The sequence below is a fragment of the Kitasatospora sp. NPDC008115 genome (genome assembly GCF_042957205.1).
Lineage (GTDB): Bacteria > Actinomycetota > Actinomycetes > Streptomycetales > Streptomycetaceae > Kitasatospora.
In genome coordinates, this window is record NZ_JBIBHU010000016.1 from 111,992 (window position 1) to 168,611 (window position 56,620).

At 73.5% G+C, this 56,620-nt stretch carries 45 protein-coding genes and 3 CRISPR repeat arrays (1 of these 48 only partly in view); of the genes, 18 read left to right on the forward strand and 27 right to left on the reverse strand.

Annotated features, from left to right (window positions below):
- The 3 genes from ACFZBX_RS21240 to ACFZBX_RS21250 all read right to left on the reverse strand — a co-directional run.
- A protein-coding gene (locus tag ACFZBX_RS21240; RefSeq protein ID WP_391535382.1) for a DUF305 domain-containing protein crosses the window boundary here: on the reverse strand, nt 1-523 show its 5' portion. It extends 125 nt beyond the left edge of the window; 523 of the gene's 648 nt are visible here — the first part of the coding sequence; its start codon is at nt 521-523; the stop codon falls past the left edge of the window.
- A gap of 119 nt (nt 524-642) precedes the next feature.
- Nucleotides 643-1,320 (reverse strand): DUF3105 domain-containing protein, encoded by a 678-nt coding sequence (locus ACFZBX_RS21245; protein ID WP_391535308.1) that lies wholly within the window; start codon nt 1,318-1,320, stop codon nt 643-645.
- A 141-nt stretch (nt 1,321-1,461) separates the two neighbouring features.
- Nucleotides 1,462-2,013, reverse strand: coding sequence for a hypothetical protein (locus ACFZBX_RS21250; protein WP_391535309.1), 552 nt, complete (start codon nt 2,011-2,013; stop codon nt 1,462-1,464).
- A gap of 253 nt (nt 2,014-2,266) precedes the next feature.
- Here ACFZBX_RS21250 and ACFZBX_RS21255 point away from each other — a divergent pair, with 253 nt between their 5' ends.
- Nucleotides 2,267-3,739 carry a protein phosphatase 2C domain-containing protein gene (locus ACFZBX_RS21255; RefSeq protein WP_391535310.1) on the forward strand — a complete coding sequence of 491 codons (1,473 nt, stop codon included), beginning with the start codon at nt 2,267-2,269 and terminating at the stop codon, nt 3,737-3,739.
- Nucleotides 3,740-3,831: 92 nt separating this feature from the next.
- Here ACFZBX_RS21255 and ACFZBX_RS21260 read toward each other — a convergent pair whose 3' ends face one another.
- Nucleotides 3,832-4,440 carry a TetR/AcrR family transcriptional regulator gene (locus tag ACFZBX_RS21260; protein ID WP_391535311.1) on the reverse strand — a complete coding sequence of 203 codons (609 nt, stop codon included), beginning with the start codon at nt 4,438-4,440 and terminating at the stop codon, nt 3,832-3,834.
- 142 nt (nt 4,441-4,582) lie between these two features.
- Between ACFZBX_RS21260 and ACFZBX_RS21265 the strand changes: the two genes are divergently transcribed.
- Nucleotides 4,583-4,807, forward strand: coding sequence for a hypothetical protein (locus ACFZBX_RS21265; protein ID WP_391535312.1), 225 nt, complete (start codon nt 4,583-4,585; stop codon nt 4,805-4,807).
- Nucleotides 4,808-4,994: 187 nt separating this feature from the next.
- On the opposite strand, the gene ACFZBX_RS21270 is transcribed toward ACFZBX_RS21265, so the two are convergent.
- From ACFZBX_RS21270 to ACFZBX_RS21280, 3 genes are read right to left on the reverse strand one after another with little or no spacing between them, the layout of a single operon-like run.
- On the reverse strand, nt 4,995-6,038 hold the full coding sequence (locus ACFZBX_RS21270; protein WP_391535313.1) for an agmatine/peptidylarginine deiminase: 1,044 nt from the start codon (nt 6,036-6,038) through the stop codon (nt 4,995-4,997).
- Nucleotides 6,039-6,077: 39 nt separating this feature from the next.
- Nucleotides 6,078-7,793 carry an urease subunit alpha gene (locus tag ACFZBX_RS21275; protein WP_391535314.1) on the reverse strand — a complete coding sequence of 572 codons (1,716 nt, stop codon included), beginning with the start codon at nt 7,791-7,793 and terminating at the stop codon, nt 6,078-6,080.
- A complete protein-coding gene (locus tag ACFZBX_RS21280; protein WP_391535315.1) occupies nt 7,790-8,500 on the reverse strand; it encodes an urease subunit gamma in 711 nt (236 codons plus the stop codon). The genes ACFZBX_RS21275 and ACFZBX_RS21280 overlap by 4 nt, the downstream gene beginning before the upstream one ends.
- A gap of 427 nt (nt 8,501-8,927) precedes the next feature.
- Between ACFZBX_RS21280 and ACFZBX_RS21285 the strand changes: the two genes are divergently transcribed.
- Together ACFZBX_RS21285 and ACFZBX_RS21290 are read left to right on the forward strand one after the other, a co-directional pair.
- Complete coding sequence (locus ACFZBX_RS21285) at nt 8,928-9,419, forward strand: ATP-binding protein (RefSeq protein ID WP_391535316.1); 492 nt, start codon at nt 8,928-8,930, stop codon at nt 9,417-9,419.
- 518 nt (nt 9,420-9,937) lie between these two features.
- Nucleotides 9,938-12,040, forward strand: a complete 2,103-nt coding sequence (locus ACFZBX_RS21290; protein WP_391535317.1) for a SpoIIE family protein phosphatase — start codon at nt 9,938-9,940, stop codon at nt 12,038-12,040.
- A 42-nt stretch (nt 12,041-12,082) separates the two neighbouring features.
- Here the strand turns inward: ACFZBX_RS21290 and ACFZBX_RS21295 are convergent, their stop codons facing one another.
- The 6 genes from ACFZBX_RS21295 to ACFZBX_RS21320 form a co-directional block, all read right to left on the reverse strand.
- Nucleotides 12,083-13,168 (reverse strand): DUF2637 domain-containing protein, encoded by a 1,086-nt coding sequence (locus ACFZBX_RS21295; RefSeq protein WP_391535318.1) that lies wholly within the window; start codon nt 13,166-13,168, stop codon nt 12,083-12,085.
- Nucleotides 13,169-13,390: 222 nt separating this feature from the next.
- Complete coding sequence (locus ACFZBX_RS21300; RefSeq protein ID WP_391535319.1) at nt 13,391-14,839, reverse strand: (2Fe-2S)-binding protein; 1,449 nt, start codon at nt 14,837-14,839, stop codon at nt 13,391-13,393.
- Nucleotides 14,840-15,056: 217 nt separating this feature from the next.
- The gene (locus ACFZBX_RS21305) at nt 15,057-15,824 is read right to left on the reverse strand and encodes a hypothetical protein (protein WP_391535320.1); all 768 of its coding nucleotides are present in this window, start codon (nt 15,822-15,824) and stop codon (nt 15,057-15,059) included.
- 274 nt (nt 15,825-16,098) lie between these two features.
- Nucleotides 16,099-16,968, reverse strand: coding sequence for a hypothetical protein (locus ACFZBX_RS21310; RefSeq protein WP_391535321.1), 870 nt, complete (start codon nt 16,966-16,968; stop codon nt 16,099-16,101).
- Between the two features lie 219 nt (nt 16,969-17,187).
- On the reverse strand, nt 17,188-17,790 hold the full coding sequence (locus ACFZBX_RS21315) for an NTP transferase domain-containing protein (RefSeq protein ID WP_391535322.1): 603 nt from the start codon (nt 17,788-17,790) through the stop codon (nt 17,188-17,190).
- A gap of 103 nt (nt 17,791-17,893) precedes the next feature.
- Nucleotides 17,894-18,883, reverse strand: a complete 990-nt coding sequence (locus ACFZBX_RS21320; RefSeq protein ID WP_391535323.1) for a GlxA family transcriptional regulator — start codon at nt 18,881-18,883, stop codon at nt 17,894-17,896.
- A 123-nt stretch (nt 18,884-19,006) separates the two neighbouring features.
- On the opposite strand from ACFZBX_RS21320, the gene ACFZBX_RS21325 reads away from it, so the two are divergent.
- The 3 genes from ACFZBX_RS21325 to ACFZBX_RS21335 all read left to right on the forward strand — a co-directional run bounded on the left by ACFZBX_RS21325 (nt 19,007) and on the right by ACFZBX_RS21335 (nt 22,614).
- A complete protein-coding gene (locus ACFZBX_RS21325) occupies nt 19,007-19,921 on the forward strand; it encodes an NAD-dependent epimerase/dehydratase family protein (protein WP_391535324.1) in 915 nt (304 codons plus the stop codon).
- Between the two features lie 126 nt (nt 19,922-20,047).
- Nucleotides 20,048-20,827 carry an HNH endonuclease family protein gene (locus tag ACFZBX_RS21330; protein WP_391535325.1) on the forward strand — a complete coding sequence of 260 codons (780 nt, stop codon included), beginning with the start codon at nt 20,048-20,050 and terminating at the stop codon, nt 20,825-20,827.
- A 155-nt stretch (nt 20,828-20,982) separates the two neighbouring features.
- Nucleotides 20,983-22,614 (forward strand): alpha/beta hydrolase, encoded by a 1,632-nt coding sequence (locus tag ACFZBX_RS21335; RefSeq protein WP_391535326.1) that lies wholly within the window; start codon nt 20,983-20,985, stop codon nt 22,612-22,614.
- A 54-nt stretch (nt 22,615-22,668) separates the two neighbouring features.
- On the opposite strand, the gene ACFZBX_RS21340 is transcribed toward ACFZBX_RS21335, so the two are convergent.
- On the reverse strand, nt 22,669-25,128 hold the full coding sequence (locus tag ACFZBX_RS21340; protein WP_391535327.1) for a glycosyltransferase family 39 protein: 2,460 nt from the start codon (nt 25,126-25,128) through the stop codon (nt 22,669-22,671).
- A gap of 111 nt (nt 25,129-25,239) precedes the next feature.
- Nucleotides 25,240-26,364 (reverse strand): alpha/beta hydrolase, encoded by a 1,125-nt coding sequence (locus ACFZBX_RS21345; RefSeq protein ID WP_391535328.1) that lies wholly within the window; start codon nt 26,362-26,364, stop codon nt 25,240-25,242.
- 149 nt (nt 26,365-26,513) lie between these two features.
- On the opposite strand from ACFZBX_RS21345, the gene ACFZBX_RS21350 reads away from it, so the two are divergent.
- Together ACFZBX_RS21350 and ACFZBX_RS21355 are read left to right on the forward strand one after the other, a co-directional pair.
- The gene (locus ACFZBX_RS21350) at nt 26,514-27,539 is read left to right on the forward strand and encodes a hypothetical protein (RefSeq protein ID WP_391535329.1); all 1,026 of its coding nucleotides are present in this window, start codon (nt 26,514-26,516) and stop codon (nt 27,537-27,539) included.
- A 106-nt stretch (nt 27,540-27,645) separates the two neighbouring features.
- The gene (locus ACFZBX_RS21355) at nt 27,646-28,701 is read left to right on the forward strand and encodes a DUF4037 domain-containing protein (RefSeq protein ID WP_391535330.1); all 1,056 of its coding nucleotides are present in this window, start codon (nt 27,646-27,648) and stop codon (nt 28,699-28,701) included.
- A 229-nt stretch (nt 28,702-28,930) separates the two neighbouring features.
- On the opposite strand, the gene ACFZBX_RS21360 is transcribed toward ACFZBX_RS21355, so the two are convergent.
- Entirely contained in the window at nt 28,931-29,770 is an 840-nt protein-coding gene (locus tag ACFZBX_RS21360) for a hypothetical protein (RefSeq protein ID WP_391535331.1), read from the reverse strand.
- Nucleotides 29,771-29,986: 216 nt separating this feature from the next.
- Here ACFZBX_RS21360 and ACFZBX_RS21365 point away from each other — a divergent pair, with 216 nt between their 5' ends.
- On the forward strand, nt 29,987-30,796 hold the full coding sequence (locus tag ACFZBX_RS21365) for a hypothetical protein (protein ID WP_391535332.1): 810 nt from the start codon (nt 29,987-29,989) through the stop codon (nt 30,794-30,796).
- 4 nt (nt 30,797-30,800) lie between these two features.
- On the opposite strand, the gene ACFZBX_RS21370 is transcribed toward ACFZBX_RS21365, so the two are convergent.
- Entirely contained in the window at nt 30,801-31,655 is an 855-nt protein-coding gene (locus tag ACFZBX_RS21370; RefSeq protein ID WP_391535333.1) for a hypothetical protein, read from the reverse strand.
- A 188-nt stretch (nt 31,656-31,843) separates the two neighbouring features.
- Nucleotides 31,844-32,238: direct repeats of the CRISPR family, unit length 29 nt; unit sequence GGGACCATCCCCGCGCGTGCGGGGAGCAG.
- Between the two features lie 303 nt (nt 32,239-32,541).
- On the opposite strand from ACFZBX_RS21370, the gene ACFZBX_RS21375 reads away from it, so the two are divergent.
- The gene (locus ACFZBX_RS21375; protein WP_391535334.1) at nt 32,542-34,095 is read left to right on the forward strand and encodes a putative Ig domain-containing protein; all 1,554 of its coding nucleotides are present in this window, start codon (nt 32,542-32,544) and stop codon (nt 34,093-34,095) included.
- Nucleotides 34,096-34,290: 195 nt separating this feature from the next.
- A CRISPR array of direct repeats spans nt 34,291-34,870; the repeat unit is 29 nt; unit sequence CTGCTCCCCGCGCACGCGGGGATGGTCCC.
- Nucleotides 34,871-35,142: 272 nt separating this feature from the next.
- Nucleotides 35,143-35,370 carry a hypothetical protein gene (locus ACFZBX_RS21380; RefSeq protein ID WP_391535335.1) on the forward strand — a complete coding sequence of 76 codons (228 nt, stop codon included), beginning with the start codon at nt 35,143-35,145 and terminating at the stop codon, nt 35,368-35,370.
- Here ACFZBX_RS21380 and ACFZBX_RS21385 read toward each other — a convergent pair.
- Entirely contained in the window at nt 35,345-36,838 is a 1,494-nt protein-coding gene (locus tag ACFZBX_RS21385) for a PQQ-binding-like beta-propeller repeat protein (protein WP_391535336.1), read from the reverse strand. The two genes, ACFZBX_RS21380 and ACFZBX_RS21385, sit on opposite strands and share 26 nt — an antisense overlap.
- Before the next feature lie 302 nt (nt 36,839-37,140).
- A CRISPR array of direct repeats spans nt 37,141-37,657; the repeat unit is 29 nt; unit sequence CTGCTCCCCGCGCACGCGGGGATGGTCCC.
- Between the two features lie 167 nt (nt 37,658-37,824).
- Here ACFZBX_RS21385 and ACFZBX_RS21390 point away from each other — a divergent pair.
- From ACFZBX_RS21390 to ACFZBX_RS21400, 3 genes are all read left to right on the forward strand, one after another.
- Nucleotides 37,825-38,163 carry an ArsR/SmtB family transcription factor gene (locus ACFZBX_RS21390; RefSeq protein WP_391535337.1) on the forward strand — a complete coding sequence of 113 codons (339 nt, stop codon included), beginning with the start codon at nt 37,825-37,827 and terminating at the stop codon, nt 38,161-38,163.
- Nucleotides 38,160-38,408 (forward strand): hypothetical protein, encoded by a 249-nt coding sequence (locus tag ACFZBX_RS21395; RefSeq protein ID WP_391535338.1) that lies wholly within the window; start codon nt 38,160-38,162, stop codon nt 38,406-38,408. The genes ACFZBX_RS21390 and ACFZBX_RS21395 overlap by 4 nt, the downstream gene beginning before the upstream one ends.
- Before the next feature lie 128 nt (nt 38,409-38,536).
- Nucleotides 38,537-40,777: an MMPL family transporter gene (locus ACFZBX_RS21400; protein WP_391535339.1), complete on the forward strand. Its 2,241-nt coding sequence runs from the start codon at nt 38,537-38,539 to the stop codon at nt 40,775-40,777.
- Between the two features lie 65 nt (nt 40,778-40,842).
- Here the strand turns inward: ACFZBX_RS21400 and ACFZBX_RS21405 are convergent, their stop codons facing one another.
- From ACFZBX_RS21405 to ACFZBX_RS21415, 3 genes are all read right to left on the reverse strand, one after another.
- Nucleotides 40,843-41,676, reverse strand: coding sequence for a class I SAM-dependent methyltransferase (locus ACFZBX_RS21405; protein ID WP_391535340.1), 834 nt, complete (start codon nt 41,674-41,676; stop codon nt 40,843-40,845).
- Nucleotides 41,677-41,755: 79 nt separating this feature from the next.
- On the reverse strand, nt 41,756-41,980 hold the full coding sequence (locus tag ACFZBX_RS21410) for a DUF397 domain-containing protein (RefSeq protein WP_391535341.1): 225 nt from the start codon (nt 41,978-41,980) through the stop codon (nt 41,756-41,758).
- Nucleotides 41,977-42,744: a DUF5753 domain-containing protein gene (locus ACFZBX_RS21415; protein ID WP_391535383.1), complete on the reverse strand. Its 768-nt coding sequence runs from the start codon at nt 42,742-42,744 to the stop codon at nt 41,977-41,979. Before ACFZBX_RS21415 ends, ACFZBX_RS21410 begins: the two co-directional genes overlap by 4 nt.
- Before the next feature lie 14 nt (nt 42,745-42,758).
- Here ACFZBX_RS21415 and ACFZBX_RS21420 point away from each other — a divergent pair, with 14 nt between their 5' ends.
- Together ACFZBX_RS21420 and ACFZBX_RS21425 are read left to right on the forward strand one after the other, a co-directional pair.
- Nucleotides 42,759-43,307, forward strand: a complete 549-nt coding sequence (locus ACFZBX_RS21420) for a SigE family RNA polymerase sigma factor (RefSeq protein WP_391535342.1) — start codon at nt 42,759-42,761, stop codon at nt 43,305-43,307.
- Nucleotides 43,297-44,535 (forward strand): hypothetical protein, encoded by a 1,239-nt coding sequence (locus tag ACFZBX_RS21425; RefSeq protein ID WP_391535343.1) that lies wholly within the window; start codon nt 43,297-43,299, stop codon nt 44,533-44,535. Before ACFZBX_RS21420 ends, ACFZBX_RS21425 begins: the two co-directional genes overlap by 11 nt.
- Nucleotides 44,536-44,727: 192 nt before the next feature.
- On the opposite strand, the gene ACFZBX_RS21430 is transcribed toward ACFZBX_RS21425, so the two are convergent.
- The 3 genes from ACFZBX_RS21430 to ACFZBX_RS21440 form a co-directional block, all read right to left on the reverse strand.
- Nucleotides 44,728-44,874 carry a hypothetical protein gene (locus tag ACFZBX_RS21430; RefSeq protein ID WP_391535344.1) on the reverse strand — a complete coding sequence of 49 codons (147 nt, stop codon included), beginning with the start codon at nt 44,872-44,874 and terminating at the stop codon, nt 44,728-44,730.
- A 47-nt stretch (nt 44,875-44,921) separates the two neighbouring features.
- Nucleotides 44,922-46,766, reverse strand: a complete 1,845-nt coding sequence (locus tag ACFZBX_RS21435) for a CocE/NonD family hydrolase (protein WP_391535345.1) — start codon at nt 46,764-46,766, stop codon at nt 44,922-44,924.
- Nucleotides 46,767-46,937: 171 nt separating this feature from the next.
- On the reverse strand, nt 46,938-47,867 hold the full coding sequence (locus tag ACFZBX_RS21440) for a hydrolase (RefSeq protein WP_391535346.1): 930 nt from the start codon (nt 47,865-47,867) through the stop codon (nt 46,938-46,940).
- 220 nt (nt 47,868-48,087) lie between these two features.
- Between ACFZBX_RS21440 and ACFZBX_RS21445 the strand changes: the two genes are divergently transcribed.
- The gene (locus tag ACFZBX_RS21445; protein ID WP_391535347.1) at nt 48,088-49,209 is read left to right on the forward strand and encodes a HoxN/HupN/NixA family nickel/cobalt transporter; all 1,122 of its coding nucleotides are present in this window, start codon (nt 48,088-48,090) and stop codon (nt 49,207-49,209) included.
- Between the two features lie 115 nt (nt 49,210-49,324).
- Here ACFZBX_RS21445 and ACFZBX_RS21450 read toward each other — a convergent pair whose 3' ends face one another.
- From ACFZBX_RS21450 to ACFZBX_RS21460, 3 genes are all read right to left on the reverse strand, one after another.
- Entirely contained in the window at nt 49,325-55,531 is a 6,207-nt protein-coding gene (locus ACFZBX_RS21450) for a DNRLRE domain-containing protein (RefSeq protein WP_391535348.1), read from the reverse strand.
- Nucleotides 55,532-55,757: 226 nt separating this feature from the next.
- On the reverse strand, nt 55,758-56,030 hold the full coding sequence (locus ACFZBX_RS21455) for a hypothetical protein (RefSeq protein WP_391535349.1): 273 nt from the start codon (nt 56,028-56,030) through the stop codon (nt 55,758-55,760).
- Nucleotides 56,031-56,037: 7 nt separating this feature from the next.
- Nucleotides 56,038-56,286 carry a hypothetical protein gene (locus ACFZBX_RS21460; RefSeq protein WP_391535350.1) on the reverse strand — a complete coding sequence of 83 codons (249 nt, stop codon included), beginning with the start codon at nt 56,284-56,286 and terminating at the stop codon, nt 56,038-56,040.
- Nucleotides 56,287-56,620: the final 334 nt, after the last annotated feature.

Here is a 56,620-nt window from a genome sequence, read left to right on the forward strand (position 1 = left end):
TGTCGACATAGCCCTGGGCCATCTCCACGCCGCCCTTGTGGTGCTCCAGCATCAGCTGGAGGTAGAACACCTCGGCGTCCCGCCCGCTGAGCGAACGGAGCTTGGCGAGCTGCGTGTTGGTGGCCATGCCGGGCATCAGCGAGCCGTCGTGCACCTGGTAGTCGGCGCCGTGGCCGTGGCCGCCCATCGCCATCCAGGCCATCGGCTTGGCCGCGGAGTGCTGGGTCAGCCCCCACTGGTCGAGCCAGCCCATCATCATGCCGCGCTGGTTGGCCTGGGTGTTGATGATGTCGAAGGCCAGGGTGCGGGTCGACTCGTCCGACGTCCGGTCGCGGATGATGAACGACAGGTCCACCGCCTGCTGGTGGTGGGTCGACATGTCGCGGGCGAACCCGGCCTCGGCGGAGTCGTCCGCCGGGGCGCTGACCGAGGAGGACCCGGAGGCGGACGTCCCGCCCGCCACCAGGGCCGGCACGCCGAGCGCGAGGGCGAGCGCGGCGGCCAGCGCGGCCGGCCACCAGATCCGCCGGCGCGAGGCCGCGCGGTCCGTCGCCGCCGCGGAGTCCTCGGCGCTCTCCGGGTTCTCCGCGTGCTCGGGGCTCCCCGTGTGCTCGGTGTTCCCGGCGTTCGCCCCGGCGGCGGTCACATCGCCCCCATCGTGCAGGAGGCGCCGGGCTCCTGGGTCTGCTTGCCCTGCACGTACTTGGTGAAGAACTGCTCCACCCGGGGGTCGCCGGCGCTCTCCACGGTGAGCTGGGTCGACCAGGCGCTCAGGGTGATGGTGCCCTGCTCGTCCGGGTACGGGCTCATCAGCGAGTACGGGGTGGCCTTGACCTTCTCCGACAGGGTCTTGATGTCGTCCGGGGTGGCCTTGCCGTTGTAGGTCACCCAGACCGCGCCGTGCTCCAGCGAGTGGACGGCGCGCTCGTTCTCGACCGGCTGGTCGTAGACGGTGCCCATGCAGTCGGCCCAGATCGCGTTGTGGTCGCCGCCGACCGGCGGGGTCTGCGGGTAGGTGACCTTCTCCTTGACGTGGTTGCGGCTCAGCTCGCCGAAGGTCTGCACGCCGTCGATCGGGGCCGCGGCGGCGGCCTCCTTGGCCTTCTTGTCCTTGTTGGCGTCGACCACGATCCAGGTGCCGGTGGCTATCGCCGCGATCACCAGCGCACCGGCGACCGTACCGGCGACGATCTTGTTGCGGCGGTCACGGCGCTGCTCGGCGGCGCGCAGCTCGGCGATCCGAGCGCGGCGGTCGTTGCTCGCCTGCTTGGCGCTGGGCTTGTTGCTCTGTGCCTTCGACTGCTTGGAGGCGGAACCCATGTGGTGTCCTTGTCCCCACCGCGCATCGGGCGCGGCGGTCTGAAAGAAGTGGCGGGAAGGGGCGGATCCGTCGGTCCCGCCCGCCCGTCCGGCGACGTGTCGGTCGACGGGGGAGGGGCCGGGGCCGGCGGCGGGTTCCGCTCAGGACCGGTGTACTTGGAGTTCGTGCAGGTCGGGCGCGGGGTGCGGGCCGACCAGCAGCCCTGCGGGCACCACCCGGGGCAGTGCCTCGGGGGCCTCCGCCAGGGGCGCCGCCGCGGGTTGCGGGTGCGGCGGCGGATTGGGGAGCTGGGCGTCCTGGGCGCAGTACGGGTGGCTGGAGCAGCCGTTGTTGCGGTGCGGCGGGTCGCCGTCGACCGAGCACCAGGTCCAGTGCCGGTGGCTCTCCGCGCGGATCCGGTCGCCGAGGGTCTGCGGCACGGTGTCCGGACCGGTGGCGGCGCTGCCGTACGGGTGGGCCGGGGCGGCCGCGGTGGCGTTGTCGGCTGCCGGAGCCGTCGGGGGACCCACCAGGGGGCCGGTCGGGACGGTCGCCGGGGAGCCTGCCCGCTCGGCCGTGACCGCCTTGGCGTGCGCCGCGCAGGGCAGCGCCGTCAGCAGTCCGACCAGAAGAAGGATCCACAGCGCGCCCACCGGGCGGACCGCCAGTGCGGCCCTCCCCGGTCGGGGGTTGCTGGGGGCCGACGCGGTCATGCGCACATTTAATCAGCCGAACGAGTGAAGCGATCCCTCTCCTCGGTCCTCATTTTCCGGGCCGGAGCCACCGGAATACCCCGGAAACACCCTGGTCGGGGCGGTTCGGTCGACTGTGGGAGGAACGGAAACGAAACGGGCGGCGAACCCCGTGATCGATATCGGCCGATGTGCGCGCGGTTGTGGTCGAAACCCGGACAGCGCCCTTGTGCTTGGGGACAATGACGTCGAGCCAGCGACCAGGAGCCGCCAGATGACCAAGCAGGGTGCACCCGCGCAGCAGGAGCAGCACCGGCCGGACGACGGCTGGTGGGACACGGTCTACGCGGGCCCCGCAGGCACCCTGCCCGACACCCCGGACGCCGATCCGGGGGAGGGCAGCGTCGACGACTGGTTCGAGACGGCGGCCGGCCTCATCGGGCAGCAGCGGAGCGCGCCCGAGGAGGAGGCGGAGGAGAAGGCGGCGGAGGCGGCGGAGGCGGTGCTGGAGCGGGACAGCATCGACGACTGGTTCGACACCGCCGCCGACGTGATCGCCCCGCAGCCCCCGGCGGCCGACGAGACGCACCGCTTCCCCGCCCCCTCCTGGGCGGCGGACGCCCGGGTGCCGGAACCGCGGGCCAAGCCTGCGGCGGAGGCTCCGGCCCCGGAGCCCGAACCCGAGCCCGAGCCCGAGCCCGAGCCCGAGCCCGAACCTGAGCCCGAACCCGAACCTGAGCCCGAAGCTGAACCGACAGCCGTCGAGCCCGAGCCCGAGCCTGTCGTCGTCGAGGCTCCCGCGCCGCGGCCGCCTTCGCGGCCCGGGCGGGACGAGACCGCGCCCGCCGTGCCGCACGTCGGCGAGCGTCCGCCCACCTACGGTCCCGAGCCGACCGCCGTACCCGAGGCCGACCCCGGTTCGCTGGGCGGCGTCGTCGCCGACACCGTGCTGGAGGGCGCCCAGTACGCCGCCACCACACTGCGGGCGGTCTCCGTCCGGGGCGACTCCGCCCGTTACCGGGGCGAGCCCCGGCGGGACTCGCTGCTGGTGACGCGGTTCGGGGAGGGTTCGGACGGTCTGCTGCTCGCGGTGCTCGGCGGCTTCGACCACGCGGGGCCCGCCGCCGAGCGGGTCGCCACCGCGGCCGCCGAGGCCTGCCGTCAGCTCGCCGGCGCGGTCGGCCGCAGCCGCGAGGGCCTGGCCGCCGACCTGCGCGACGGCGCCCGCGACCGGCTCCGCTACGGCCTCCAGCGGCTCGCGCTGAGCGCCGTCGCCCCGCTCCGCGCCCTGGAGCCGGAGAGCGCGGCGGACGGCGCGGACGCCGAGCCGTCCTCGGCCTCGCTGCACTGCCTGCTGGTCTCGCTCGACCCGGAGGCCGGCTACCGGGCGGCGTTCGGGGTCGGCCCGGGCGGGCTGTACCTCCTGCGGTCGGGCCACTGGATCGACGCCTACGCGGCCCGCCTGCTGCACCAGCCCGACGGCCAGCCGCCGACCCCGGAGACCCCGGCGCAGGACCCGCGCCCGTTCCGCTTCCGGATGGTCCCGGCGACCCCGGGCGACATCCTGCTGCTCTGCACGGCGGGCCTGTCCCGCCCGATCACCGACGAACCGGCCGTCGCCCACTTCCTGGCCTCCCACTGGGCCCACCCCTTGCCCCCGGGCACCGTCGACTTCCTCCGCCAGGTCCAAGTCCGCGCCAAGGGCTACACCGACGACCGCACCGCCGCCGCCGTCTGGACCGAGTAACACCCCCAAGCCGACACCCTCGGCCGCCGCCCCCCGGCGGCGGCCTCTTGGCGGGGTGCGTGCGGGGCGGGGCCAGGGCACGGGACCCGGGGTCAGGGTGAGGTGGGGCCCAGGAGGGTGGTGCAGGCGGTGGTGGCGAGGTGGTGGGTGCGGGGGTGGGTGGTGCCGGGGAGGCCTAGGGCGAGGGGGACGGCGAGGCCGTCGAGGAGGGCGCGGATCTGGACGGCGCGTTCGGTGGCGTCGCAGGGGGCGAAGCGGGCGGTGGCGGTGCCCTCCTCGATCAAGGCGACCAGGTCGGCCTGCCAGGGCGCCTCGATCTCCAGCTGTCCCCGCCGCAGCTCCTCGCTGGCGGGGGAGCGTCCCCACACCTCGACCCAGAGGATCCAGCGCGGGTCGCCGGGGCCCTCCGGGAGGTAGAGCGTGGTGTACTCCGCCAGCCGCCGGTGGACGTCGTGGCCGTGGTCGGCGAGCATCGCGCGGCGGCGGTTGCCGAGCTGCTCCTCGCTCCACCGGAGGGTCTCCAGGAGCAGCTGGTCCTTGCTGCCGAAGTAGTAGAGCAGGTGCCCGGCGCTCATCTGGAGCTGCTTGCCGAGGCCGGCCATGGTGAGTTTGGCGAGCCCGTGCTCGGCGATCGCGGCGCGCGCGGCGGCGAAGACCTCCTCGCGGGGGCGGGCAGGTCGGCGCGGGCGGGCGTCGGCCATCGTTGCTGCTCCTCCGGGCTCAAGGGGGCCTTCACGATACCGATCGTGGCCGGCGGCCCACGGAGCGGGACGGGAGTCGGTTCGTACCCGCGCTCCTGCGGGTACGAACCGACCAGGACTTCCCCGACCCGAGGGGGTGGCCATGGCCACGATGATCGCCCTGTTCGCCGGGTTCGCCGTTCTGGTGACCGGCCTGGCGGCGTACCTGCACCGGCGCCGCAACGGCCCGACCGAGAACCTCGACGGGATGCTGGCCGAGCAGGAGCGGACGGCCCGGCTCAGGGCCATCCGCTCCTCCTACAGCTCGATCGCGATGCACAGCTCCCACGGACTCACCACCGACGACCTGGGGAGGTACCACCGCTAGGGCGTGTCTTGCGGATCTTTGCCGGGTCCGCGGCGCCGGGGCACGCACCTCGCCGCGTTGTCGTCGGTCGCCAATGCTCCGCAGTGGCTCCCTCCTCCGCCTTGCGATGCACGCACCCCAACGCCGCGGCCTGATCCGACAAGATCCACAAGACACGCCCTAGGGGAGACAGGAGGCCCGGGCGGGGTCAGGCCTTCGGCTGCTGCTGCGTGATGCAGTGGATGCCGCCGCCGTTGGCGAAGATCTCGCGCGCGTCGACCAGTTCGACCGTGCGGCCGGGGTAGGCCTCGGCCAGGACGGCGGCGGCCTCCTGGTCGCGCGGGTCGTCGAAGGCGCACAGCACCACGGCGCCGTTGGCGACGTAGTGGTTGATGTACGAGTAGTCGACCGGCTCGCCCTCCTCGTCCAGCAGGACGGTGGGGGCGGGCAGCTCCAGGACCTCCAGCGGGCGTCCCTGGGCGTCGGTGGAGGCCCGCAGGATCGCCACCAGCTCCCGGCACACCTCGTGGTCGGGGTGCGCCGGGTCGGGCTGGACGTGGGCGACGACGACGCCGGGGCGCACGAAGGAGGCGACGATGTCGATGTGCCCGCGGGTGCCGAACTCGTCGTAGTCGCGGGTGAGCCCGCGCGGCAGCCAGATCGCCTTGGTGGTGCCGAGGAAGGCGTGCAGCTCGGCCTCGACCTCCTCCTTGGTCCAGTCGGCGTTGCGGCCCTCGCCGAGCTGGACGGTGTCGGTGACGAGTACGGTGCCCTCGCCGTCGACGTGGATGCCGCCGCCCTCGTTGATCAGCCGGGAGGCGAACCGCCGGACCCCGGTCAGCTCGCCGATGTGCTCGGCGATGTGCTGGTCCTTGTCCCAGCGGGCCCAGGACTGCGCGCCCCAGCCGTTGAAGATCCAGTCGGCGGCGGCCAGCCCGCCCTTGCCGTCGACCAGGAAGGTCGGGCCGATGTCGCGCATCCAGGCGTCGTTCAGCGGGCGCTCGACGATCTCGACCGCGTCGGCGACGTACTTGCGGGCCTCCGCCGTCTCACCGGTGTTCACGACCAGGGTGACCGGCTCGTACCGGACGACGGTGTCGGCGACGTTCGCCCAGGCCTCGCGCGCCGCGTGCAGCTGCTCGGGCGTGTCGAAGGTCGGGTTGTCGGTCGGGAAGGCCATCCAGGTGCGCTCGTGCGGGTGCCACTCGGCGGGCATCCGGTAGCCGAGCGAGGCGGGGGTGGGGGTGGTCATCGCGGCGTCCTTCGGTGGGGCGGGGAGGGTCGGAGGAAATCAGAGGAAGTAGAGGCGGCTGAGCGAGACGCGGTCGGCGGGCTCGGAGCGCAGCGGGGCGCCGTCGAGCGAGACCAGGCCGGTCTCGGTGACCTCGACGCGGCCGGTCCGGGTGTTGCGCACCAGGTCGCGCGGGCCGATGCCGCGGGTGTGCCGGACGCCGACGCGCCGGCGCCGGGTGGGCAGGCCGTCGGCGGGGCGGTCGAGGTAGGCGGCGTCGGCGGCGGCCCGGGCGACGAAGGCGACCGAGATGTCGGCGGCGGTGGCGCCGTGCGCGCCGAACTGCGGGCCGAGCACCAGGGGCTCGCAGCGGTCGGTGGAGGCGTTGGGGTCGCCGACCACGCCGTAGGCGGGGAAGCCCGCCTTGAGGACCAGTTGCGGCTTGGCGCCGAAGTGGTCCGGGCGCCACAGCACGATGTCGGCGAGCTTGCCGATCTCGATCGAGCCGACCTCGTGGGCCAGGCCGTGGGCGATGGCGGGGTTGATGGTGAGCTTGGCGATGTAGCGCAGGACGCGTTCGTTGTCGTCGCCGCTCTCGACGGTGCCGAAGCCGCCGTCCAGCGGGCCGCGCTCGGCCTTCATCTTGCCGGCCATGGCGAAGGTGCGGCGCACGGTCTCGCCGGCCCGGCCCATGCCCTGGGCGTCGGAGGAGGTGATGCCGATGACGCCCAGGTCGTGCAGCACGTCCTCGGCGCCCATCGTGCCGGCCCGGATGCGGTCGCGGGCCATCGCGGCGTCGCCGGGCAGGTCGGTCTTGAGGTCGTGGGCGGAGACGATCATGTCGAAGTGCTCGCCCAGCGCGTCCCGGCCGAACGGCAGGGTGGGGTTGGTGGAGGAGCCGATGACGTTCGGCACGCCCGCCATCTTGAGCACGTTGGGCACGTGGCCGCCGCCGCAGCCCTCGATGTGGAAGGCGTGGATGGTCCGGCCCTCCAGCACCTTGAGGGTGTCCTCGACGGACAGGCACTCGTTCAGGCCGTCGGTGTGCAGGGCGACCTGGACGTCGTACTCCTCGGCGACCCGCAGCGCGGTGTCCAGGGCGCGGGTGTGGGCGCCCATGTCCTCGTGCACCTTGAAGCCGGAGGCACCGCCCTCCGCCAGGGCCTCGATCAGCGGGGCCTCGTCGGAGGAGGAGCCGCGGCCGAGGAAGCCGATGTTGACCGGCCAGGCGTCGAAGGCGTTGAAGGCGTGCCGCAGCGCCCACGGCGAGTTGACGCCGACGCCCCAGACCGGGCCGAACTCCTGGCCGATGATCGTGGTGACGCCGGAGGCGAGCGAGGCCTCCATGATCCGCGGCGACAGCAGGTGGACGTGGGTGTCGACGGCGCCGGCGGTGGCGATCATGCCCTCGCCGGAGACGATCGTCGTCCCGGTGCCGACGACCACGTCGACGCCGTCCACGGTGTCGGGGTTGCCGGCCCGGCCGATCGAGGCGATCCGTCCGGCGATCAGGCCGATCGAGGTCTTGCGGATGCCCAGGACGGCGTCGATCACCAGGACGTTGCTGATCACCACGTCGCAGGTGTCGCGGACGGCGGCGGGCTTGAGGTGCAGGCCGTCGCGGGCGGTCTTGCCGAAGCCGGCCAGGAACTCGTCGCCCGGAGCCTGCGAGTCGGACTCGACACGGACGATCAGCCCGGAGTCGCCGAGCCGGATCCGGTCGCCGGCCCGCGGGCCGTGCACGGAGATGTAGTCGTGGGGGGTGATGGACGTCACGACTCGGCCTCCACGTCGTCGAAGTGGGTGAGGTAGCCGGTGGCGCGGGCCTTGGCCAGCGCGGCCTCCTTGGCGCCGGGGGCGTCCAGCGGGCCGTCGACCAGGCCGGCGAAGCCGATCGCGACCCGCGCGCCGCGGATCGGGACCAGGCCGACCTCGACCGTGGCGCCCGGGTCGAAGCGCACCGAGGAGCCGGCCGGGATCGCCAGGTGGGTGCCGTAGGCGGCGGCGCGGTCGAAGGCGAGGCGCGGGTTGGCCTCGAAGAAGTGGAAGTGCGAGGTGACCGAGATCGGCACCCCGGAGGTGTTGTGGACGGGCACCACGACGGTCTCCTCGACCGGGTCGTAGCCGTCGCCGTCACCGAGCAGCGCGCCGCCGGGGGCCTCGTCGCCGAGCGAGCCGGCGCCCCGGAACGGGTCGTTGACCACGGCGAGGCGGGTGCCGTCGTCGAAGACCGCCTCGACCTGGACCACGGTGACCACGTCGGGCACGCCGGGCAGCACGTCGTCGGCGGTGAGCACCGAGCGGCCGGCCTCGATGGCCTCGGCGAGGCGCCGGCCGTCCCGGGCCGCCTCGCAGACGGTGTCGGCGATCAGCGCGGTCGCCTCGGGGATGTTGAGGCGGACGCCTCGGGCGCGGCGGGCGCGGGCCAGCTCTGCTGCGGTGAAGATCAGCAGCCGGTCCCGCTCGGTGGGGGTCAGTCGCACGGTTCCTCGCTCGCGGTCGCCGGGAGAGGGGGTGAGGGTGGTTAGAACGGCGTTCAAACGACTCCGGTCATTGAACCCGGAGCCGCCCGCCCTGTCCAGCCTTGCCGCTCCCGCGGCGATCGGCCCGTCGACGGACCCCGGCGGGGCGCCGCCGGAGGTCGAAAACCGCCCGTACGCTTCGCAAACCTGTCCGGCGCGGCCGGTTGGATCACGCGAAGCGCCCCGTGCCCCTTTCACCCCAGGTGATCGCCTGGGCACTGTTCCAAATGCCGAAAGCTGGGCATGAGGATGGTTGGTCAGTACCAAGGGGGCCGACCGGCCGGCGGGGGATCCGGACCGACGGCCAGGAACGAGGGCGGGGGCAGGGGTGATGGACGGTCAGTCGCGATTCCCGCGGCAGCGGACAAGTTCGGGGGGAGCCTTCCGGGTGACCGGGGGTCAGGGCGCCCCGACGGGCACGGCCGGCCCCGCGAACGCGGTGGGCGCGGCGGGCGTCACCCGGCCGGGCGTACCGGCGCCGGGGTGCGCGCTCAACCGCCGGCTCCACCTGGCGCTGGAGGCCGCCGACCTGGTCGGCGTCGGTGCGGTCCGCCGCCGGCTGCGCGCCGCGCTCGGCCTGTGGGGCGTGCCCGAGCTGGCCGACACCGCCGAGCTGCTCACCTCCGAGCTGGTCACCAACGCGCTGGTGCACACCGGCCAGGGCGCGGTCTTCGACGCCGTGCTCACCGGCGACCAGCGGCTGCGGATCGAGGTCCAGGACGGCACGGCCCGGCTGCCCGGCCGCCGCCGTGACCCGGACACCTGCGCCACCTCCGGCCGCGGGCTGCTGCTGGTCGAGGCGCTCGCCGACTCCTGGGGCGTCCAGCTGCGCGGCGACGGCAAGGTCACCTGGTTCGAGCTGGCCGGTATCGGCGCCTGACGACCGCGCGCAACCCCGCTTCGAGCGGGCGGGCGGCCCGGTTCCGGGCGGCGGACGGCCCGGTTCCGCCCGGGGGGAGGGCCCGTTTCGGCCGGTGGGGCGGACAGCGTTTGTCGTATGAGCACTGTTCGCTGTCGAACGATGCCCGGAAGTGAAGGCGGAAGGCAAGATTTCCGGCCCGTTGCCATTGCCGCTCGGCCGAACATTGGCCAGGATGGTGGGAATGTGTGCCCACGTGCGAGATGCGGCGGGGAGAATCCACCTCGACCACTGACCGCCCGTCGGCGCGCGACCGTCGAGCACCACCCACATACGCCACGCGGCCCGTCCGGACGGTCGGCGCGGTCCGTCACGGCAGCGGCAGGAGCAGCATGCCCACAGAGTCCGAGTCACCGGGGCCGGCCCTTCCTACCGGCCCGTCCACGGCCGGCTCCGGGCGGGCCAGACCCCCCGCGCAGGCGGCCCGGCGGCACACGCTGCGCACCGCCCCCGGCCTGGCGGCCGGCCGGCTCGCGCCGATGCTCTCCGGCGGCCTGCCGCTCTCCCCGGGCGACACCACACCGGACTGGCTGGAACCGGCGATGGCCGCCAACGGCATCGGCTCGTTCGACTGGGACATCCGCCGCGACATCCTGGAGGGCGACCAGCGCGCCTGCACCATCGTCGGCCTGGACGCCGTCGAGAAGGGCCGCTTCGACCGCTCCTCCGCCTCCTTCCTGGCCCTGCTCCATCCCGAGGACGCCCCCGTGGTGCGCCGCCGGGTCGAGCGCGCGGTCGCCGAACTCGGCCAGTGCGGCGCCTACTACCGGACGGTCGGTCCGACCGGCGCCATGCGGGCCGTCCGGTTCCGCGGCCGGGTCCTCGCCGACGCCTTCGGCCGCGCCTCCCGGATGGTCGGCTTCGTCTGGGACGCCACCGTCGAGCTTCACAAGCGCGACCGCGCCGACCGGCTCGCCCTGCTGCGCGAGGAGCGCTCCCGCTTCATCAAGGAGGCCGCCCGCGCGCTCTCCGAGGCGGTCACCGTGCGCGACGTCGCCCGGGTCTTCACCGAGCTGCCGCTGCCCGGTCTGCCACCGGACGGCCTGGTGCTCGCCTCCTTCGAGGCCGGCCGGGTGCAGATCCTCGGCGCCTCCGGCTACCGCACCGACGAGCTGTCCGGCTACGACCGCTCGATGCTGCCGCCGAGCCACCCCGCCGCCGAGGCGCTGCGCGGCCGCGCCCCGGTGTTCTGCGCCAGCCGCGAGGAGTACCGCGAGCGCTACCCCGACGTCTGGGAGCAGGCCCGCCGCACCACCCGCAGCTCCTGGGCCTTCCTGCCGCTGGTCGCCAGCGGCCGGGCGATCGGCGTCTGCGTGGTCAGCTTCGACGACGACCGCCGGCTCGACGCCGACGAGCGCACCCTGCTCTCCACCCTCGGCGGCCTGGTCGCCCAGTCCCTCGCCCGGGCCCGGCTGCACGACGCCGAGCACGAGCTGGCGGCCGGTCTCCAGCGCGTCATGCTGCCGCGCACCGTGCCGTCCGTCCCGGGCGTCACCACCGCCGTCCGCTACCTGGCGGCCGGCTCCGGCCTGCAGATCGGCGGTGACTGGTACGACGTGGTGCCGCTGCCCGGCGGCCACGTCGGCCTGGTGATCGGCGACGTCCAGGGCCACGACGTGCACGCGGCGGGCATCATGGGACAGCTGCGGATCGCCCTGCGCGCCTACGCCGCCGAGGGCCACCCGCCCGCCGCGGTGATGGCCCGGGCCTCCCGCTTCCTCGCCGACCTCGACACCGACCACTTCGCCACCTGCACCTACGCCGAGGTCAACGTCGACTACGGCGTCGTCTACGCCGTCCGGGCCGGTCACCTCGACCCGGTCGTGCGCCGCGGCGACGGCACCGCCACCAGCGTCCCGGTGGCCGGCGGATTGCCGCTCGGCATCGCCCCGGACGAGGAGTACCGGGTCACCCGCTTCAGCCTCGACCCCGGCGAGACCGTGGTGCTCTGCACCGACGGCCTGGTCGAGTCGCGCGGCATGGACCTCGACGAGGGCGTCGCCCGGCTCACCGCGGTGCTCTCCGAACCGCTCGCGGACCCGGCCGCGAGCGGCCGCGACCCGCTGGACGAACTCGCCGACCGGATCGCCTCGCAGGCCGCCGACTCCAGCGAGCGCGAGGACGACATAGCGCTGCTCCTGCTGCGCTGGGACGGCCCCGAGGGCGGTCTGGCGGCCCAGCAGCTGCGCCGCCGGATCGGCCAGGCCGACCTCGCCCGGATCTCCGAGGTCCGCGCCGAACTGCGCGACGCGCTGCGCCGCTGGGGCGTGGCCGAGCTGATCGACACCGCCGAGCTGCTCTCCTCCGAGCTGGTCACCAACGCCATCCGGCACACCGACCGGGACGCCATGTTCACCGCCCGCCTCTACCGGGAGCCGGCCGCGGACGGCGGCCGCGCGCGGCTGCGGGTCGAGGTGGAGGACGAGTCGGACCTCTGGCCGACCCGCCGCACACCGGGGGAGCAGGCCTCCTCCGGGCGAGGACTGATGCTGGTCGAGGCGCTGGCCGACGGCTGGGGCGTGGAGCCCCGGGGGACGGGCAAGCGGATGTGGTTCGAGCTCAGCGTGACGCCCGCGGAGTGAGGGCCCGGGGGGCCGTCGTCTCCGGGGGGCGTCCTCGGGGCGTCAGCCCCACTGCTGCTGAAGGTCCTTCAACCGCTGCTCCAGCTCCTCCAGCCGGGGCAGCGGAACGGTGGCCTCGTCCGCAGTGAGGTCGATGGTGCGGCGCTCGGGCCTGGCCGGCAGGCCGGGCTGGGTGACGGTGCCCTCGACGGCCGGGCGGTCCGGTCCGGGGCCGCCGTCGCCGTCGGTGGCCCCGGACGCGGCCCCGGCCGTGGCCGTCGCGGCGGCTATGGCGGAGTCCGGGCCGGACTCCAGTTGCCGGGCCGCCGGTGGGGGCGCGCCGCCGGCACCGCGTTGGCGCCAGACGCTGTTGGTGCGGTTGATCGCCCGGATCTCGGCCCGCTCGCGGCGCCCGGCCAGCTTGCGGCGCTCCTTCTCGCGGGCCCGTTCGCGCTTGTCGTCGCGGACCTCGTCGACCGCCTCGTCCAGGCTCCGCACGCCCTCCAGCAGCATCAGCGACCAGGCCGCGTAGGTCTCGCGCGGGGCGCGCAGCCAGCGGACGATCCGGATCTGCGGCAGCGGGCGGGGGACCAGCCCCTGCTCGCGCAGCGCGGCCCGGCGGGTCTGCTTGAGCGCCCGGTCGAACAGCACGGCGGCCGAGAGCGACATCCCGGCGAAGAACTGCGGCGCGCCGGCGTGGCCGAAGCCGCGTGGGGCGTGCACCCAGTTGAACCAGGCCGAGGCCCCGGCGAACAGCCAGACCAGCAGCCGGGAGCCGAGCGCCGCGTCACCGTGGCTGGCCTCGCGCACGGCGAGCACCGAGCAGAACATCGCCGCCCCGTCCAGGCCGAACGGCACCAGGTACTCCCAGCCGCCGGACAGGTTGAGGTTCTGCACCCCGAAGCCGACCAGGCCGTGGAAGGAGAGCGCGGCGGCCACGGCCGCGCAGCAGAACAGCAGCGTGTACGAGGCGCCGCCGTACAGGGACTCCTTGCGGCGGCGGCGCTCCTCGGCCCGCTCCCAGGAATCCGCGGCCTGCCCGCCGCCGGCACTTCCCCGGTTCCGGGCCAGGGCCACCAGGAGTGCGCTGACCAGCAGCACGGCAACGCCGGTGATGGCCCAACCAAGCGGTATGTCGGACAATTTCATCGCCTGGACCAGCCTCGCTTTCCTGCGTCGTCGTGATGGCGGGGACCATCATGACGGATGCCCGGGAGGAGAATGGCTGATTTCCTGTCAATGCACCGGAGAGGGGGATTTCTGGCGAAAGGTAAGTCACATCGTCATATTTTTATGGGAAAGGGGAGGCGGGAATTCCGGAGGTGACGGCGGGCGGGCCGATGGCGGGGCGTGGACCGTCCCCGACCTCCGTCAACCGCGCGTGAGCCGGGGGCAACCGGCGCACATCGCCTCGACGCGCGCGGTGTAGACGAGGCAGCAGCTGGCCCGGCACCGCTCGGGGCGTTCGGTGTGCGGAGCGGCGTCGGACGCCGGGGCGGTGAATCCGGCGCCCGGCGTGAAGGGCGCGCACTCCGGCGCACCGGGACCGTCCGCGGTGAACAGTGCGGTGAGCTCCGTCCGTGCGCGCTCCTCCTCGCCGAGCAGCCCGCCGACGTGCCAGAGGCCCTCCACCACCGCGTCCGTGGCCATCGCCCAGAGCACCCGCGGCCCGCGCCGCACCTCGGGGCGGAACGCGGCCAGCACCGGGGCAAGGAAGCCCGCCAGCGCCGCCCGGAGTTCGGCGGTCAGCACCGTCTCGTCGGGCACCGCCCGGGCCGCCCCGGCCGGCGCGGCCCCGGCCGAGGGGTCGCCGGGGAGGTGGACGAAGGCGCCCGGGCGGACCGTCAGCTCGCCGCTGCGCCGGCGGACGGACACGTCGGCGGGCGTGAGCAGCGGCACCCGGCGCTCCAGGAACCACGGCAGGGTGAACAGCAGCGAGGCGGCCCAGACGAACCGGTGCAGACCGATGCCGGCCGCCACGTCCGGCCGCAGCGCCCGACCGTAGCGGGCCAGGCCCTGCCGGGCCTCGTACGCCACCAGCTCCCGCAGCGCCGCCGGATCGGCCACCAGTTCCGCCCCCGCGATCCACCCCCGGCCGCTCCGCGGCGGCGCACACCGCACCCGCACCTGCGGCACCACCTCCCCGAGCCGCCGGTACGCGCCCGCGCCGGGTGCGGCGGGCACCCCACCCGAACCGGCGGAGGCGAGAGCGTGGGAGGCGGCAGCGGTGGCGCCGGCCGGGCCTTCGGCGGCGGGTCGGCTGGGCTGGGCATCGCCCGCAGGTCGGCCGGCGGCCACCGTGCTTCCCGGGGCGGGTGCGGCGGGCGTCGGGGTGGCAGGCGTCGGTGCGGCGGGGTGGCGGGGGTGCGCGGTGCCCGAGGGTTCGGTGGCGCCGGTGCGGACGGCGGCCGTGCTTCCCGGCGTGAGCACGGCGGGTGTCGGCGTGGCGGTCCTGGTGCCCGCAGGTCGGCCGGCGGCCACCGTGCTTCCCGGGGCGGGCGCGGCGGGCGTCGGTGCGGCGGGCGTCGGGGTGGCAGGCGTCGGTGCGGCGGGGTGGCGGGGGTGCGCGGTGCCCGAGGGTTCGGTGGCGACGGTGCGGATGGCGGCCGTGCTTCCCGGCGTGAGCGAGGCGGGTGTCGGCGTGGCGGTCCTGGTGCCCGCCGGCCCGGCGGTGGCCGGGTGCGCGGGGGCGGGGCCGTGGAAGACCGTGTGGAGGCCCGGCCGGTCGACGGCCGCGGGGGCGAGCGCGGGGGAGGGGCCGTGGCAGCGGGTGGGGGTGGTCGGCGCCGGGGGTTCGGGGGCGGGCCGGGTGCTGCTCACGGTCATGGTCGTGCCCATCGGGTCGACCGGGCGGCCGGACCGCCCGGCCTGTGCCCGGGCCGGAGCCCGTCCGCCGCCGGCATGCCCCCGGGCGGGGGACGCCGTGGCGCCGTCGCGCCGTACGTCCGGGCCCGGCCGGCCGGGGCCTGGCGGAGCCCGGGAACGGCGAGGCGAACCTGGCCGGGTCACTGCTCGACCCGGCCAGGTTAGGCTCACCTTAGCTGATCGGCCCCTGGATCTGCCTCTCGACGCGCCCGTCCGGAGGAGCGTCCGGCGCCCGCCCCGCGCCCAGTTGCCGGGCGAGCCAGACCGGTACGCCCCCGAGCGCCTGGACCAGCCGCGTCGCCTCCGCCCGCAGCCGCGCGGCCTCGGCCGGTTCGGACACCTCGGCCAGCGCCGCCAGCGCCGGTGCCACCCCCACCGTGAAGCCCAGTTGCTCGCGCAGCCGCAGCGAGGCGTCGAACCCCTCCCACGCCCGCTCGCGGTCCCCGGCGGCGAGCGCCAGGGCGGCCAGGTGCCGCCAGGTCGAGGAGCGGAGCAGTTCGTCCCCGCGCTCGCCCGCCCCGTCGTGCGCCCGCCGGTAGGCGATCCACGCCGCCGTCGGGTCGCGCAGCAGGTTCTCCGCGACCAGCCCCCGCCGGAAGTCCAGCAGCGGCCGGCCCGGTGCGTCCGGCGGCAGCAGCGCCGAGGTGCGGCCGAGCGCGGCCTGCGCCTCGTCCAGCCGGTCGCGGGCGCCGAGCACGCTGGCCACGTACGCCAGGAAGCCCCGGGCGCAGGCCGCCGCCGCGCGCTGCTCGGTGGTCGCCGCGACCGCCTCGGCCAGTCGCAGCGCCTGCTCGGCCTGGCCCCAGTTGGCGGCGGTGAACAGGCACTGCTCGATCAACAGTTCGGCCCTGACGAGCGCCGCCGCCGGGTCGCGCTCGGCGGCCGGCCGTAACAGGTCGGCGGCTTCCCGCCAGCACGCCCGGGACCGTAGCCGCCACACGGTGTCCCCCGGCTCCGGAGGCGCCGCCGGCCCCCGTGCGTCCCGGCCACTAGGGCCCCATCCGTGCTCCGACAACGCCACCTCCTTGTGTGCGCCATCCAGCAGGAAGCGGGCCCCTCCCCACTCGTGGCATGACGCGCCACAGGCCCGCGCTGTGGCGGCAATTCAACACGGGGGCGAGCTTGTGCACCAGATCACGAGCGGAGGTTGTTGCGCCCGGACGGGTTTTCGTCTAAACGATCAGCGGGCGCCCGGCCGGGCTCCGGGAGGGGCCTCAGGACGTCCAGCCGGTCTCCATCAGCGCCTCCGCGGCGCCGTTCGCGGGCTGCGGCACGCCCGCCAGGTCCAGGCTGAACAGGGCCACCAGCAGCTGTTCGCCGCGCACCGTGGCCTGGTGCGAATAGCCCGCAAGAGTGAACATCGCGGCGGCCATCTCCTCCGCGTGCAGGGTCTGCAGCCACAGGCACTCGACCGACTTCACGTCGGCGGGCTCGGTCCAGGTGTCCACCTGGGCGACCATCCGGCTGCCCATCAGGGTGACCCCGTCGCGCTCCTGGGCCTCCGTCAGCTCAAGGTCGTCGAAGCCCAGCCACTCCAGGTAGCGGGCCGCGGTGAACACGGCGTCCTGCGAGGTCCGCACCGGGTGCGGGCGGAACGGCGCGCGCCGGCGCCAGGGCGCCGCGGGGGCGCCCGCACCGGTGGCCGGCGGTGCCGCGGCGGGCGCGTCCAGCGAGTGCGCGGGGCGGGCCGGGTGCGGGTGGGAGGCCCGCGGGCCGGTGGCGGCGCCCAGCGGACCGGGGGCGGAGCCGCCGCCCAGCCGGGTCGTCCGGTCCACCGGGAGCCGGACGGTGGCCCCGCAGTTGCAGGTGAACTCGGGCTGCGGCCACTGGTCGGAGCGCCCGCAGTGCGGACAGCGCATGCTCAGCCAGGAGTCCTCCCACGAGCGGAAGCGCACCTGCACCGGCACCCCGCCGCGCAGCAGCGGCACCTTGAGCGAGGCGCCGCACGGGCAGGGCAGCGACGGCGGTTCGTAGAGGTGCTCCCGACGGCAGGCGGGGCAGCGGATCGCCCGGGCACCACCCGCCGCCCCCGGGCCGCGCCCGGCCGGGTCGTGTCCGGTGAAGTCGTCGGGCAGTCCGGGCATCGCGGGCACCGTCCGTTCGAGTCGGGGGTGGGTGACGTGTCCCATGCTCCACGAAACCCGGGGGGCGCGGCGCGGAATGGGGCAATCCTCAGGGAGGAATCAGGGGTGTGCGCTCGATCGGTCGCCGGTGAGGAGGAGGCGCCTCCCCCTTGCGCGGGAGGCGGGCCCGCGACGGGGACGAGCGGGGGCGCACGGGTGCGGTCCGGTGCGGCCCGTGAGTCACTCCGCGCCCCAGCGGGCGAGATCGGCCGGGGTGTCGAGGTCGTCCGGTGCGGCGACATCGGCGCACTCGACGAGCGTGAGGTCGTCCGGATGCGCCGCCAGCAGCGCGCGCGCCCCCGCGTCGCCGCGCGCGCCCTCCACCACCTCGGCGAAGTACCGGGCGCCGATCAGCACCGGGTGCCCGCGCCTCCCCCCGTACGCCGCGGCGGCCAGTTCCGCGCCGGCCCGGTGCGCGGCCAGCAGCCGGGCCACCGCGGCCGGGCTCACCCCCGGGGTGTCCACCAGCATCACCAGTGCCGCCGGGGACCGGGCGGGCAGCGCGGCCAGGCCGGTGCGCAGCGAGCCCCCCAGGCCGTCCGCCCAGTCCGGATTGGCCACCAGGCGGCAGCCCGGCAGATGGGCGGTCGACCGCACCCGCTCCCGGTCCGCGCCCAGCACCACCGTCACCTCCCGGCAGCCGCCCGCGCGGACCACCGCCACCGCGTGCTCCACCAGCGGCCGGCCCCGGTAGCGGATCAGCGCCTTCGGCCGCCCGCCCAGCCGCCGCCCGCCCCCGGCGGCCAGCACCAGGGCGGCGGCCACGGCATCGCTCTGTCCCATGTGCCCAGCGTGCCCGGCCCGGCGGCCGTCGCACAGCCCGCCCGGTGGCGCACAGCCCGCCCGGTGGCGCTCGGACGAGGGCACAAGCCGTCGTCGGCCGTGGTCAGCCGTCGGCGCGGGCCGCCGGCCGGGTGAAGTGCGCGCGGTAGGCGCGCGGCGTCATGCCGACCCGCTGGAGGAGGTGGCGGCGCAGCGAGTCGGGGGTGACGAAGCCGGTGCGGGCGGCCACCCGGTCGACCGGAAGCGCGGTGGACTCCAGCAGCTCCCTGGCCTGTTCGAGGCGCTGGGTGAGCAGCCACTGGAGCGGGGTGGTCCCGGTCTCGGCCTGGAAGCGGCGGTTGAGGGTGCGCACGCTCACCCCCGCGTGCGCGGCCAGCCCGGCCAGGGTGAGCGGCTCGGCGAGCCGGGCGAGGGCCCAGGCCCGGGTGGCGGCGAGCGAACTGCCGTCCGGGGCGGCCACCGGTGTCGGCAGGACCTGTCCCTGGCCGCCGTCGCGGACCGCCGAGACCGCCGCCAGCCGGGCCACCGCGTTGGCCACCGCCGCCCCGTGGTCGGTGCGCACCATGTGCAGGCAGAGGTCGATGCCGGCGGTGAGCCCGGCCGAGGTGAGCACCGGGCCGTCGTCGACGAACAGCGCCTGCGGGAGCACCCGCACCTTGGGGAAGCGGTGCTCCAGCGCGCCCGCCTGCACCCAGTAGGTGGTGGCGCTGTGCCCGTCGAGCAGTCCGGCCTGGGCGAGGACGAAGGCGCCGGTGCAGATCGAGGCCATCCGCGCGCCCCGGCCGGCCGCCGTGCGCAGGGCCGCGAGGATCCGCTCGTCGGCGTCGGCCCGCGAGGCCGAGCCGGTCACCAGCACGGTGTCGGCGTCGGCGATCGCGTCCAGGCCGTGCGGGACGACCACCTGGAGGCTGCTGGTGCTCGCCACCGGGCCAGGCTCGACCGTGCAGACCCGCACCTCGTACGCCGGGCGGCCGTCCAGCTCGGCGGAGCCGAAGACGACCTCGGGGATGGCGAGGTCGAAGGCGGTCACCGGGGGCACGGCGACGACCGCGACCCGATGGATGCCCGCGGGCGACCGGACGGACGAGTGCATGGCCAGAACCTCCGCAACCTTGGCAGCCGGAGCCCTGCCGCGTGGCGGGGCCCTGCCCGAGAGTTGATCACGGCGCCGCCCCGTCGGACGCCACCACCCCTCGGTCGAACCAGGAGCCCTTCCATGTCCTTCCACGTCGTCACCGGCGCCGGCCCCACCGGCACCGCCACCGCCCTGCGCCTGGCCGGGGAGGGCGAGCGGGTCCGTCTCGTCACCCGCCGCGGAACCGGGCCCGAGCACCCGGGCGTCGAGCGGATCGCCGCCGACGCCACCGACGCCGACGCCCTCACCGCACTGGTCGGCGGCGCGGCCTCGCTGATCAACTGCGCGGCCCCGCAGTACCACCGCTGGCTGACCGAGTTCCCGCCGCTCGCCGCCGCCCTGCTGACCGCCGCCGAGCGGACCGGCGCGGGCTACGTCATGCTCGGCAACGTCTACGGCTACGGCCCGGCGGCCGGCCCGCTCACCGAGGACCTGCCGGCCGCCCCGACCAGCCGCAAGGGCGCGCTGCGGGCGGCCCTGTGGGCGGACGCGCTGGCCGCCCACGCGGCGGGCCGGGCGCGCGTCACCGAGGTGCGGGCCAGCGACTTCATCGGCCGCGGCGCCACCTCGCTGTTCGCCTTCACCGTGGCACCGGCAGCGGTGGCGGGCGAGCCGGTCGGCTACCCCGCCGACCTGGACGCGCCGCACAGCTGGAGCTACGTCGGTGACGTGGCCGCCACCCTGGTCGCCGCCGCGCGCAACGAGGCGTCCTGGGGCCGGGCCTGGCACGTGCCCAGCACCAGCGAGGCGTCCGCCCGCGAGCTGGCCGGGCGGCTGGCGAAGGCGGCCGGCGCGCCGGAGCCGGCGCTCACCGCGGTCCCGGTGACGGAGCTCGCCGGGTCGGGCGACGAGATGCTCGCCGAGGTCGAGGAGATGGGCTACCTGTACGACCGGCCGCTGCTGCTCGACTCGTCGGCCACCCGGGAGGCGCTGGGGGTGGCGGCGACGCCGCTGGAGGCGGTGGTCGAGGAGATCGTCCGGGACCTGCGGGTGTGAGCGGGGTGTGAGCGGGGTGTGAGCTTCGCCATGATCGAAATGGTCGGTGTTGTGGTGTCTTGACCCCCTGCGGGGCGGCTGGTCTGCTGGTGCGCCGTCAGCCGCCCGCCCACCTGGGGAGTCCCCGTGCCCGCCCGCCGTACCGCCACCCTGTCCTCCTCCGCCGTCGTCCTCCTGATATCCGCCCTGGTGCTGAGCAGCTGCTCGGACGACGACAAGCAGGCGGACGGCGGCGCCACCGCCGGGTCCGGGGCGGTGGCGGGCACGGCGGGCCGGGGCACCAGCCCGCTGGAGAACCCGGACGGCACCAAGCCCGGCCTGGCGCCGCTGACTTCGGCGGAGGAGCAGAAGGCGGGCCGCGACCTGATCGCCAAGGTCACCACCGCCTCGGCCGGCCCCAAGGACGGCTACGACCGCAACGAGTTCGGCCCGGCCTGGACCGACAACGTGGACGGCATACCCGGCGGCCACAACAACTGCGACACCCGCAACGACCTGCTGGCCAGGGACGGTTCGGCGGTCGAGCGCAAGGACGGCTCGAAGTGCGTGGTCACCTCGATGACCATCCACGACCCCTACACCGGCAAGACGGTGGACTGGAACAAGAAGCAGGCCTCGAAGATCCAGATCGACCATGTGATGCCGCTGTCCTACGACTGGCAGATGGGCGCGAGCAAGTGGGAGAAGCTGAAGCGCGTGCAGATCGCCAACGACCCGCTCAACCTCATCCCGGCCGACGGCTCGCAGAACGCCTCCAAGGGCGACTCGGGCCCGTCCGCCTGGCTGCCCGCCGACCCGGAGATCCGCTGCGCGTACGCGGTGCGGTTCGCGCAGGTGTCGCTGAAGTACCAGCTGCCGGTGACGGCGGCGGACAAGAAGGCGATGCTCCAGCAGTGCGGCGGCTGACGGGCGGCTGACGGGCGGCCGGCGACGGCAGCGGAAACGTTTCCTCGAAGGGTTCGTCGCTCTTTGTCCGGAAGCGTGCACGGCAGGCGGGTCGCGACGGGTAGGGCGCCGTCAACAGTGTGATCGTCAGGTGGTATTCGTGTGCGGTGCATTCGATGATCACCCGGTTCTCACGACGCGCCCTGCCCGCCGTCGCCGCGGCCACCCTGCTGGCCGCCTGCACCAGCTCGGGCGGCACCACCGCCGCGCCCACCGCCGCTCCGCCGCCCGCGGAGACGGCGAGCGCCACCGCGACGCCCACGCCCACCCCGACCGCCACGCCGACGCCGACGCCGACGGTGAAGCCCACCGGCCAGGCGGACCCGGCCCTCCAGGCCTTCTACGGCCAGCAGCTCAACTGGGCGGCCTGCAAGGACGACCCGAAGATCGAGAAGACCGACGAGTCGGCGGTGCAGTGCACCACCCTCAAGGTCCCGCTGGACTACACCAACCCGAGCGGTGACACCCTCGATGTCGCCGTGGTGCGCAAGCCCGCCACCATGCCCGACCAGCGGGTGGGCGCCGTCGTCGTCAACCCCGGGGGCCCCGGCGGTACCGGCGTCGGCTTCGTCCAGCGCAACCCCGAGTACTTCCAGAAGGGCGTCCGGGAACGCTTCGACACCGTCGGCTTCGACCCGCGCGGCGTCGGCGGCACCTCCCCGGTGAACTGCCTCGACGACAAGACCCGTGACGACTGGGTCAACACCGACAACCCCGGCCCGGACCACGGCAAGGTCCTCGCCGACGCCTGCCAGGCCAAGTACGGCAAGCTGCTGCCCTTCATCGGCACCCGCAACTCCGTGCGCGACATGGACGTCTTGCGCGCCGCCCTCGGCGAGCAGAAGCTCACCTACTTCGGCCTCTCCTACGGCACGTACATCGGGAGCGTCTACGCCGAGGAGTTCCCGGACCGCGTCGGCCGGCTCGTCCTGGACGGCGCCGTCGACCCGTCCTTGCCGCTCGCCCAGCACAACATCGAGCAGTACGCCGGGTTCGAGCGCTCGCTCAACGCCTTCGCCGCGTACTGCGCCAAGAAGGCCCAGTGCCCGCTCGGCAAGGATCCCGGCAAGGCCGCGGGCAAGCTCGCCGACTTCCTCGACGGGCTTGAGCAGAAGCCGCTCACCACGTCCACCGGCCGCGTCCTCACCACCACCGCGGCGTGGACCGGCGTGGTCGAGGGCCTCTACGGCGACGAGAGCGCCTGGGACCAGCTGCGGACCGTACTGACCCAGGCCATGGTCAACGGCAAGGGCGACCACCTGCTCGCCTACGCCGACTCCTACAACCGGCGCGACAAGGACGGCCACTACAGCGCCTCCGCCGACGCCTACACCGCCATCCACTGCGCCGACGGGGCGACCAACGTCCCGACCGGCGAAGCGCTCCAGGCCGCGTACGCCGACCTGGCCGCCAAGGCCCCGCTGCTCAGCCGGCACGAGCCGAGCGCCGCCATCTTCGACCCGGACTGCCGGAGCTGGCCGTTCCGCTCGACCGAGCAGTCGCACGTCATCACCTCCAAGGCCCAGGCGCCGATCGTCGTGGTCGGCTCCACCGGCGACGCGGCCACGCCGTACGCCAACGCCGAGAAGCTCACCGCCCAGCTCGGCAACGCCGTGCTGCTCACCCGCGAGGGCGAGGGGCACACCGGGTACGGCTGGAGCGCCTGCATCCGGACCGCGGTGGACGCCTTCCTGCTGGAGGGCACCGCGCCGGCCGCCGGGACGCGCTGCGCGAGCGACGCGCCGTAGCGCAACGGCGGGGCGCGGCACGGTCGTTCACCGTGCCGCGCCCCGCCGGGCGGGTCAGGACGTGGCGGGCTCGCCGAGGTCGTAGAACGTCGAGCCGCCGACGGTGCGGGCGGTGTAGTGGGACGCCACCCACTCCTCGATCTGGGCGGTCTGGGACTGGGACGCTCCGCCGTCCTGGCCGGGGTCGCCGGGGCCGCCGGGTGCGTCGGCCGTGCCGCGCGAGTTGCCGCCGATGAACCAGTGCACCTTGCCCTCGCGCACGTACTGCTGGAAGGCGCTCAGGCTGAGCGACGGGTCCGTGCCGTTGAAGCCGCCGAGGGCCATCACCGGGACGCCGGACGCGAGTTGGTAGCTCGCGGCGTTCTGCGAACCGCTCGTCGCGGCGGCCCAGCGGTAGCCGTCGGCGCCCTGCTTCAGCAGGTCGGCCGCCTCGGCGCCGACCTGGGCGCCGTTCAGCAGCCCGCCCATGCCGCCGGGGCCGCCCATGCCGCCGGCGGGCCCGCCGGCGAAGGCGTACGGGCCCTGCCCGCCGTCGCCGCCCGGGGTGCGGCCGTTCCGGCCGCCGTCCTGCTGCGGGAGGCCCGGGGCACCGCCCTGGCCGCCGTCCTGCTGCGGCGGCGTGACCGTCCGGCCGTTCTGCCACAGCACCGGCCCGTCGCCCGTGCCGCCGGGGCCGCGTCGCCCGCCGCCCGGTCCGAAGCCGCCCTCCACCGCCGGCCCGGCCAGCACGATCGAGCCCCGGTGCGGGGTGTTGACCGTCTCCACCGCGTACGCCGCCGGTCCGCCCAGCGCCGCCGCCGTGCCCACCAGGCCCGCCACCGCCGCCAGCCGCCCGGCGAGCCGCGAGGGTCCGCCGCCCCGGCGCGCGAGCCGCGCTCCGAGCGGTCCGGCCACCAGCAGCGCCACCGCCGCGAGCAGCCCGCCCGCCGGCACGGCCGGCCGCAGCCACGGCAGGAAGTCCGCGCTGCGCCCGAGCAGCACGTACGCCCACACCGCCGTCACCGCGAGCGTGCCGGCCAGCACCGCCGCGTACGGCAGCCGGTGCCGCGCCCGCCACAGCCCGTCGGCGCCCATGCCGACCAGCGCCGCGACCGCCGGGGCCAGCGCCACCGTGTAGTACTGGTGGAAGATCCCGGACATGAAGCTGAAGGTCAGCGCGGTGCAGAGCAGCCAACCGCCCCAGACCAGGAACGCCGCGCGCGCGGTGTCCGTCCGGGCGTGACGCCGGGTGGCCCACAGGCCGAACAGCAGCAGGATCAGCGCGGCGGGCAGCAGCCAGGCGATCTGCCCGCCGATGTCGCCGTCGAACAGCCGGGTGATGCCGGTCTCGCCCCAGCCGCCACCGCCGCGCATCCCGCCGGGCGGCGCCCCTGCGGCCCCGGCCGCGCCAGCCGCGCCGACTGCGCCGGCCGCTCCGTCCGCTCCGGCCGGTGCGCCACCCAGGGCTGCCTCGACCCCGGCGGCCGGCATGCGGATCCGCCCGCCGCCGACGCTGCCGGTCTCATTGCCGTTGAGCCGGCCGAGGCCGTTGTAGCCGAAGGTGAGCGAGAGGAAGCTGTTGTCCTGCGAGCCGCCGACGTACGGCCGCGCCGAGGCCGGGACCAGCTCGACCACGGCGACCCACCAGCCGCCCGCGACCACCGCAGCCAGCCCGCCGGCCAGCAGTTGGCGGACCCGGCGCCACAGCCCGGTCGGCGCCGCCACCAGGTAGACCAGTGCGAACGCGGGCAGCACCAGGAAGGCCTGGAGGGTCTTGGTGAGGAAGGCCAGTCCGAACATCACCCCGGTGAACACCAGCCAGCGGGTGCCCGCCGCCTCGATCGCCCGCAGCAGCCCGTACGCGGCCAGCGTGAGCAGCAGCACAAGCAGCGCGTCCGGGTTGTTGAAGCGGAACATCAGCGCCGCCACCGGCGTCAGCGCGAACGCCGCGCCCGCCAGCAGCCCGGCGAGCGGTGTGAAGCGCCGGCGCACCGTCGCGTACAGCACCGCCACCGTGGCCACCGCCATCAGCGCCTGCGGGGCCAGCACCGACCAGGAGGAGAGCCCGAAGACGCGCGCCGCGAGCGCCATCGGCCAGAGCGCGAGCGGCGGCTTGTCGACGGTGATGAAGTTCCCGGCGTCAGAGGAGCCGTAGAAGAAGGCCTTCCAGCTCTGGCTGCCCGCCTGGGCGGCGGCCGAGTAGAAGGAGTTGGCCCAGCCGGAGGCGGACAGGCCCCAGAGGTAGAGGACGGCGGTGGCCGCCAGCAGCGCGAGCAGCGCGGGCCGCACCCAGCGCGGGTCGTCGGCGCGCCCGCGCCAGGTCCGGCCCGGCAGGGTGCGCAGCCGCTCGGCCCAGGACGCCGGGCCCTTGGGACCGGCGGGCGGCGGCGGGTACTCCGGGAACAGCGGCGGCGCGGCCGGCCGCCCGGGAGCCGTCCCCTCCGGCACGGGGGCGGGCGGCAGGACCGGGGGCGGGTAGTCCCCGGCCTCCGGCCAGGGCTCGCCGGCCGGTGGGGTGAGGCTGGTCGTGGTCATGGGCGCTACGCTCGGGCGCCCGCCTGAGAGAACCGTGAGACCCGGGTATGAGCCGCCTGTGGATCCGGCCGGTCCGGCCCGGCCGCGCCCGGCGCTTCCGCCTCGTTCGCGCTACGCGGCCTGCGGCATCGTCAGGTGCCTGCCCAGCCACTCCAGGGCGGGCGGGATCTCCCGGGTCCAGGTGTGGAAGTTGTGGCCGCCGGTGTCGAGGGTGATGGTGGAGAGCTTGGTCGGCGCCTTGAAGGCGTTGACCATGGCCTGGGTGCCCGCGTAGTTGTTCTCGTCGTAGCTGGTGGCGAGCAGCAGCGCGACCGGCTCGGCGGGCTTGTTCTTCAGCCGCCAGAGCAGGTCGTTCTCCTGCTTCAGCTGGGCGCTGCCCCCGAACAGGTCGCCGGTGGTCTCGTCGATCGGCGCGGTGTAGTAGCCGGAGAGCGAGACCGCCGACCGGTAGGCGTCCGGCTTGCGCAGCGCGAACTTGAGGGCGCAGTAGCCGCCGGTCGAGTTGCCGATCACCGCGCGGTTGGCCGGGTCGGTGCCGATCCGGTAGTTGGCGGCCATGGCCGTCGGCAGGTCGCTGGTGAAGAAGGTCTCCACCTGGGGTCCGCCGGGGATGTCCATGCACTCGGTGTCGCGGTTGCCGGACAGGGTCGGGCGCATCAGCACCAGGACGGTCGGCGGCAGCTTGTTCTGCTCGATGGCGGAGAGCGCGGACGCCGGGTACTGCATCAGGGTGATCAGCTTCTCCGCCGAGCCCGGGTAGCCGGCCAGCACGAGCGCCATCGGGAAGCTGCGCTGGGCGTACTCCGGCTGGAAGTACTGCGGCGGCAGGTAGACGAAGGCGTCGCTGCTCAGGCCGCTGGCCCTGCCGCTGACCGAGACCTCCTGGATCAGTCCGGAGCGGTCGCGGGCCGAACCCTGCGCCGAGTACATGTTCTTCTCGCCGGTGACGGACAGCGAGGCCGCCGCGTTCGGCTGGTGGTCGACGACCGTGCCCGGCTTGCCGTTGGTGCCGAGCAGGTCGCTCCAGGAGCTGTAGAAGCCGAAGTAGCCGTTGGCGATCAGCCCCATCGCGACCAGCACCGCGATCTGGGTGGCGAGGAACGCGCCGATCCGTCCGGTCCAGGCCTTCCACCCGCCGCCGCCGAGTCTCGGCCAGAACCACATCGTGGCGGCGAAGACGCAGAGCGCGACGACGGAGGCGATGATCTGGAGGGGAAGACCCGTGAGGCTGAGCACGTCCCGATCGTAGTTGACGTCGGAGTCCGCCCCGTGCGCCCTGTCGTACGCCCCCGCTACGCTTCGGTGCGCCGCAAGTGAGCCCTGTTGACCGCGTCTTGTCGGGTCGGGATCATGTCCGCGGGGACAGCGGATCGCACGGAGTGTGCATGCATCAGTACCGAGAGAACACCCGGGGGAGCGGCATGAAGTCCTTCACCAAGGCCGGCGTAGCGGTGGGCACCGCGCTGCTGCTGGCGGCCTGTTCGAGCGGCGGGTCGGGAGAGTCGGGCGGCTCCGACGGCGGGTCGGGAGGGTCGGCCGCGTCCAGCCCGTCCGACGGCTTCAGCGCCCTGCCCGCCCCGACCCGGACCCCGACCCCGACGCCGACACCCACCCCGACGCCCACGCCGTACGGGCCCGTGCTCGCCGGCTACGTCGACCCGGTCGGCACCGCGCTCGGCAAGATCAACCCGGCCGCCAACATGGGCAACTTCATCATCGGCCTCCAGGAGGCGGCCAGTGCCGCCAACTCCGCGAGCAGCGGGCTCGGCCTCAGCGACACGCCGGCCACCGTCGGCACGACCAAGCGTCAGCTGGTGACGGCACTGTCCCAGCTCGCCACCGACCTGACCAAGATCCGCAGCGACATCACGTCCAAGGCCTTCTGCACCACCGGCTCCGCCTACGCCCAGGTCGGCCTCTCCGAGGGCCTGAAGGCGATCCCGGCGGCCCTCGCCGAGATGGCCGCCGCCGGATACCCCACCAACTTCACCGTCCCCCAGACACCGCCGCAGCAGACCCGCTCCAAGGAGAACGACACCTTCGTCACCAAGGGCCGGCTGCGCGGCAAGGGCGAGCTGAACGTCGACAACACGGGCGGCACCACCGACTCCGTCGTCTCGCTCTCCCAGGGCGGCAGGACGATCCACTCGCTGTACGTCGGGAAGGGGAAGGAGGCGTCGATCTCGGGCGTCGAGGACGGCACCTACGACATCTACTTCTCCGACGGCGTCGACTGGGACCCGTCGCTGAAGATGTTCACCCAGAACTGCAGCTACACGAAGTTCGACGACACCATGGCCTTCGAGACCGACCGGACGACGTACTCGATCTGGTCGATCACGCTGACCGCGAAGGTCGGCGGCAACGCCGAGACGAGTGACGTGGACGAGGAGAACTTCCCGCAGCCGTAGACCGGTTCCGTGGGTCCGGGTTGGGGTTCGGGTTCGGGGGGCGCTGTCGTGCCCCCCGAACCCGAATCCATTGGACGGCCCCTGCCCGGCCCGCCAGGCTGACCCGGTGACCAGCACGCCCTTCGTCCCCGGCCTCGAACTCGCCCGCCTCCTCCACGAGGAGGCCGTCCGCCCGCTCCTCGCCGCCACCCACCCCGGCCTGCGCTACGCCGCCGCCCGGGTCGGCGCCGGCTCCGAGGTGCTCGGCCTCGACACCCCGCGCTCCACCGACCACGACTGGGGCCCGCGCCTCGACCTCTTCCTCCCCGCCGAGGAAGCCGCCCGCCTGCGCCCCGCCCTCACCCACCTGTTCGCCGAACGCCTCCCCGACACCCTGCGCGGATGGCCCACCCGCTACCGCACCGGCGACGACCCCGACGGACCCGTCACCCACCACGTCGCCGTCCACGACCTCGCCGGCTGGCTCACCGACCGCCTCGGCGGCCCGCTCGGCGACCCGCTCGGCGGACTGGGACCGTCGGACTGGCTGGCGTTCCCGCAGCAGCGGCTCGCCGAGGTCACCGGCGGTGCCGTCTTCCACGACGGAACCGGTGAACTCACCGCCGTGCGATCCGCGTTGGCCTGGTACCCCGACCAGGTCTGGCGCTACCTGCTGGCCTGCCAGTGGCAGCGGATCGCCCAGGAGGAGGCGTTCACCGGCCGCTGCGCCGAGGTCGGCGACGAACTCGGCTCCGCCGTCGCCGCCGGCCGCCTGGTCCGCGACCTGATGCGGCTCTGCCTGCTCCTCGAACGCCGCTACGCCCCCTACGGCAAGTGGCTCGGCTCGGCCTTCGCCCGCCTCACGGCGGCACCCCGGCTCACCCCGTCGCTGCGCGGCGCCCTGGCCGCCGACACCTACCCCGAGCGCGAACGACACCTCTGCGCCGCGTACGAGACGGTCGCCGCCCTGCACAACGCCACCGCCCTCACCCCGCCCGTCGACCCGGCCACCCGTCCGTACCACTCCCGCCCCTACCGCGTCCTGCACGCCGACCGCTTCGCCCGCGCCCTCACCGCGACGCTGACGGACCCGTCGCTGCGCACCCGGCCGCTGACGGGCGGGGTGGACCAGTGGGTCGACAGCACGGACGCGCTGACCCGGCCTTCGCTGCTGCGGCCCTAGGGTCCGTCTTCAAACCCCCGCCTGCCGGGCGACGCGCCCCCAGCCTTCGGCCGGGAGGTGCCCCCAGGGCACGCACCTCGCCGCGTTGTCGTCGGTCGCCGATGGCCCCCAGCCTGGCGGCCGGGAGGTGCCCCCACCGCATGGACTTCCTCCTCCGCCTTGCGATGCACGCACCCAGACGCCGCCCGGCCCGCCCTGCGGGCGGACAACGGGGGTCTGAAGACGGACCCTAGAGCTGGCGGGCAGGCGGCGAGTTGGTGGCGACGAGTTGCCCGGTGGCGGTCAGGGCGAGGCGCGAGAAGAGGGTCCCGGAGAACCCGAAGAGCAGCGCGATGGCGAGGGCGAGCGGCCGGTCCGGCGCGTCCCAGGAGTTGTCGAGGAAGACGTGCCCGAGGAGGTTGAGCTCCGGGTCCGCGAGCATCCGTACCAGCGGCATCCCGCCGATCGCCGCGAGCGCCCCGCCGACCGGGGCCAGCACCAGCACGCCCCAGGAGGCGGGCCGTTGGGAGCGCATCACGCCGATCACCGGCGAGAGGAAGCCGCCGAGCGCGCCGAGCATCATGGTCGGCTGGTGCGCGAGCGTGACGCCGATCAGGTAGACGGCGCCGAGCCCGATCGTCGCCGGCCAGAGGGCGGTGCGCTGTTGCTCGTACTCGCGTTCCGCGTCGGTGTCCTCGCGGTCGTGGAGGCGCTCGGCGGCTGCGGCGAGCGTGGCGGCGGGTGCTTGGTCGGGAGCCTCCGGTTCGGCTCGCATCGGCCGGAGTTGAACGGCCGCCTCGTCGGCGGGCAGCAGCCGCATCAAGTTGCTGTAGCCGTCGACCACCGGCCGCACGCCCGGGACGGCGTGCAGGGAGGGGACCAGCCCCGTGGGGACGACGCCGTCGCCGGGGTGGTCGTCACCGAGGTCCGCCGGCAGGCGCAGGGCCTTGACGGAGTCCAGGAAGGTGGCGATGCCCCGGCCCAGCGCGCCGGGGGAGGGCCCCACACCTCCTTGCCGTCCATCGCCCAGCCGGCTGCCGGTGATGCCGGGGATGACGACCACCAGGTCCTCGATCGGCTCCTGCCACATTGCGCCCGTCCTGCATGCCCCCACGGCTCGCTCGGTGCTCGGCTGCCCTGCCTGTCAGAGCGGCGGGTCCAGCGTCCGGCGGATCGGTCAAGTCGCTTCCCGTGGAGGGACTTCGAGTGGCTCGCCTGCCTGCCGTGGGCTGCTGGTTGACGCCCGTTCGGACTGTCGCGGGCCGCTTGCCCGGCAAATGTCGGTGGCCCGTGCCAGACTCCCGTCATGGCACCCGAACCGCTCGCAACCCTCACCTTCGCCGCCTGGCGTCGCCTCGACCTCGCCACGGCCGGCCGTCTCGCCGCCCAGGTCGCGGGCAGCGTGGGCGGCCGGCTCGACCGCGTCGAGACGGTCGAGCACCTGGGCGCGCCGCTGCACCGTGTCCTGGTCGGACGCGGCGAGCGGATGTTCGCGCTGATACCGGGCGGGCGGGTCACCGTGGGGTTCGACGTGGCTGGTTGGCGGCCGTCCGCCGAACTCCTCGCCAGCTACATGGAGCAGAGCGTCAACGAGGGCTTCGGCGACGGGGACCTGCACGGTCACCTCGCCCGGGTCCTCAGCCCGCGCCGGACCGTCACCGTGCCGACGCTGCTGATGGCCGTCGAGGACGAGCCGCTGGAGGAGGAGCCCGCCGACATGCCGGCCGTCCTCGCCGAGGAAGGCCTGCGCCTGCCCACCCCCGACGAGTGGGAGCACGCCTGCGGCGCCGGAGCGGGCACGCTGTTCCGCTGGGGCGACGAGTGCCCGCTCGACCGGTTGCCGTACGGGGACGGCCTCGGCCCGCAAGGCGAGCCGAACGCCTTCGGCCTGCGCATCGCCCACGACACCTACCGCTCGGAGATCACCAGCGAGCCGGGGGTCATCTACGGCGGTGACGGCGGCGAGTCGCTCTGCGGCGGCTACGGCACCGTCCTCGCCTGGCTGCCGCTCGCCACGGCCAACCGGCACCCGGACCTGGCCGCGATGGTGTTCAAGGAGGACAGCGGCTACTGCACCGACGACCTCTCGGCCCGCCCGGTCCTCGCGCTCCGCTGAAGGCTCAGTCGTCCTCGTCCTCGTCCCACTCCGGGATGCTCCACCGCAGCACCGTCCCGCCGTCCGCACCACGGTCAAGGGTCACGGGGTACACCCGGCCCCAGTCCCGCTCCCCGTGGTGCCGGACGGCGTGGTCGCCCTGGCACCAGCTGAAGCCGAGCACGGGGCAGCCGCCGACCTCGATCTCACCTACGCCGAGCGGTCGGGTGCGGCCGGCACGATGGAGGAGGTGGAAGTCGGTGTGCGGGTCGGCGGACGAGACCACGCCGCCGCGGTACGCCGCGACTTCGACGGCGAGGGCGTCCGCCGCCTCGACGGGCAGATCCAGCCAGCCGTAGGGCCCTTGCCCGTCACCCTCGTACTGCGGGATCCGCACACCGCCGAACCGCTCGTGCGCCTCCTCCATGTCGCGCCCCCAATAGCTGACATCGGCGAGCCCGTCGGCAGGCTCGCCCTCCAGCCCGATCCAGGCATCCAGCCCGACCGCGTCCCCGAGTGCCATCCCACCCCGGTCCACCGGCAGGTCCCCGAGCAACACCGGCGCCTCCCGCCCCGCCGGCCACGGCACCCCGAGCTCCACCTCCAGCACGGCGATCGCGGGCTCCTCGTCGAACGGCGACGGCGCCGTCCGCGCCCGCACCGCCAGCGCCCGCGCCCCGTCGACGGCCACGGCCACCGCCTCCGCCGCATCCTCCACGAGGTGCCCGCCCCTGGCCCCCTCCGCCGCCGCCGCCTCCCGCGCCCGCTCGGACAGCGGCCGCCCGACCTCCGGCCAGTAGTCCAACCACGTCACCATGCCGAACACGAGCAGCCCGGAGGGCGCGGTGACTGTCCCGAGGTGCGTGAAGCTGTCGTTCATGCACCCGATCCTGCCGTGCCGCTACGACAATCCGGCCCGCCTGAGCCGCTGGCCCTCCGTCGGCCTGTCCAGCAGGCCTTTCGAGGTGTTCACGGCGGTGACCAGACGATCGACGCTCTCCCGCCAGCGTCGGCCGCCTCGCCAGATTCACGCCAGACGGATTGGTCGGCCGTCAACCGTCTGGACTGGGGACCATCCCCGCGCGTGCGGGGAGCAGGAGGACGTGCCCCCCGTGGCGGAGGCGCGGGCGGGACCATCCCCGCGCGTGCGGGGAGCAGCTATCCCGAGGTACGACGGGACGTGCGAACCCGGGACCATCCCCGCGCGTGCGGGGAGCAGCACGCGCACGCCGCCAGCCTCGTGCGCTGGGAGGGACCATCCCCGCGCGTGCGGGGAGCAGGGGATCACCCACGTCGATCCGGCGAAGGTCTTGGGACCATCCCCGCGCGTGCGGGGAGCAGGGGATCACCCACGTCGATCCGGCGAAGGTCTTGGGACCATCCCCGCGCGTGCGGGGAGCAGGCCATCCGCCGCCGCTACACCGCCCTGGCGGAGGGACCATCCCCGCGCGTGCGGGGAGCAGAGTTGCTGACCAGCGGGTCTATGTCGGGCAGCGGCTGTTTCGTGCAACTTGTTGAGACTCGGGCATTTCGGGCCTCTGGGGCGTGTATCGGCATCCGGGCACGGAAACGATATCCGAGTACCGCTCGAAGCCGACCGAGTTGACGACCGGCCAGCTTGTCCGCCCCCAGCCGGTCCCGCCCGGGCGAAGTCCTCCAGACGACTTCGGCCCGCACGGTTGACCTCTTGAAGTGGGCATGGCACTTTCGTGCGGCGCGGGCGTCCGCAACTGGTCGTACGCCCCGCATCCCCCACAAGGAGAGCCATGTTCAAGAGACTTGCCGCCGCGTCCGCCGCGAGCGCTGTCATTGCCGGGGTCCTGACCTCCGTGGCAGTCGCGCCCGCGCAGGCGGTGCAGGCCGGTGACCTGACGTCCACCATCGCGCTGAGCAACTGCTCCGCCTCGCTGGTCCGTTACCCCTCCTCGGTCGACACGGACCGGGCCCTCATGCTCACCAACGGCCACTGCCTGCCGACCATGCCGTCCGCCGGCCAGGTCATTCAGAACCAGGCCGCCAGCCGCAGCGGCACCCTGCTCAACGCCTCCGGCGGCTCCCTCGGTACCGTGACGGCCGACAGGATCCTCTACGCCACGATGACCGGCACGGACGTCGCGCTGTACCAACTCACCGACACCTTCGGGTCGATCACCTCCAAGTTCGGCGCGACGGCCCTGACCATCAGCGACACGCACCCGGTCGACGGCTCGGCGATGTTCATACCGTCCTCGTACTGGAAGCAGACCTGGAACTGCTCCATCAACGGCTTCGTCGGCACGCTTCGCGAGGACGCGTGGACCTGGCGCGACTCCATCCGCTACAGCGCCGGCTGCAACACCACGCACGGCACCTCGGGCTCGCCGATCGTCGACGCCGCGACGAAGAAGGTCGTCGGCATCAACAACACCGGCAACGACGACGGCCAGATGTGCACGCTCAACAACCCCTGCGAGGTGGCCGCCGACGGCACCACCACCGCGCACCAGGGGCAGAGCTACGGCCAGGAGACCTACTGGTTCACCACCTGCCTGGGCAACGGGCGCGTCATCGACCTCAACGTCAGCGGCTGCCTGCTGACGAAGCCCGCGGGCAGCGGCACCGTCTCGGTCGCGAACCCGGGCAACCAGTCGACGGCGGTGGGCGGTTCGGCGAACCTCCAGATCCAGGCGAGCGGCGGCTCGACGCCGTACACCTACTCGGCCACCGGCCTCCCAGCCGGGCTGACGATCAACGCCTCCACCGGCGTCATCAGCGGCACCGCCACCACGGCGGGCACGTACAACGTGACCGTCACGGCCAAGGACGCGGCCGCCAAGTCGGGCAGCACCAGCTTCACCTGGACGGTCACGGGCGGCGGTGGCGGCACCTGCACTCCGGCGCAGCTGCTCGGCAACGCGGGCTTCGAGACGGGCACGGCCTCGCCGTGGACGTCCTCCAGCGGCGTGGTCGACAACTCCTCCTCGCAGGCGGCGCACGGCGGTTCGTGGAAGGCGTGGCTGAACGGCTACGGCTCGACCCACACCGACACGCTGTCCCAGACGGTGAGCATCCCGGCGGGCTGCCGCGCGACGCTGGGCTTCTACCTGCACATCGACACCGGTGAGTCCGGCTCGACGGTGTACGACAAGCTGACCGTCCAGGTCAACGGCACCACGCTGAAGACCTACTCCAACGCCGACGCGGCCGCCGGCTACCAGCTGCGGACCTTCGACCTGTCGGCCTACGCGGGCCAGACGGTGACCCTCAAGTTCACCGGCACCGAGGACGCCTCGCTGCAGACCAGCTTCGTCATCGACGACACCTCGATCGCGACCAGCTGAAGCCTTAGCTGACCCTCCCCGTCGGCCGCCCGGCCCACACCGGGCGGCCGACGTGCGTCGGCATCATCGGCTGGCCGAACCTGGATAGGCTTCTCCCACACCTACTCTGAAGTGCCAAGAAAGCCCGATATGCCGGTTTCTCAACAAGTTGCAGAATCCCGCCTCACCCCCGCATAAACCTGCAGCTCACGAACTCTGCTCCCCGCGCACGCGGGGATGGTCCCCCTGCGGGGCTTGGTGCCCAGAGCCAGACTCGCTGCTCCCCGCGCACGCGGGGATGGTCCCTGGTGCGGCTCACTCACGGGGTGCCGGTCGCGTCTGCTCCCCGCGCACGCGGGGATGGTCCCGAGGCCGACGGCATCGACGGGATCCTCGCGCTCTGCTCCCCGCGCACGCGGGGATGGTCCCGAGCGGAACCTGAGGGGCGGATCCCTCATCGCCTGCTCCCCGCGCACGCGGGGATGGTCCCGTCGCCAGCGTGGTCAGCTCTTCGATGCTGGTCTGCTCCCCGCGCACGCGGGGATGGTCCCCGGGCAGCACCGAGCCCAGCGGCCCCTGCTTGCTGCTCCCCGCGCACGCGGGGATGGTCCCGGCACGCTGGCGACCACCACGGTCACCGACCTCTGCTCCCCGCGCACGCGGGGATGGTCCCGACAAGGCGCTCTCCGTCTCGGCGATGTACGACTGCTCCCCGCGCACGCGGGGATGATCCCCAGCGTGGCGAGTACGAAGGTGAGACCGCCGGCCTGCTCCCCGCGCACGCGGGGATGGCGTACTGGTCAATGGTCTGCGTCAGCCCAAGTGGCATGGTTGGCGGGCGATCATGCTGGGTGAACAGGTGGCGTCGCAGTGCCCGCCGTGGAAGTCTCTGGCTGTGCCCGATCGGCCCGAACAAGCCAGCCGCCCGGTCAGGCTGCTCGGATTCCGGCGGTCGGCGGAGAATCCGGGTTGCCGGATTCCGCTGATCTCGTTGACCCTGACTAGGGTGAGGCGGAGCGGGAGTGGGTCGCGGACTATCTGGAGCACGGGCAGGTCGCCCGGTGCTGGATGGGGGTGTCCAGGTGTCGGCTGTGCTCACGCGCCAACGGGTCCCGGGACTTCACTGACGGCCGCTACCTCTGGCCGGAGGGCCTCGCCCACTACGTCCTCGACCACAACGTCCGGTTGCCGGACGAGTTCCTGGAGCACATCGACCAGCGTCTCCACATGCTGGACGAGCTTGAGACGGACGAAGCCTGGTGGCTACGGGTCACTGAACGGGAGCAACGCCCGTAGCCGCGAGACGCCACACCGAGGGCACGGCCGGCTCGCAGAGGAGGATGCGCCCGTCCACCGTCCCGAGGAGTAGTCGGCCGGGTGCGGGCGCGGTGAGGGAAAGCGCCACCGTCGGGGCGCCGTCGACCATGAGGCGTGTGCGCCAGCGCAGCGTACCGTCGGCGGCGTCGAGGGCGATGACCTCGCCCGAGAGGAGCGCGGCGAAGACGGTCTCGCCGTCGCTGTCGAGGGCCGTGACGGGGTGGTCCGCGGGGAACGTCCACTGGAGCACGCCGTCCGGGAAGCGTTGGCGGGCGACGAAAGCGGGTGCGGGCGTCGGCCCGCCCGCGCCGTGGACCTCACCAGCGTGGACCAGGGCGTTGCCCGTCCCGTCACTCCCCGCGACGCGGACGGCCGGGCCGTCCGCGTCGAGCGGGAACAGCCGGCGGACCTCCGGCTCGTCGCCGTCGCGCTTCGCGGGGTCGACGGTGGCGACCCACCCGCTCTGGAGGAGAAGCAGTTCGGGGCTGCGTCGGACCGCGAAGTGCACGTTTGCGAGCTCGTGGCAGCCGACGGGCTGCGGGCCGTCGAGGGTGCTGCCGTCGGCCAGGGAGATCCGTTCGATGGTGCTCGGCACCTCCGCCCAACCGACGCGGGGCAGATTGACCCAGGCGGACGTCTGGTCGTCAGGCGAGACGTGGATCTCGCGCCCACCGTCGAGGTCCGGAACCGACCACGCCACCTCGCCCGACGGCAGCCGGCTCTCCAGCTTCGTCCCTTCGAGTGTGGCCAGCACCCGGCCGTCGTCCAACGCCTCCACCGCCCGCACCTGCCGTCGCGGCGACCACGTCACGCCGTGCGCGTCGGCGAGCGCGGTGAGCGTCTCGCGGGCGGCCTGCTTGGCGCCCTCGGGGCGGCGCGCGGCCTTGACGCGGGGGCCTCTGAGTTCCTTGTACGAGATGCTGCGGGGGGCGATCCGGCGCCAGTCGTCGCGCTCGATGATGGGGGCGAAACCGTGGGTCTGGGGTCGGGCGTCCGCGCGGTCATCTGGCGGGGCCACGACCAGCTCCAGCGCGCGGCCGTCCTCCCGCCAATGCACCCGGCGGACCTCGCGGTGGTCCTCCAGTACGAGGACGGCGGTGCCGCTCTCCAAGTCGACGATCAGGAGTTCGCCTTCGTACAGGTAGCCGCCGTCGTACGCGCCGGTGCCGATGGCGAGCAGGGGGAGGTGGGGGTGGAGGGCGAGGTCGAGCACCGGCCAGTGGGTGTGGACGAGGCGGCGGCAGCGGAGGTCGTCCAGTCCGTATACGCCGACGCGGTAGCCGCGCCAGTGGTCGAAGGACCGGCCGGTCCAGTCCAGGTTGCCGACACTGCCCCCGATGGCGACCAGCCCTCGCGCGTCATCACGGACGACGGCGTTGGGCTTCCCGACCTCGGGGAACGGCCCACCGCCGAGAATCCGGCGAATGGGCAGGGGGTCGTCGGGCATGGCGGTGGTCCTCCGGGTGAATCGTCGGCTCATCCTTGCACGTGGTGGGGCGGGAGCTTTGCGTGAGACGTCGGCCGGTCCGACTTCCTGCTCCGCTGCCGTGGCGGCGTGCTGCGGCGGGACTCGGCCGCAGAGCGCGGTCAACTGACACTCGATGGCGGCCGCTACCGGCCGGATGGGCAGTTGGATACGGTGAGCCTGAGCGAGCCGACTGGCAAGGTGCAGGAGTGCCCGAAATGCCCGAATCAATGAAAATTGCAGATTCTCGCCCCTGCGCCACCTAAACCCGCAGGTCACGGAGTCTGCTCCCCGCGCACGCGGGGATGGTCCCCATGCCGCTGATGATGGGCCGCCCCGTCCCGGCTGCTCCCCGCGCACGCGGGGATGGTCCCTCCCCACAACTGGTTGCGAGTTGTCGAGGTGACTGCTCCCCGCGCACGCGGGGATGGTCCCGCGCTGTCGTGCCACATCGTGTAGCCGCCGGCCTGCTCCCCGCGCACGCGGGGATGGTCCCAGCCGGCCGACGCCCAGCAGGAGCCCCAGCGCCTGCTCCCCGCGCACGCGGGGATGGTCCCGGGCAACGAATTCAGGACGTGATTTACGACGACTGCTCCCCGCGCACGCGGGGATGGTCCCGGAGAGGTTCAGCCGCTCGCCGCTCGTGAGCTCTGCTCCCCGCGCACGCGGGGATGGTCCCCAGCGCCTGCACTATGCAACGTTCGGCGATCGCTGCTCCCCGCGCACGCGGGGATGGTCCCGACGTTCTGGCCGTCGCGGGCGAGGACGGTCTCTGCTCCCCGTGTACGCGGGGATGGTCCCGGTGGCTTGCGCTGTGGGATCGGTGGAGTGTGTGTGGGGTGGTGGAGACGTGTGGCTGCCCGGGGTGGTGAGGGGTTTCGGGGATCGGGTGATGTGGAGTCAAAGATGATGAGTGGAAAGGCGATTAGGCACATGCTAACTTTTCTTGGCATGTGCTGGGTGTTGCGATGAAGACGTCGCCGCCGACAGGCGATGAGCTCGTGCTGATGCTGGCGACGCTTGCCAACCCGCATCGCCTGCGGGTTGTGGCCGTGCTGGTCACTGGGGGGCGGGCTTATGTGAGCCAGTTGGCCCGGGAGTTGGGGATCAGTCGGGCGTTGCTCCAAGTCCACCTGAAGAAGCTGGAGGCGGCCGGGCTCGTGTCGGCGCAGATGGAGATCTCACCGGAGGGGAAGGCGATGAAGTTCTACGAGGTGACACCGTTCGCGGTGCATCTGACGCCGGAGTCGATCGCGGCCGCGATACCGACTCTGACCGTCGCTGGGGAGAAGGGGGTCGACGGGTGAGCGGGAACGACTGGACGGAGGTTGTCGGGGCGCTGGGCCTGTTCCTCCTGGTCACCGTGGTGCTCGCGGTGCTGGTATGGCAGTTCGGTGCCACCTGTCGGGCCAAGGCGGTGCTGGCGCGTGAGGGCGAGTACCGCAGGCTGGCCGAGGCGGCCGTCGGGGTGCAGCAGGAGACCGAGCGTCAACTCGCCGACGTACGCCAGCGGTTGGCTTCCCTGGAGAGGATCCTCAAGGAGGTCGAGTAGAAGTACCGCGATTCAACATGAGCTGGGCCGCCGAGCGGCAACTCGGCGGCCCCGGTTCGGAAGGCATCTCCCTCGCCGAAAGGCGAGTTTTCCCTGGACAAGCACCTCCACCTCAAGGAGAGCAGTTCATGCTGCGCAAACGCAAACCGCCTGCAGTCGCCGCCGTGGAAGCCGTCGTCGGCTGGTCGGTCCGCCACCGGACCCTGGCGGTCACCGGCTGGCTGGCCCTCGTGGTCGCCGCCGTCCTCTCCAGTGCGCTGATCGGTGGGCGTGACGCCCGTTCCACCGACCCCGGGGACGCCGGGAAGGCCCAGCGGATCGTCCGCGCCGAGGATGCCGGCGACTCCGTCCGGGAGAACGTGTTGATCCAGGAACGCGGGGGCGGCGGCAGTCCAGCGTTCTTGGTGAGCGCAGAACTCAAGGAAGCAACACAGGACTTGGTGACGGCACTGGAGCGCACCGGCGAAGCCGTGCGCGACATCGGCTCGCCCCTGGGCGGCGGCCCCGACGGCGGGCGGTGGATCTCAGGGGACGGCCGCTCCGGCCTCGTGACCTTCGAGCTCGCCGGACCAGTCGAGCACCGGAAGCAGAACTACCGCGCGGTCCTCGACGCCGTACAGAAGACCCAGGACGCCCATCCGCAGCTGCGGATCGTCCAGGCCGGCGACCGCAGCCTCAACGCCGTCGTGGACGAGGCGATCAAGGACGACTTCAAGCGCTCCGAGCTCACCTCGCTGCCGCTCACCCTGGTGATCCTGCTCGTCGTCTTCGGTTCGCTGATCGCCGCGGGCATCCCGCTGTTGCTGTCGGCGACGGCCGTCGTCGCCACCTTCGGCCTGCTCCAGTCCATCGGCAAGGTGGTGCCGGTCAACAGTGCCGCGTCCTCCATCGTGCTGCTCATCGGCATGGCCGTGGGCATCGACTACTCGCTCTTCTACCTGCGCCGCGAGCGCGAGGAACGGCTCGCCGGTCACGACACCCGGCAGGCGCTCGCGATCGCGGCCCGCACCTCCGGCCACGCCGTGGTGGTGTCGGGGCTCACCGTGATGGTCTGCGTGTGCGGTCTCCTGTTCACCGGGCCGGACGTCTTCAAGGGGCTGACCGCCGGCACCGTGGTGGTCGTGGGCCTGACGGTGGTCGGCTCCGTGACGGTGCTGCCCGCGCTGCTGGCCGCCCTGGGCCACCGGGTCGACAGCGCCCGCATCCCCTGGCCGGGCCGGCGCCGGACGGAGGCGCGCGAGTCGCGCACCTGGTCGGCCGTGGCCCGTGGCGTCGTCCGGCGCCCCGCGCTGACCGGCGGCATCGCCGCACTCGTCCTGCTCGTGATGGCGCTGCCCGCGCTCGGCATGCACCTCCAGGACCCGGCCACCACCGACAGCCTGCCGCGCAGCGTCGCCCCCGTGGACGCCGCGGTACGGATGAACGAGGCGTTCCCCGGCTCGTCGAGCCCCGCCCGGGTCGCGATCGCGAGCCGCGACGGCGGCAACGTCGACACCCCCGCCGTGCGTGCGGCGGTCACCGCACTGCACCGGGAGGCCGCCGTCCCCGGCAGCGGCATCGCGGAGCCGATCACCGCGTTGCCGGTCGGCGACGCGCTGGTGGTGCGGGTGCCGCTGGTCGGCAAGGGCACCGATGACGCCTCGAACCGGTCGCTGGAGAGGCTCAGGGACACGGTGCTCCCCGCCGCCCTCGGCGAAGTGGCGGGCGTGGACTACGCGGTGGGCGGCAAGACGGCGCAGCCGTACGACTTCGCCGAGCGGCTGAACGGCCGGACGGCCGCCGTTTTCGCCTTCGTTCTCGCCCTGGCCTTCGTGCTCCTGGCGGTCGCCTTCCGGTCCTGGGCGATTCCGGTGGTGTCGATCCTGCTCAACCTGCTCTCGATCGGCGCGGCCTACGGTGTGCTGACCTGGGTGTTCCAGGACGGGCACCTGGAGTCGGCGCTCGGCTTCACCTCGTACGGGGGTGTGGTGGCGTGGCTGCCGCTGTTCATGTTCGTGGTCCTGTTCGGTCTGAGCATGGACTACCACATCTTCATCCTCAGCCGGATCAGGGAGCGTTGGGCGAAGGGCGCCCGGGCGAAGGAGGCGATCGTGGGCGGGATCGGCAGTAGCGCCGGTGTGGTGACGAGTGCCGCCGCCGTCATGACCGCTGTGTTCACGGTGTTCGTGAGCCTGACCGCGATCGAGTACAAGATGATGGGCGTCGGCATGGCGGTGGCCATCGTCATCGACGCGACCGTGGTCCGGGGCGTGCTGCTACCCGCCGCGATGGCTCTGCTGGGGTACTGGGGCTGGTCGACCCCCGGGCTCGGGCGGAGCCGTCGCCCGGCATCGACGGCTGCGGCGAGCACCCCTGTGCCGGCGGCGTGACCGCGCCGCCGAGGTGATCCGCCCCGGGAGCCAGGCATCCGCCCGGCTCCCGGGGCGGCGCTGTGTCAGGTGCGGCGGCGGGCGAGAAAGAGGTCGTGGCAGCGGGTGACGGGGAGGCGGCCGCCGTGGGCGGTGACAACGTCGGCGGTGTCGGCGAGGGCCTGGGCGCGTCGGTGGGCTGGGAGGGCGGCGTAGAGGGAGACGGAGGAGAGGTGGTCGAGGTAGTGGGCGGTGTCGTAGTGGGTGTCCTCGCGGAAGCGCAGTGAGCGGAGGTCGGTGAAGCGGGGGTCGTGCGCGCAGTCGACGGCCGGCCAGTGGCCGAGCATGCCGGGCCAGTGTCCGGGGGTGTCGCCGTAGGCGGAGGCGAGGGCGGCGTGCGGGGTGTTGGTGAGTCCGTGGCGGCGGTCGACCTCGGCGAGGGCTGCGTGGAGGTCGGGGTCGCGGACGCCCATCGGGTTCCAGAAGAGGGCGACGGCGCCGCCCGGGGTGAGGGCGTCGTGGACGAGGTTCCAGCGGCGGTCCGGGTCGAACCAGTGCCAGGCGGTGGCGCAGAGGAAGAGGCCGTAGCGGGTGTCGCCGGGGCGGAAGTCCTCGAAGGGGCTGACGGTGATGGTGACATGGGGGTGGGGGGTGGTGTTGCGGCGGAGGACCTCGGCCATGCGGGCGTCCGGTTCGACGCAGGTGAGGGGAGCGGTGAGGGCGGCGGCGAACGGGACGGTGGCCTTGCCGGTGCCGGCGCCTGCTTCGAGGACGGGGCGGTCGCCTTCGAGGGCGGCGTAGTGGAGGACGGTGGAGACGAGGGCGTCGGGGTAGCCGGCACGGGCCGCGTCGTAGATCTCGGCCACCCCGCCGAACACCCGGCTGCGGCTCATGTCGAGGGGTTGGGTGGAGGAGGGCAAGGGGACTCCTTCAGGACCGGGCTGCGGCCCGGCGCGCCATCGAATGGCGTGCCGGGCCGCAGGAGTTGGGGTTAAGGGATCAGATCAGACCGAGGTCGAACTCCCCGGTGGCGACCGCGGTGATGAAGGCTTGGTGCGCGGCGGCGGTGAACGACAGGGCCGGACCAGAAGGGTTCTTGGAGTCAGCCACGGCGACTCCACGAGGCAGGTTCAGGGCGTACTCAACACAGTTCTCGTTGCCGCCGCTGTAACTGAACTTCCGGAATTGGAAACCGGTGGCAGAAGCGTCGGGGTAGTAGCTCACTTGATCCGTTCTCTCTGTGCAGTGATGAAGTCGAGCGATGCGTCAACGGGCAAGGCCTCGGCCGTGACCTCCTGGAACTTCGCTCGATACAACTCCACATCGGCCGGGTCCTCGACCCACAGGCCGTTGAGCAACCCCTCGACGAAGACGATGTCGAGGTCCCTCCGCTGCGGAAAGCCCATGAGGGCGAAGGCGCCGCTCACCCCAGGATGCACGGCTGCTCCCGCAGGCATGACCTGTATGTTGACGTTCGTCAGGCGGCTCAGTGTGAGCAGCTTGTCCAGTTGCGGGCCCATGATGTCGGGGCGATTCGCGTTGGTCTGGAGTGCCGATTCGTGGATCACCGCCCGAACCTCGACGGGGTTCGGGCGGGTCAGGATCGACTGGCGTGCCATCCGGACCTGGACCAGAGCGTCGACCGTGGCGTCGCCAAGGGCATCGCCCGCCCACCCGGAAGCACGGGCGGGCGGCGGCGCCGGTGGTCGTGGTCGTCCTTGTCGACGGGGTGCCCCGGGTGTGCGTGGCGGACGGGTGTCCGGAGCTTCCCCCGCAGAGAACGTCCCTTGAACCGCTGGGGCTCTCCGGGCGGGGGCTGCACCTCGTCCGCTCGCTGACGGACCGCTTCGGGGCGGAGCCGCGGAAGTCCGGCAAATCGGTCTGGTTCGAGCTGGACTCCGCCGCGTGAGCTTCCGCCTGTTCGTCGGGGTCGGGCGGGCCCGTCCGGACGGCGTCGTACGCTGCGTGCCACAAGACCACCGGGTGATCGCGTTATAGGGGCATGGAGCACATACTGGCGGCCGGGCCGGGAGCGTCGCCGCCCGATTTTCCGGCCTTCGTGGCGTCGCGGGGGCGGCCGTTGCTGCGGACGGCGTTCCTCCTCACCGGGGGTGACGCGCATCTTGCCGAGGATCTCGTCCAGGAGGCACTCGGGCGGGTGTTCGTGAAGTGGCGGCGGATCTCGAAGATGGAGAATCCGAGCGGCTACGCGCAGACCGTTCTCGTCAACATCTTCCTCTCGCACCGCCGCCGGCGCAGCAGCACCGAGCGCGTCACCGACGTCGTGCCGGACGTCGCCGTCGTCGACCCCGACCCGGCCCTCCGCCTCACCCTGCTGCGGGCGCTCGCGGAGCTGCCGCCGCAGGACCGGGCGGTGCTGGTGCTGCGCTTCTGGGAGGACCGGAGCGTGGAGGAGACGGCGGCGGCGCTGCGGCTGAGCAGCACCGCCGTGCGTTCGCGCAGCAGTCGGGCACTGGCGCGGATGCGGGGCGCGTTGGGGGCGGAATCGGCCGGGGCGATGGGGAAGGCGGGGTGGCGTCATGCCGGTTGAGGAGGAGTTCGAGGCGGAGTTCGCCCGCGCCCTGCGCGGGGCGGCGGCGCTCGCGCCGGACGACGCGCTGTTCGGCCTGGCCGACGGCGCCGAGCGGCGCGGACGGCGCCGGCGCGGGCGGCGGCGGGCCGCGGTGGCCGGTGGTGTGGCGGCGGTGGTGCTGGTGGCCGGGGGCGCGGGCGTCCTTTCCGGGGGTGCGGGGGCGGGTCTGTTCGGCGGCCCGGCGGCCGGGCCGGTGCAACCGATGACCGCCGAGGAGGCGCTGCAGTTGGTGACCGGCCTGCTGCCGCCCGGGTCGGTGGAGTCGAAGTTCGCGGAGGCGCCTGGCCGTCCGAGCGCGTCGCGCGGCAAACACGAGTACTACGGCGTGCTGGAGTTCGACGACGGCAAGGGCGCGAGTGTGATCTCCTACAGCCTCGTCCGCGGCACGCAGCGCCCCGACGAGGCGGCCCGCTGCTCGGATCCGTTCACCACGCCGCAGGACTCCTGCGAACGTGCCGAGCGCCCGGACGGCTCGGTCGTGGTGATCGAGAAGCGGCGGCACATCTATGTTCCCGACCAGCGCGAGTGGCTGGCGACATGGGCGGCGCCGGACGGCACGGTGGTCCGCATCACCGAGTACAACGGGCAGCCGGCCACCCCGAACCGGGCGGAACCACCGCTGGACGCCGAGCAGTTGATGCTGATGGCGTCGTCACCGGCGTGGGCGCGGGTGGTCGCCGCGCTCCCGGCGAACCCGAAGGCGCCCAAGGTGCCCGAAATTCCCGAGGCGACGTCCGCCCCGGCGACCCCGCCGGCGGCGGAGCTGCTCGCGACGCTCACCAGGCTGCTCCCGCCGGGCACGACGGCGGCCGGGGCGGACGAGCAGCACACCACGCTGACGGTCACGACAGGGGAGCGGAGCAGCAAGGTCTCGGTCCTCGCCGAACCGGCCGGGGCCAAGGGGCAGCAGGACCGGAAGGGCGCCGAGGAGGGCCTGCCGACCCCGTTGGAGGTACGGGAGCAACTGCCCGACGGCACCCTCGTCGTGACCAACCGGTTCGGCAACGGCAAGAGCGCCACCGACCCGGTGCTGCACTGGACGGCCGAGGTGTACTACCGGGACGGCCGGAGCGTGAAGCTCTACGAGTGGAACGGCGAGAACGGCTACGACTTCCGGCCCGGCGAGCCGGCCCTCTCGGTGGACCAGCTCAAGGCCGTCGTCCTGGCGCCGGACTGGAGGAAGTGATCCATCCACCGCCACAGGCCCGTCCTGTCGCTCCGCACGGGGCGACAGGACGGTGGCGAGGCGGCTCAGTCGGTGTCCGGTGCCCGTGGCGGCTGAGCAGGTCCCACCCCTGGGCGGCTTCGGTGTTGGCGAACCGGAGATCGTACTCGCCCTCGACCGGAGGCGGTGCCGCGCGGTCGCCGCGTTTCGGGCTCACTCGGGTGCTCCAGGCCGGGGTACGGGTCCGGGGTCTCCCTCGGGCTCGCGGGTCAGGATGGCGTACAGGGCCGGGTCCGCGTGGACCTCGGCCGTGTGCCGCCACTGGGTGAGGAGCAGGGCGATCGGGGTCAGGTTGTTCACATCCACAGTAGCTCGGATGTCCTCGCGCGGAGGGGGATCCGGCCGGCTCAGCGGGGGATGCGGTGGTGCCATTCCTTGGTGAAGACGACGTTGCCCGCCTCCTCCGCCCGGATCTGGGTGTGGGCGAGGAGGTGGGTGGGGTCGCAGCGGAGTTCGGTGCGGGTGTGGACGGTGGTGTCCCAGCCGGCGGCGGGGCGTTCGAGGCGGACGGTGCGGTCGGTGCGGGCGCGGGCGCTGAGGGGGGTGGCGGTGAGGACGCGGTAGGCGGTGACGGTCTGTTCGGTGCGGACCAGGCCGTCCGGGTGGGTGCGGGTGCCGTCGGCGGCGGGGGAGAGTTCGGTGCGCCATTCGCGGCGGCCGACGTCGTGGACGGCGAGGCGCTCGGGGTGGGCGGTGAGCGGTTCGGTGAGCTGGAGCGGGGGCGGGAGGGGGAGGGTGGGGGAGCGGAAGATGATGTCGTCGCCGTGGGGGGTGGGGCGACGGACCGGGAGGGTGAGGGTGGAGCGGGAGGGGTCGAGGGCGAAGCCGGACGGTTCGGGGCCGGGCCAGATCCACGGCCAGTAGGTGCAGGAGAGCGCGAGCCGCAGGCGGTGGCCGGTCGGGACGGTGGCGCCGGTCGGGGCGAACTCCACGGTGGTGTCGGCCTGGGCGGTGAGGGCGCGGACGCCGCGGGTGAGCAGCGTCGACGTGCCGTCCGGGGCGACGGCGCACAGGCGGGCGGCGATCAGGGCGGGGCCGGTGCCCGGGTTCAGGCGCAGGGCGAGCGACGGGGCGCCGAGCAGGTCCAGGGGCTCGGGCAGCGGCCGGGAGTCGAAGGAGACCGAGCGGCCGTCCTCCTCGCGCTGGTCGGGCGGCTGGTCGGCGGGGCGGCCGAGCGGGACGTGGGCGCCGGCGTCGAGGCCGGTGTGCTGGGGCGAGCGGACGTGCACCCAGCGGTCCTCGGAGGCGGTGCCGGCGGTGCTCAGCGGGCCGTCGAGGCCGTAGTGGACCTCGCGGACCCCGGGGGAGGGCCAGGGGTCGTCGCCGCACCAGTGGTCGGTGCGCCAGCTGCGCAGGGCGGGGGCGTCGAGGGCGCCGGCGTCGATGTCGCGCAGCCAGTGGTCGTACCAGCGCAGGGCCTCGGGGAGGACCTCGTCGGGCAGGCCGTGCGGCCAGGGGCCGAGGACGGCGCGGACGGGGACCGCGGCGGTGCCGGCGGCGAGGGCGAGGACGGCGCCGGCGGACGGGTCCGACCAGCCGCCGACGGCGAGGGTGGGGACGGCGGCGGGGCCGGCGGGCGGCGGGTCGGCGGTGAGCCAGTCGGCGAGCGGCGGTTCGAGGGCGTCCAGCCGGGCCAGCCACATCGCCCGCCACTCGTCGCCGACGTACCGGGGGTCCGGCGGGCGGGCCGCGTCGGCGATGCGGTCGGTGGCGCGGGTGTGGCCGCCGGCGGCGAGGACGGCGCCGCCGAGGCGGTGCGGGCCGTCGGGGCAGACGACGACCGCCGCGTGCACGGTTTCCGGGGCGAGGGCGGCCAGGCGCAGCGCGGTCTCCCCGGCGGCGCCGGTGCCGAGCAGGCCGACCCGGCCGCTGCACCAGGGCCGGGCGGCGAGCCACCGGACGACCTCGGCGCCGTCGGCGGCGAGACCGTCGTGGGAGGACGGGACGCCGCCGGAGTTGCCGTGGCCGCGGGCGTCGACCCGGATGGCGGCGTGGCCGTGGCCGGCGATCCAGGGGTGGCGGCGGGCGTCGTCGGTGGCGGTCCAGTCGGTGAGGCGGTCGGTGGAGTACTCCAGGACCACGGGGACGGGCTCGTCGGTCACCGGGCGCCAGAGGCGGGCGCACAGCCCGGTGCCGTCGGGGAGGGGGACGCGCAGGTCCTCGCGGGTGGTGCGGTAGGGGTACGAGGGCATGGCCGCTCCATCGGGTCCCGGTCGTCGGTGCGGATCACTGCGGTTGTGCGGGTCACTGCGGTCGGAGCAGGTGGCGCGACATCGGTGGCCGCGGATCATTCCGACAGTAGGGGAGGAAGCGGGCGCGCGCCCGGCGAAGGGCCGCCGGGCGCGGGGTGGGAGACGGGGGTGTCAGGCCCCGCTCAGCCAGGCGGTGGCGTTGAGGGCGAGGGCGGCGTCGGTGCCGGCCGGGTCGTTCCAGCCGTCGTGCAGGTTGTTGTGCGGCTGCCCGGTGCCGTCCTCGGGCGGTGAGCTGTCGCCCCAGGCGGCGATCCGGCCGTCGCCGAAGGTGCTGGTGACGAAGAAGGCGCCGGTGTTCCCGGAGAAGCCGGGCCGGTAGACGATGCCCTTGACCTCAGGGTTGTGGGCCGGATCGAGGGTGAAGGTGGTCCCGGCGCGGATGATCGAGCCGGTGACGGTGCCGAACGGGCCGTTCAGCACCGGGTCGGCCGGGTCGTCGACGGCGCGCGGGTTCTCGTTGGCGATGTTCGCGAGGTCGACGCTGAACCCGAAGGGGTCGGTGTTGTCGACGCCGTTGTTCGTGAACAGGTCGTTGATGATCGCGGGCGAGTCGATGCCGTCGTTGTTCCGGTCGCTCATGGTGTGGTCGACGATCACGAACAGCCCTCCGCCCTCCTCGACGAAGTGCATCAGCGCGGCCTTCTCGCTCTCCGAGAATCTGATGTTCGGTTCGGGGATCACGACGGTGTCGAAGTTGGCGAGGTCCAGCGGGGCACTGGTGCCGAAGGTGAACGTGCCGCCGGGCGGCAGGGTCTTCAGGCTGTACTCGCCGGTCTGCTGGAGGGCGATGCCCCAGGAGGACAGGGCGCCGGTCCAGTTCTTGTCGGTGGTGGGGGCGGCGTTCTGGGCGAGCGGGTCGGGCTGGGCGGTGGAGACGATCCAGTCGGCGTTGCCGGCGGTCTCGGCCTTGCTGTTGTCGAACAGCACCCGGTGGGTCGTGGCGGCCGAGGCGGCGGGCGAGAGGGGGGCGCTGGGCGCCGTGAGGCCGACGGTGACTAAGGCCGCTGCGAGCAGTGCGGCGGCCGTGCGCAGGCGGGACATGAGCGGGTACCTCCCGGGGACGAGCGCGCGGGAGGTGAGGCCGGTACTCCCATCATCCTCCCGTTCGTCCGCCACCTGGTGACCGGTTCGTAATTGCACATGACTTGCAGCTGGTCGCGAGCAGAAGGAAGGATGGCCCAGCTCCGAGGGCCGGAAGACCGGCCGGAGGACCTCCCGGAGGACCTCCCGGAGCCCCGACGGCCTCATGAAAGGACCCCCGATGACCGGCCCCCGCTGGCGCGACCGGCTCACCCGTGAGGAGTGGATCCGCCTCGCAGGCATGGGCGGCTTCATCCTCGCCCTGCACGTGATCGGCTGGTTCACCCTGCTCGCGCTCGTCGTGCCCGAGCACTACGACGTCGGCGGCCAGGTCTTCGGCGCCGGCATGGGTCTCACCGCGTACACCCTCGGCATGCGGCACGCCTTCGACGCCGACCACATCGCGGCCATCGACAACACCACCCGCAAGCTGATGGGCCAGGGCAAGCGGCCGCTGTCGGTCGGCTTCTGGTTCTCGCTCGGCCACTCGTCCATCGTCTTCGGCCTCTGCGCGCTGCTCGCCTTCGGCATCCGCTCGCTGGCCGGCCAGATCGAGTCGGACGACTCCACCCTGCACGAGACCACCGGCCTGATCGGCGTCACCGTCTCCGGCACCTTCCTGCTCGCCCTCGGCCTGATCAACCTGGGCGCGTTCAACGGCATCCTCAAGGTGTTCCGCCGGATGCGCGAGGGCGAGTTCGACGAGGCGGAGCTGGAGGCGCAGCTGGAGAAGCGCGGCTTCATGAACCGCATCCTCGGCCGGGTCACCAAGGCCGTCACCAAGCCCTGGCACATGTACCCGGTCGGCCTGCTGTTCGGCCTGGGCTTCGACACCGCCACCGAGGTGTCGCTGCTGGTGCTGGCCGGCGGGGCGGCGGCGTTCCAGCTGCCCTGGTACGCGCTGCTGGTGCTGCCGGTCCTGTTCGCCGCCGGCATGAGCCTGCTGGACACCATCGACGGCTCGTTCATGAACTTCGCCTACGAGTGGGCGTTCTCCAAGCCGGTCCGCAAGATCTACTACAACCTGACCGTCACCGGCCTGTCGGTGCTGGTCGCCCTGGTCATCGGCTCGATCGAGCTGATCGGGCTGCTCGGCGAGAAGCTGGACGTCACCAGCGGGCCGGTCGCCTGGATCGGCGGGCTCGACCTCGACCTGGTCGGCTACGCCATCGTCGGCCTCTTCGTGCTGACCTGGGCGGCGGCGATCGCCTACTGGAGGTTCGGCAACGTCGAGGAGAAGTGGTCGGCCGGGCTCACCGCCCCGGCGGCCGAGAAGGCCGAGAAGGCCGAGAAGGCCGAGTAGACCGAGTAGGCCGGGTAGCGAGCGGCCCGGACGCAGAAACCGGCCGGGCCCCGGGGGACAACCCCCGGGGCCCGGCCTCACCTGTCCTGGATCAGTGGATCAGTGGACCAGCGGCTCAGTACCGCGGGTTCACCCGGTAGATCGGACGGTCCGGCACCCACCAGTGGCTGGAGCGCCAGATCCCGAAGGTGAAGATCACCCCGTGGCTGCCGCGCTTGTTGGCCGCCTTGAGGAACTGCTTGCCGATCTTCTTCATCAGGTAGGACAGCGCCCAGAGGACGTAGCCGGCGGCCCGGGCGACGACGTGCGGCAGCTTCCGCAGGATCTTCGAGATGCCCTTGGCGATCATGCCGGACGCGTACAGCAGGCTGCCGATGGTGTTGCCCTCGGAGCGGCTGAAGTAGGCGGTCCACTTCTTGCGCCAGGACATACCGGTCAGGTCGTCCATGGTGATCGGGTCGACCGGGTAGCCGTAGGCGTTCGGCGAGCCCTCCAGGACCGGGTCGGTCTGCAGGAACCGGCCGGTGGCCGAGTCGTACAGGCGCACGCCCATCAGGGTGAGGCCGGAGAGGCTGTCGGCCTCGCGCTGCGCCCCGCCGAGCCAGCCGTACGCGGTCGAGCCGGTGGCGTCGACGACGTTGCCGTACTCGTCGTAGTGGTAGACCGCGAGGTCCTGGGTGCCGTCCGGGGACATCTGGACGGACACGTCGCCGTGCAGGTTGGTCAGCAGCAGGACCGCGCCGCCGTCGGTGCCGGTGGCCGCCGTGAGCTGGCCGGTCAGGTCCAGCACGCTGCGGGTCAGCTTGCCGGCCGCGTCCTTGGACCAGGACGGGCTGTCGTTGCCGCCGTCGAAGTGCTTGGTCTCCTGCGCGGTGACGGCCCAGGTGCCGTCGGCGCCCTTGGTCTCCGTGGTGCTCACCGCGAGGCGGCCGGAGGCGTCCAGGTCCCAGGTCCGGCGGGTGTCGCCGAGGGTCTCGGTGCGGACCAGGTCGTTGGTGTAGTAGCCGAGCTGGGTGCCCTTGGGCAGGGCGGTGGCGCGGCCGAAGGCGTCGTAGACGTAGCCGGTGTCGGTGAGGCGGTCGGCGGTGTCGTAGGCGTGGTTCTCGGCCTTGGTGACGGCGTCCGCGGTGGCCGGGTCGCAGTCGTCGGTGACGCTGGTGCGGTTGGTCCGGTTGCTGCTCCTGTCGAACGCGTAGGTCCGGGTGGCGCAGTCCAGGCCGGTGCTGTCGGTGGCCTTGGTGAGGCGGCCGGTGGCGTCGTAGGAGTAGCTGCTGGTGGTGCTGGTGCCGTCGCTCTGGGTGCGGCCCGCCTGCTGTCCGTGGACGGTGTAGTCGGCGGTGTCGGCCAGCAGGACGGTGCCCGCCTGGTTGGTGTAGGTCTTGCCGGTCTGGATGCCCCGGCTGTCGTAGGTGCTGGTCAGGGTGTTGCCACCGGGCATGGTCTGGGAGACCAGTCGGCCCTCGACGTCGTAGGAGGCGGTGAAGGTGCCCGCGACCGAGTCGGTCAGCGAGGTGGGCAGGCCGCGCGGGTCCTTGGCGGTGTCGTAGCCGTAGGTGACGGTGGACGGCACCGAGTCGGACTTCTTCACCGGGCGGTCGAGCTTGTCGTACTCGGTGGTGGTGACGCTGCCGGCGCCGTCGTCGTAGGAGACCTGGCGGCCGAGCCTGTCGTAGCCCTGCGTGATGGTGGTCCTGCCGTTGTTGATACTGGCCAGCTCACCGTTGGCCGCGTCGTAGCCGAGGACCGTGTCGGAGACCGCGGTGCCGGTGCCACCGGTGACCGAGATCTTCACCGGCCGGCCGGCCGCGTCGTAGCTGCGGGTGGTGGTGCGGGTGACGCCGTTGGCGGTCTCGGTCTGGATCGAGACGTTGCCCCAGCGGTCGTACTGCAGGGTCTTCGTCGGCAGCTGGAGCGGGTTGGCGCCGCCGCCGGCGATCTGCGCGGCCGGGGCGATCGAGCAGACCAGGTCGGCCCACTCGGGGCGGCCGGCGCACGGGCCGGTGCCGGTGCCGGTGTAGTAGGTGGTCACCGTGGTGGCCGCGTCGGAGCCGGTGGAGTTCGGACGGCTCTGCGAGGTCACCCGGCCGCTGGCGTCGTAGCCGGTGCCGGTGGTGATCTTCAGGCCGGCCGGGTCCTGGACGGCCTTGACGGGCAGGCCCTGGGCCCAGTCGTAGCCGGTGGCGGTGGTGCGGGTGTCGGCGTCGGCCGCGTAGCCGTCGATCCGGGCGCCGATCGTCACCGAGGTGGTCAGGTCGCTGACCGCGGCGGTGGCCGGGCGGCCCTCGTCGTAGGCGTTGACGGTGTGGGCGCGGGCCGCGACCTCGGCGCCGGCGGAGAGCGCCGGGGAGGTGCCGGAGGCGGCGACGTCGTTCTCCAGGGTGACCAGCTGCAGCGGGTCGTACTGCTCCACCAGGCGCTTGCCGTCGGCCGAGTAGACCGAGGTGGAGGAGAGCACCTGGGCGCGGTCGGCCGTCGAGCGGCCGGCGATGCCGAGGGCGCGCAGCTTGTTCAGGTCGCCGCCGGTGGTGGCCAGCGCGAGGATGCGGTTCTCCGCGGAGAGGGTCCGCACCGGGCTGCCGAAGGCGTTGTACTCGGTGGTGGTGATGCCGCCGCCGGGGGTGGCGGTGTTGACCTCGCGGCCGGAGGCGTTGGTGTACGTCACCGAGGCGCGGTTGTAGCCGGCGGTGCCGAGCGCCTTGCCGTCGTGGGTGGCCGGGACGGCGTCGGGCGGCAGGACGGCGGTGGCGTCGGTCGGGGCGTCGGTCTGGCCCCAGGCCGCGACGTCGGACGGCGCCAGCGGGTACGGCGCGTTGGCGCCGCTCAGCGGGACGTCGTAGACGACCGAGGTGGTGGCGGTGCCGTCGGTGACGTCCTTGCTGCCCTGCTTGAGGGTGGGACGGGAGGCCGCGAGCAGCATGCCCTCGCCGGCGGTGGCGGCGTTGCCGGCCTTGCCGTACTCCAGGGTCCACGGCAGCTCGCCGGGGTCGGTCACCGTGGTGACCCGGCCGGCCGTGTCGTAGGCGTACGCGGTCTTCAGCACCGGGCTGATCCGCGGGTCCCAGACCTCGCGCAGCCGGCCCTGCTCGTCGTAGGCGTACTGCGAGACGACGACGGGGGTGGCGGTGGCGGCGCCGGGGTCGGTGGACCAGAGGCGGATCTGCTTGACCTGGCCGGTCACGTCGCCCGGAGCGGCGGTGGTGGCGGTGGTGGCGTCGGCGTAGACGTACTCCAGCACCCGGCAGCCGGCCGTGGACGGCACGGCGGCGCAGTTGACGGAGGCGGTCGCCGAGCTGGGCGCGACCACGTACTTCGGGCGGGCCAGGGTCTTGCCGCCGGAGACGACCTTCTCCGAGACCACCGAGGTGGTGGTGTTGTCGCTGGGCAGCGAGGAGCCGGAGGCCTGCCAGGTGGTGGCGGCCGGGTCGACCTTGGCGAAGGTGACCGTGATGCCCTCGGTGTCCTTCAGGGTGAAGGCGCCGGTGAACGCACCGGTCAGGGTGAGGTTCTCGGCACCCGGCTCGGGCTTCCAGCCGCCGGCGCCGGTGGCGGTGAAGCCGACCTCGGAGCCGTCCGCGGAGACCACCGAGAGGGAGGTCGCCGAGGTCTGGCGGACGTAGGAGTAGTCGGCGTCGGTGATCTCGGCCGTGGTGCCGGAGCTCCACTGCGGGCCGAAGATCGCCGCCTGGCCCTCCTGGGCCGAGCCGTTGGCCGGCCGGCGGGAGGAGAAGGAGCGCTCGGCGTGCAGGCCGAAGGCCTCGGCGTCGGTCTCGGACAGGGTGAGGTCACCGGTGAGGGTGTTCACCGAGCCCGGGCCGACCTTGGTCTCCGGGGCGGTGCCCGCGTTGCGGTCCACCGTGATGGTGTTGGGCTCGGTGGCGTCGGTGGCGGAGCCGTCGGTGAAGACCGCGCGCACGTCGACCGGGCCGTTCTCGGCCAGGGTGTCGGTGATGTTCCAGGTCAGCGGCGCCGGCTTGCCGCCGGGGGCGGCGAACGGCCAGGCGGGCACCGGCTGGCCGGCGGTGGTGGAGACGTTGGCGACCGGGACGTCCTTCCAGGCGTCCGTCTCACCGCGGCGGTACTGGTAGCGCACACCGGTGTAGGTGCTGTTGCCCTCGGCCTGCAGCGAGGTGCGGCGGGCCGGGCGCTCGCCCGCGCCGGGGGCGACCAGGGCGGAGCCCTTGCCGGCGTAGAAGGCGTACGTCCTGTCGGCGGAGACGTTGCCCGCGGCGTCCCGGCTGTGCGCGGTGACGGTGTGGGCGCCCGCCTTGAAGGTGAGCTTGGCGGTGACCGGCGTGCCGGTGGTGGCCGCGGTGACCCAGGCGCCGCCGTCCAGCTTGTACTGGATGTCCTTCACGTCGCCGGTCGGCGGGGTGAAGGTGAAGTTGCCGCTGTAGTTGCCGCTCGCGTCCGGGGTGCCCGTCCACTGGCCGGCCGGGAAGTCGGCGGAGCCGATGGTGGTCGCGCCCGGCGCGACGGTGTCGACGGTGAAGGTGCGGAAGCCGGACCAGGCGCTGTTGACGGTGCCGTCCCCGGAGCGGGAGCGCCACTTGTAGGCGCCGGGCGCCAGCGCGGTGGTCGGCGTCCAGGCGAAGGTCGAGCCGGAGGCGGCCCAGGCGCTATGGCCGGACTGCAGGGCGGCGGTGCCGTTGGCGGCCCAGATCTCGAAGTCCAGGACGACGTTGCCGCCGTCCGGGTCGGTCGCCTTGGCCGACAGGGTCGGCGTGGCGTCGCCGGTGACCGCGGCGTTGGCCGGGCTCAGCAGGGTGGAGACGGCCGGCGGGGTGTTGTAGGTGACCGAGAGGTACGGGGTGTTGGCGGAGGCGTTGCCGGAGTTGAACTTCTTCCAGCCGTACGGGTCGCTCTCGTCGGTGGCCCGGATGCCCAGGGTGTTGTTGGCGTTGCCGTTCGCCGCCCAGGCCTTGACCAGGGCGGTGATGTCCTGGTTGACCCAGCCGTCGTTGCAGGAGCTGGAGAAGCCCTTGGTGGTGGTGGACGAGGCCCACTTCTTGTTCCAGCCGGGCTGCGCCGTCCAGCGGGAGGCGGTGGTGGCGGTGCCGGTGTCCCAGACCTCCCAGCTCTTCGCCGTGCAGGACCAGCTGTGGAAGTTCCACAGGTTGAGCTTGCCGCTGGTGATCTGCTTCCCGCTGATCTTGGACATCGGGAACTGCAGGAAGGAGCGCGCCACCTGGCCGGAGCCGTTGTTGCCCAGCTTCAGCTCGGTCTGCCCGGAGACGTCGGTGCCGTAGCCCTGCTGGACGAAGGTGTCGAAGCCGACGCCGATGTTGACCGCCGGGTCGACGGTGACCGGGTACCGGGTCTTCGGGTCGTTGAGGAACGCCGCGTCCGGGGTGAGCGTGAGGTCGACGGCGTCGCCGTTCTGGGTGACCTTCAGGCCGACCGGGGCGGTGTGGGTGTGCTCGCCGCTGCGCTCGTCGACCTGCGCGTCCCACATCACCGGGGCGGGCAGCTGGCCCTTCTCCTCGCCGGTCTTCGGGTCGAGGAAGGAGACCGAGTTGTCCGCGTTGTGGCGGGCCTGGAGGCCCGCCGCGTCCAGCGTCATCGTGACGGTGCCGTTGGCGCCGACCGCGGAGCGGTCCTTGAGCTCCAGGAACTGCTCGAAGCCGGTCCGGGTGGACTCGATGATCAGGTCGGTCGCGGTGAGCGCGTCCTGGTACCGGGCCTTGGTGCCGTCGATGACGGGGGCCGGAAGGGTGCCGCGCCAGGACAGCGACATGCTGGTGCCGTCGCCGTTGTCCAGCGAGACCAGCGGGACGGACGGGGCCCGCTGGTCGCCGGCCGGGGCGCCGGCCGCCTTGAACTTCGACGCGGCGGGCGGCGGGGTGGCGCCGGCCAGGGTGAGGCCGAGCGGGTGGCCCTTGGCCTTGACCGAGCCGTCGGCCTGCTGGGCCAGGGTCACGTCGATCGGCTGGAGCCGGCCGTCCCTGTCCTTGTAGCGGACCGGGCCGGTGGCCATGTCCAGGGTGGTGGTGCCGTCCGGGTTGATCCAGGTGGTGGTGGACTCGGTGCGCTCGTCGACCACCTCGATCCGGCGGTTCTCCAGCCGGGCCTTGAGGTGGGCGGTGGCGATGTCCTTGGCCTCGGCGGCGCCGAGCGCCCGGTCGGCCTTGGGGGCCGGGGAGGCGGGGGTGACGGCGACGGCCTGACCGGTCGTCATGATGACGGCGGCGGCCTCGGCGGCGAGCACCACGGCGAGGGCGACCGCGGTGTTGCGCAGCACGCCGTTGCGGCGGCGTGAGGCGGGGGCGGCGGGCACGGTGCCCCCGGCGCGGGGCCGGGGTGGTGTGCCGGTCGGGTGGGACATGAGACTCCTCGACGGTCTTGAGTGAGGGGGAACGACGGCGGCGCGCGTCGGCCCGGGGGCACGGCTGCGCCGGCCCGGGTGGACCGGGCCCGGCGCAGGCCCATACGGGCATGCGCATGTCAGTGGCGAAGTGGCCGTGGGCATGAATCGGCCAAATTTGCGAGAGAAGGCAACCGTCCGAAAGCGGACGGAAGGTCAGGAGACGGCCGGTGGAGGGCCTTGCGGCCTACCGTGGAGCCGCCACCGCGTAGCGGCACGCGGGACCCTCCGCCAGGGCCCGGTCGAGCAGGGCGTACGCCCGGAGCTCGGCCGCCTCCCGGTGGGGTGCCCGGACGTACAGCACCAGGCCGACGCCTCCCGGGACGGAGCGGGCGCGCACGTGCTCCAGGCCGTCGCCCGGAACCGCGCGTGCCCACAGGGCTCCCTGGACGTCGGCGGCCCCGGCCTCGCCCGTCGGCGTGGCCGAGACGTCCAGGAGGTTCAGATGGACGGCGAACATCGGACGGTCAGTCCCAGCCGATGATTCGGGCGTCCGGCCCGTCCCAGCCGATCCCCGGCCCGTCCCAGCCGATGCCGGGCGTGTCCCAGCCGATGCCGGGCGTGTCCCAGCCGATCACCGTCCCGCCGGTGGGCGCGGCGACGGCGAGGGTGGCGGCGGCCGGGGCGGACCGCGGGGCGGCGAGGGCGGGGGCGGCGACGGTGGCGAGAGTGAGTGCGAGGGCGGCGACGGCGAGCAGCCGGACGGGCTTCGGCACGGCGGGTCCTGTTCTGTGCAGGGCGGTTCAGGGCGGATGGGCGGTGCGTGGTGCGTGGTGCGGTGCGCGGCGCAGAATGAATACTCCCGGCGCCGGCCCCGCGGGGGGAGGGTGCTCGACGGGCAGCATCCGGCCTGGCAGCATGCTGCAAGCCCGGGGCACCGGCCGGGGGGTGGCGCGGTTCGTCCGGGCCGTTCACAGAACAGACCGGATGGTCCGATTCTGCTCGGGTGACTGGATCGCACCTTGTGGGAGCCGATCACCGGCGCAAGGATCGGGATCCGGTGGGTCGGACCGAAACCTTTTCTGTGGGGCGATGCTGTGACGATCAGGG

Bases quoted from the DNA above. Each gene is read 5' to 3' on its own strand.
- ACFZBX_RS21245 (WP_391535308.1), bottom strand. From the start codon at position 1,320: ATGGGTTCCGCCTCCAAGCAGTCGAAGGCACAGAGCAACAAGCCCAGC.
- ACFZBX_RS21250 (WP_391535309.1), bottom strand. From the start codon at position 2,013: ATGACCGCGTCGGCCCCCAGCAACCCCCGACCGGGGAGGGCCGCACTG.
- ACFZBX_RS21255 (WP_391535310.1), top strand. From the start codon at position 2,267: ATGACCAAGCAGGGTGCACCCGCGCAGCAGGAGCAGCACCGGCCGGAC.
- ACFZBX_RS21260 (WP_391535311.1), bottom strand. From the start codon at position 4,440: ATGGCCGACGCCCGCCCGCGCCGACCTGCCCGCCCCCGCGAGGAGGTC.
- ACFZBX_RS21265 (WP_391535312.1), top strand. From the start codon at position 4,583: ATGGCCACGATGATCGCCCTGTTCGCCGGGTTCGCCGTTCTGGTGACC.
- ACFZBX_RS21270 (WP_391535313.1), bottom strand. From the start codon at position 6,038: ATGACCACCCCCACCCCCGCCTCGCTCGGCTACCGGATGCCCGCCGAG.
- ACFZBX_RS21290 (WP_391535317.1), top strand. From the start codon at position 9,938: ATGCTCTCCGGCGGCCTGCCGCTCTCCCCGGGCGACACCACACCGGAC.
- ACFZBX_RS21295 (WP_391535318.1), bottom strand. From the start codon at position 13,168: ATGAAATTGTCCGACATACCGCTTGGTTGGGCCATCACCGGCGTTGCC.
- ACFZBX_RS21310 (WP_391535321.1), bottom strand. From the start codon at position 16,968: ATGCCCGGACTGCCCGACGACTTCACCGGACACGACCCGGCCGGGCGC.
- ACFZBX_RS21315 (WP_391535322.1), bottom strand. From the start codon at position 17,790: ATGGGACAGAGCGATGCCGTGGCCGCCGCCCTGGTGCTGGCCGCCGGG.
- ACFZBX_RS21320 (WP_391535323.1), bottom strand. From the start codon at position 18,883: ATGCACTCGTCCGTCCGGTCGCCCGCGGGCATCCATCGGGTCGCGGTC.
- ACFZBX_RS21325 (WP_391535324.1), top strand. From the start codon at position 19,007: ATGTCCTTCCACGTCGTCACCGGCGCCGGCCCCACCGGCACCGCCACC.
- ACFZBX_RS21335 (WP_391535326.1), top strand. From the start codon at position 20,983: ATGATCACCCGGTTCTCACGACGCGCCCTGCCCGCCGTCGCCGCGGCC.
- ACFZBX_RS21340 (WP_391535327.1), bottom strand. From the start codon at position 25,128: ATGACCACGACCAGCCTCACCCCACCGGCCGGCGAGCCCTGGCCGGAG.
- ACFZBX_RS21350 (WP_391535329.1), top strand. From the start codon at position 26,514: ATGCATCAGTACCGAGAGAACACCCGGGGGAGCGGCATGAAGTCCTTC.
- ACFZBX_RS21360 (WP_391535331.1), bottom strand. From the start codon at position 29,770: ATGTGGCAGGAGCCGATCGAGGACCTGGTGGTCGTCATCCCCGGCATC.
- ACFZBX_RS21365 (WP_391535332.1), top strand. From the start codon at position 29,987: ATGGCACCCGAACCGCTCGCAACCCTCACCTTCGCCGCCTGGCGTCGC.
- ACFZBX_RS21370 (WP_391535333.1), bottom strand. From the start codon at position 31,655: ATGAACGACAGCTTCACGCACCTCGGGACAGTCACCGCGCCCTCCGGG.
- ACFZBX_RS21375 (WP_391535334.1), top strand. From the start codon at position 32,542: ATGTTCAAGAGACTTGCCGCCGCGTCCGCCGCGAGCGCTGTCATTGCC.
- ACFZBX_RS21380 (WP_391535335.1), top strand. From the start codon at position 35,143: ATGGGGGTGTCCAGGTGTCGGCTGTGCTCACGCGCCAACGGGTCCCGG.
- ACFZBX_RS21385 (WP_391535336.1), bottom strand. From the start codon at position 36,838: ATGCCCGACGACCCCCTGCCCATTCGCCGGATTCTCGGCGGTGGGCCG.
- ACFZBX_RS21390 (WP_391535337.1), top strand. From the start codon at position 37,825: ATGAAGACGTCGCCGCCGACAGGCGATGAGCTCGTGCTGATGCTGGCG.
- ACFZBX_RS21400 (WP_391535339.1), top strand. From the start codon at position 38,537: ATGCTGCGCAAACGCAAACCGCCTGCAGTCGCCGCCGTGGAAGCCGTC.
- ACFZBX_RS21420 (WP_391535342.1), top strand. From the start codon at position 42,759: ATGGAGCACATACTGGCGGCCGGGCCGGGAGCGTCGCCGCCCGATTTT.
- ACFZBX_RS21425 (WP_391535343.1), top strand. From the start codon at position 43,297: ATGCCGGTTGAGGAGGAGTTCGAGGCGGAGTTCGCCCGCGCCCTGCGC.
- ACFZBX_RS21435 (WP_391535345.1), bottom strand. From the start codon at position 46,766: ATGCCCTCGTACCCCTACCGCACCACCCGCGAGGACCTGCGCGTCCCC.
- ACFZBX_RS21440 (WP_391535346.1), bottom strand. From the start codon at position 47,867: ATGTCCCGCCTGCGCACGGCCGCCGCACTGCTCGCAGCGGCCTTAGTC.
- ACFZBX_RS21445 (WP_391535347.1), top strand. From the start codon at position 48,088: ATGACCGGCCCCCGCTGGCGCGACCGGCTCACCCGTGAGGAGTGGATC.
- ACFZBX_RS21450 (WP_391535348.1), bottom strand. From the start codon at position 55,531: ATGTCCCACCCGACCGGCACACCACCCCGGCCCCGCGCCGGGGGCACC.
- ACFZBX_RS21455 (WP_391535349.1), bottom strand. From the start codon at position 56,030: ATGTTCGCCGTCCATCTGAACCTCCTGGACGTCTCGGCCACGCCGACG.